At 50.4% G+C, this 57671-nt stretch carries 54 protein-coding genes, 1 tRNA gene, 1 rRNA gene and 1 pseudogene; 13 read left to right on the plus strand and 44 right to left on the minus strand.

Annotated elements, in window-relative coordinates:
• From rrf to rpoN, 9 genes are all read right to left on the minus strand, one after another.
• Positions 1-96: ribosomal RNA gene (rrf, locus tag I8U18_RS12395) — 5S ribosomal RNA — on the minus strand; the annotation flags it as partial.
• 105 nt (positions 97-201) lie between these two features.
• Positions 202-435, minus strand: a complete 234-nt coding sequence (gene secG / locus I8U18_RS12400) for a preprotein translocase subunit SecG (protein WP_033099851.1) — start codon at positions 433-435, stop codon at positions 202-204.
• 119 nt (positions 436-554) lie between these two features.
• Positions 555-1841, minus strand: coding sequence for a phosphopyruvate hydratase (gene eno / locus I8U18_RS12405; RefSeq protein ID WP_198055959.1), 1287 nt, complete (start codon positions 1839-1841; stop codon positions 555-557).
• 23 nt (positions 1842-1864) lie between these two features.
• Positions 1865-3406: a 2,3-bisphosphoglycerate-independent phosphoglycerate mutase gene (gpmI, locus tag I8U18_RS12410; RefSeq protein ID WP_033099849.1), complete on the minus strand. Its 1542-nt coding sequence runs from the start codon at positions 3404-3406 to the stop codon at positions 1865-1867.
• Positions 3407-3421: 15 nt separating this feature from the next.
• A complete protein-coding gene (tpiA, locus tag I8U18_RS12415) occupies positions 3422-4174 on the minus strand; it encodes a triose-phosphate isomerase (protein ID WP_198055957.1) in 753 nt (250 codons plus the stop codon).
• A 13-nt stretch (positions 4175-4187) separates the two neighbouring features.
• Complete coding sequence (locus I8U18_RS12420) at positions 4188-5375, minus strand: phosphoglycerate kinase (protein WP_033099847.1); 1188 nt, start codon at positions 5373-5375, stop codon at positions 4188-4190.
• 123 nt (positions 5376-5498) lie between these two features.
• The gene (gap, locus tag I8U18_RS12425; protein WP_033099846.1) at positions 5499-6509 is read right to left on the minus strand and encodes a type I glyceraldehyde-3-phosphate dehydrogenase; all 1011 of its coding nucleotides are present in this window, start codon (positions 6507-6509) and stop codon (positions 5499-5501) included.
• Positions 6510-6568: 59 nt separating this feature from the next.
• Positions 6569-7600, minus strand: coding sequence for a sugar-binding transcriptional regulator (locus tag I8U18_RS12430; RefSeq protein WP_033099882.1), 1032 nt, complete (start codon positions 7598-7600; stop codon positions 6569-6571).
• A 149-nt stretch (positions 7601-7749) separates the two neighbouring features.
• Positions 7750-9117, minus strand: a complete 1368-nt coding sequence (gene rpoN, locus I8U18_RS12435; protein WP_198064797.1) for an RNA polymerase factor sigma-54 — start codon at positions 9115-9117, stop codon at positions 7750-7752.
• A 303-nt stretch (positions 9118-9420) separates the two neighbouring features.
• On the opposite strand from rpoN, the gene I8U18_RS12440 reads away from it, so the two are divergent.
• Positions 9421-9495, plus strand: a tRNA-Arg gene (locus tag I8U18_RS12440).
• A 65-nt stretch (positions 9496-9560) separates the two neighbouring features.
• On the opposite strand, the gene I8U18_RS12445 is transcribed toward I8U18_RS12440, so the two are convergent.
• The gene (locus tag I8U18_RS12445) at positions 9561-9977 is read right to left on the minus strand and encodes an NUDIX hydrolase (RefSeq protein ID WP_198064798.1); all 417 of its coding nucleotides are present in this window, start codon (positions 9975-9977) and stop codon (positions 9561-9563) included.
• A 435-nt stretch (positions 9978-10412) separates the two neighbouring features.
• Here I8U18_RS12445 and clpP point away from each other — a divergent pair, with 435 nt between their 5' ends.
• On the plus strand, positions 10413-11003 hold the full coding sequence (clpP, locus tag I8U18_RS12450) for an ATP-dependent Clp endopeptidase proteolytic subunit ClpP (protein WP_033099844.1): 591 nt from the start codon (positions 10413-10415) through the stop codon (positions 11001-11003).
• A 331-nt stretch (positions 11004-11334) separates the two neighbouring features.
• Here the strand turns inward: clpP and I8U18_RS12455 are convergent, their stop codons facing one another.
• The 18 genes from I8U18_RS12455 to I8U18_RS12540 form a co-directional block, all read right to left on the minus strand.
• Complete coding sequence (locus I8U18_RS12455; RefSeq protein WP_033099843.1) at positions 11335-11697, minus strand: cation diffusion facilitator family transporter; 363 nt, start codon at positions 11695-11697, stop codon at positions 11335-11337.
• A 92-nt stretch (positions 11698-11789) separates the two neighbouring features.
• Positions 11790-12464, minus strand: a complete 675-nt coding sequence (locus I8U18_RS12460; protein WP_033099842.1) for a hypothetical protein — start codon at positions 12462-12464, stop codon at positions 11790-11792.
• Positions 12465-12652: 188 nt separating this feature from the next.
• Positions 12653-12910 (minus strand): HPr family phosphocarrier protein, encoded by a 258-nt coding sequence (locus I8U18_RS12465; RefSeq protein ID WP_033099841.1) that lies wholly within the window; start codon positions 12908-12910, stop codon positions 12653-12655.
• Between the two features lie 15 nt (positions 12911-12925).
• Positions 12926-13870, minus strand: coding sequence for a DNA-binding protein WhiA (gene whiA, locus I8U18_RS12470; RefSeq protein ID WP_033099840.1), 945 nt, complete (start codon positions 13868-13870; stop codon positions 12926-12928).
• Positions 13871-13885: 15 nt separating this feature from the next.
• Positions 13886-14872, minus strand: coding sequence for a gluconeogenesis factor YvcK family protein (locus tag I8U18_RS12475; RefSeq protein WP_033099880.1), 987 nt, complete (start codon positions 14870-14872; stop codon positions 13886-13888).
• A gap of 20 nt (positions 14873-14892) precedes the next feature.
• Entirely contained in the window at positions 14893-15768 is an 876-nt protein-coding gene (rapZ, locus tag I8U18_RS12480; RefSeq protein ID WP_033099839.1) for an RNase adapter RapZ, read from the minus strand.
• Between the two features lie 34 nt (positions 15769-15802).
• A complete protein-coding gene (locus tag I8U18_RS12485; RefSeq protein ID WP_033099838.1) occupies positions 15803-16747 on the minus strand; it encodes an ROK family glucokinase in 945 nt (314 codons plus the stop codon).
• Positions 16748-16970: 223 nt separating this feature from the next.
• Positions 16971-17297, minus strand: a complete 327-nt coding sequence (locus I8U18_RS12490; protein ID WP_033099837.1) for a thioredoxin family protein — start codon at positions 17295-17297, stop codon at positions 16971-16973.
• An 18-nt stretch (positions 17298-17315) separates the two neighbouring features.
• Entirely contained in the window at positions 17316-18977 is a 1662-nt protein-coding gene (locus tag I8U18_RS12495; protein ID WP_052153983.1) for a tetratricopeptide repeat protein, read from the minus strand.
• Between the two features lie 196 nt (positions 18978-19173).
• Positions 19174-19821, minus strand: coding sequence for a bifunctional phosphoribosyl-AMP cyclohydrolase/phosphoribosyl-ATP diphosphatase HisIE (gene hisIE / locus I8U18_RS12500; RefSeq protein ID WP_198055956.1), 648 nt, complete (start codon positions 19819-19821; stop codon positions 19174-19176).
• Positions 19818-20576 (minus strand): imidazole glycerol phosphate synthase subunit HisF, encoded by a 759-nt coding sequence (gene hisF / locus I8U18_RS12505; protein ID WP_033099835.1) that lies wholly within the window; start codon positions 20574-20576, stop codon positions 19818-19820. The genes hisIE and hisF overlap by 4 nt, the downstream gene beginning before the upstream one ends.
• Positions 20573-21316 carry a 1-(5-phosphoribosyl)-5-[(5-phosphoribosylamino)methylideneamino]imidazole-4-carboxamide isomerase gene (gene hisA, locus I8U18_RS12510; RefSeq protein WP_033099834.1) on the minus strand — a complete coding sequence of 248 codons (744 nt, stop codon included), beginning with the start codon at positions 21314-21316 and terminating at the stop codon, positions 20573-20575. The genes hisF and hisA overlap by 4 nt, the downstream gene beginning before the upstream one ends.
• A gap of 1 nt (position 21317) precedes the next feature.
• Positions 21318-21935: an imidazole glycerol phosphate synthase subunit HisH gene (hisH, locus tag I8U18_RS12515; protein WP_033099833.1), complete on the minus strand. Its 618-nt coding sequence runs from the start codon at positions 21933-21935 to the stop codon at positions 21318-21320.
• Positions 21935-22531: an imidazoleglycerol-phosphate dehydratase HisB gene (gene hisB / locus I8U18_RS12520; RefSeq protein ID WP_033099832.1), complete on the minus strand. Its 597-nt coding sequence runs from the start codon at positions 22529-22531 to the stop codon at positions 21935-21937. Before hisB ends, hisH begins: the two co-directional genes overlap by 1 nt.
• A complete protein-coding gene (gene hisD / locus I8U18_RS12525) occupies positions 22506-23816 on the minus strand; it encodes a histidinol dehydrogenase (RefSeq protein WP_370589199.1) in 1311 nt (436 codons plus the stop codon). The genes hisB and hisD overlap by 26 nt, the downstream gene beginning before the upstream one ends.
• Complete coding sequence (hisG, locus tag I8U18_RS12530; RefSeq protein ID WP_033099831.1) at positions 23816-24448, minus strand: ATP phosphoribosyltransferase; 633 nt, start codon at positions 24446-24448, stop codon at positions 23816-23818. Before hisG ends, hisD begins: the two co-directional genes overlap by 1 nt.
• Positions 24442-25623 (minus strand): ATP phosphoribosyltransferase regulatory subunit, encoded by a 1182-nt coding sequence (gene hisZ, locus I8U18_RS12535; protein ID WP_198058929.1) that lies wholly within the window; start codon positions 25621-25623, stop codon positions 24442-24444. Before hisZ ends, hisG begins: the two co-directional genes overlap by 7 nt.
• A gap of 149 nt (positions 25624-25772) precedes the next feature.
• On the minus strand, positions 25773-26345 hold the full coding sequence (locus I8U18_RS12540) for a non-canonical purine NTP pyrophosphatase (protein ID WP_033099829.1): 573 nt from the start codon (positions 26343-26345) through the stop codon (positions 25773-25775).
• A gap of 395 nt (positions 26346-26740) precedes the next feature.
• Here I8U18_RS12540 and I8U18_RS12545 point away from each other — a divergent pair, with 395 nt between their 5' ends.
• Entirely contained in the window at positions 26741-26887 is a 147-nt protein-coding gene (locus I8U18_RS12545) for a hypothetical protein (RefSeq protein WP_160173800.1), read from the plus strand.
• 63 nt (positions 26888-26950) lie between these two features.
• On the opposite strand, the gene I8U18_RS12550 is transcribed toward I8U18_RS12545, so the two are convergent.
• Genes I8U18_RS12550 through I8U18_RS12560 form a run of 3 tightly spaced genes read right to left on the minus strand, consistent with a single transcriptional unit; the run spans position 26951 to position 29108 of the window.
• Positions 26951-27676, minus strand: coding sequence for an amino acid ABC transporter ATP-binding protein (locus tag I8U18_RS12550; protein WP_198058930.1), 726 nt, complete (start codon positions 27674-27676; stop codon positions 26951-26953).
• The gene (locus I8U18_RS12555) at positions 27673-28341 is read right to left on the minus strand and encodes an amino acid ABC transporter permease (RefSeq protein WP_198058931.1); all 669 of its coding nucleotides are present in this window, start codon (positions 28339-28341) and stop codon (positions 27673-27675) included. The genes I8U18_RS12550 and I8U18_RS12555 overlap by 4 nt, the downstream gene beginning before the upstream one ends.
• The gene (locus I8U18_RS12560; protein WP_198055953.1) at positions 28341-29108 is read right to left on the minus strand and encodes an ABC transporter substrate-binding protein; all 768 of its coding nucleotides are present in this window, start codon (positions 29106-29108) and stop codon (positions 28341-28343) included. The genes I8U18_RS12555 and I8U18_RS12560 overlap by 1 nt, the downstream gene beginning before the upstream one ends.
• 440 nt (positions 29109-29548) lie before the next feature.
• On the opposite strand from I8U18_RS12560, the gene I8U18_RS12565 reads away from it, so the two are divergent.
• Positions 29549-29902, plus strand: coding sequence for an EthD family reductase (locus I8U18_RS12565; RefSeq protein WP_160173799.1), 354 nt, complete (start codon positions 29549-29551; stop codon positions 29900-29902).
• A 153-nt stretch (positions 29903-30055) separates the two neighbouring features.
• Positions 30056-31141 (plus strand): quinone-dependent dihydroorotate dehydrogenase, encoded by a 1086-nt coding sequence (locus tag I8U18_RS12570; RefSeq protein WP_198064806.1) that lies wholly within the window; start codon positions 30056-30058, stop codon positions 31139-31141.
• A 229-nt stretch (positions 31142-31370) separates the two neighbouring features.
• Here I8U18_RS12570 and I8U18_RS18230 read toward each other — a convergent pair whose 3' ends face one another.
• Positions 31371-34031 (minus strand): deaminase domain-containing protein, encoded by a 2661-nt coding sequence (locus I8U18_RS18230; protein WP_198064799.1) that lies wholly within the window; start codon positions 34029-34031, stop codon positions 31371-31373.
• Between the two features lie 333 nt (positions 34032-34364).
• Positions 34365-34574 (minus strand): RNA chaperone Hfq, encoded by a 210-nt coding sequence (hfq, locus tag I8U18_RS12580; protein ID WP_198055951.1) that lies wholly within the window; start codon positions 34572-34574, stop codon positions 34365-34367.
• 311 nt (positions 34575-34885) lie between these two features.
• Between hfq and I8U18_RS12585 the strand changes: the two genes are divergently transcribed.
• Together I8U18_RS12585 and I8U18_RS12590 are read left to right on the plus strand one after the other, a co-directional pair.
• Positions 34886-36445, plus strand: coding sequence for a golvesin C-terminal-like domain-containing protein (locus tag I8U18_RS12585; RefSeq protein ID WP_198064800.1), 1560 nt, complete (start codon positions 34886-34888; stop codon positions 36443-36445).
• Positions 36446-36650: 205 nt separating this feature from the next.
• The gene (locus I8U18_RS12590; RefSeq protein WP_198055949.1) at positions 36651-36971 is read left to right on the plus strand and encodes a YolD-like family protein; all 321 of its coding nucleotides are present in this window, start codon (positions 36651-36653) and stop codon (positions 36969-36971) included.
• Positions 36972-37009: 38 nt separating this feature from the next.
• On the opposite strand, the gene I8U18_RS12595 is transcribed toward I8U18_RS12590, so the two are convergent.
• The 4 genes from I8U18_RS12595 to lgt all read right to left on the minus strand — a co-directional run bounded on the left by I8U18_RS12595 (position 37010) and on the right by lgt (position 42789).
• Positions 37010-40507 carry an efflux RND transporter permease subunit gene (locus I8U18_RS12595; protein ID WP_198064801.1) on the minus strand — a complete coding sequence of 1166 codons (3498 nt, stop codon included), beginning with the start codon at positions 40505-40507 and terminating at the stop codon, positions 37010-37012.
• Between the two features lie 207 nt (positions 40508-40714).
• Complete coding sequence (locus tag I8U18_RS12600; RefSeq protein ID WP_033099818.1) at positions 40715-41215, minus strand: acyltransferase; 501 nt, start codon at positions 41213-41215, stop codon at positions 40715-40717.
• Positions 41216-41227: 12 nt separating this feature from the next.
• Entirely contained in the window at positions 41228-41869 is a 642-nt protein-coding gene (ppaX, locus tag I8U18_RS12605) for a pyrophosphatase PpaX (RefSeq protein WP_033099817.1), read from the minus strand.
• 14 nt (positions 41870-41883) lie between these two features.
• The gene (gene lgt, locus I8U18_RS12610) at positions 41884-42789 is read right to left on the minus strand and encodes a prolipoprotein diacylglyceryl transferase (protein ID WP_033099816.1); all 906 of its coding nucleotides are present in this window, start codon (positions 42787-42789) and stop codon (positions 41884-41886) included.
• A 455-nt stretch (positions 42790-43244) separates the two neighbouring features.
• On the opposite strand from lgt, the gene I8U18_RS12615 reads away from it, so the two are divergent.
• The gene (locus I8U18_RS12615) at positions 43245-43463 is read left to right on the plus strand and encodes a hypothetical protein (protein WP_198055946.1); all 219 of its coding nucleotides are present in this window, start codon (positions 43245-43247) and stop codon (positions 43461-43463) included.
• A gap of 46 nt (positions 43464-43509) precedes the next feature.
• On the opposite strand, the gene hprK is transcribed toward I8U18_RS12615, so the two are convergent.
• The 3 genes from hprK to I8U18_RS12630 all read right to left on the minus strand — a co-directional run bounded on the left by hprK (position 43510) and on the right by I8U18_RS12630 (position 46721).
• Positions 43510-44442, minus strand: a complete 933-nt coding sequence (gene hprK, locus I8U18_RS12620; RefSeq protein ID WP_152568475.1) for an HPr(Ser) kinase/phosphatase — start codon at positions 44440-44442, stop codon at positions 43510-43512.
• Positions 44443-44531: 89 nt separating this feature from the next.
• Positions 44532-45644, minus strand: coding sequence for an ABC transporter ATP-binding protein (locus tag I8U18_RS12625; protein WP_033099813.1), 1113 nt, complete (start codon positions 45642-45644; stop codon positions 44532-44534).
• A 114-nt stretch (positions 45645-45758) separates the two neighbouring features.
• Entirely contained in the window at positions 45759-46721 is a 963-nt protein-coding gene (locus I8U18_RS12630; RefSeq protein ID WP_052153978.1) for a PucR family transcriptional regulator, read from the minus strand.
• A gap of 269 nt (positions 46722-46990) precedes the next feature.
• On the opposite strand from I8U18_RS12630, the gene I8U18_RS12635 reads away from it, so the two are divergent.
• Positions 46991-47629, plus strand: a complete 639-nt coding sequence (locus I8U18_RS12635) for a class D sortase (RefSeq protein ID WP_033099812.1) — start codon at positions 46991-46993, stop codon at positions 47627-47629.
• 182 nt (positions 47630-47811) lie between these two features.
• Here the strand turns inward: I8U18_RS12635 and I8U18_RS12640 are convergent, their stop codons facing one another.
• The gene (locus I8U18_RS12640) at positions 47812-48147 is read right to left on the minus strand and encodes a phage holin family protein (RefSeq protein WP_033099811.1); all 336 of its coding nucleotides are present in this window, start codon (positions 48145-48147) and stop codon (positions 47812-47814) included.
• Between the two features lie 354 nt (positions 48148-48501).
• Between I8U18_RS12640 and gnd the strand changes: the two genes are divergently transcribed.
• The 4 genes from gnd to I8U18_RS12660 all read left to right on the plus strand — a co-directional run bounded on the left by gnd (position 48502) and on the right by I8U18_RS12660 (position 51899).
• Positions 48502-49398, plus strand: coding sequence for a phosphogluconate dehydrogenase (NAD(+)-dependent, decarboxylating) (gene gnd, locus I8U18_RS12645; protein ID WP_033099810.1), 897 nt, complete (start codon positions 48502-48504; stop codon positions 49396-49398).
• 213 nt (positions 49399-49611) lie between these two features.
• Positions 49612-50031 (plus strand): Rrf2 family transcriptional regulator, encoded by a 420-nt coding sequence (locus tag I8U18_RS12650; RefSeq protein WP_198055941.1) that lies wholly within the window; start codon positions 49612-49614, stop codon positions 50029-50031.
• A gap of 209 nt (positions 50032-50240) precedes the next feature.
• Entirely contained in the window at positions 50241-50909 is a 669-nt protein-coding gene (locus I8U18_RS12655) for an NAD(P)H-dependent oxidoreductase (protein ID WP_033099808.1), read from the plus strand.
• Positions 50910-51368: 459 nt separating this feature from the next.
• On the plus strand, positions 51369-51899 hold the full coding sequence (locus I8U18_RS12660) for a peroxiredoxin (RefSeq protein WP_198055940.1): 531 nt from the start codon (positions 51369-51371) through the stop codon (positions 51897-51899).
• 543 nt (positions 51900-52442) lie between these two features.
• On the opposite strand, the pseudogene I8U18_RS12665 reads toward I8U18_RS12660, so the two are convergent.
• The 3 genes and pseudogenes from I8U18_RS12665 to uvrB form a co-directional block, all read right to left on the minus strand.
• Positions 52443-52638 (minus strand): annotated as a pseudogene (locus tag I8U18_RS12665) (alpha/beta-type small acid-soluble spore protein).
• Between the two features lie 88 nt (positions 52639-52726).
• Entirely contained in the window at positions 52727-55609 is a 2883-nt protein-coding gene (uvrA, locus tag I8U18_RS12670) for an excinuclease ABC subunit UvrA (protein WP_033099804.1), read from the minus strand.
• A gap of 6 nt (positions 55610-55615) precedes the next feature.
• Entirely contained in the window at positions 55616-57595 is a 1980-nt protein-coding gene (gene uvrB / locus I8U18_RS12675) for an excinuclease ABC subunit UvrB (RefSeq protein ID WP_198055938.1), read from the minus strand.
• Positions 57596-57671 lie beyond the last annotated feature (76 nt).

Genomic DNA, 57671 nt, shown 5'->3' on the forward strand with positions numbered 1-57671 from the left:
TCCCAGGGGTGAACCCCAAGTACCATCGGCGCTGGAGGGCTTAACTTCCGTGTTCGGGATGGGAACGGGTGGATCCCCTCCGCTATCATCACCAGACAAGTAGTATATTATCATGGTTTTATATTCATTTCAAGAGGTTTTTCCAAAAAAATTCCCGGCAAAAAGTGAACAGCCGACAGAGCGATCGGCTGCATTTTTCGCCTATTTTACAAAGTAACCGACAACAAGGGCCATCACCATGAACACGATCGCGAAGACAGTGGTCAGTCTGATCAGCAACGCATCAAAACCACGCGCTTTCGCTTTGCCCATCAAGTGTTCGGCACCCCCGGCAATGGCTCCGGACAAACCCGCACTTTTGCTCGATTGCAGCAAAATCACAATGATCAGTGCGACGCAAAAAATTGCAAGGATTATTTTAGATGCAATTTCCACGATTAAACCTCCTTGCCCAGCTATTCACTGAATAGACTGTATCATATTGAACTGAGGTTTTCAACAAAGAAAAAGGGATCCCCGCCCGTGTTTGCGGAAAGATCCCCTTTTTTCATAAATTAGCCGCGCAGATTATAGAAAGCGCTGCGTCCCGGATATTGAGCCGTAAACCCGAGCTGATCCTCGATGCGCATCAGCTGGTTGTATTTGGCTACGCGGTCCGTCCGGGAAGGAGCCCCGGTTTTGATTTGACCGGCACCTGTCGCAACTGCGATGTCGGCAATGGTGGTATCCTCCGATTCACCGGAGCGGTGGGAGATGACGGCAGTGTAGCCGGCACGTTTGGCCATTTCGATCGCATCAAACGTTTCGGTCAGGGTTCCGATTTGGTTTACCTTGATGAGAATCGAGTTGCCGACTCCTTTTTCAATTCCGGAAGCAAGGCGTTCAGTGTTGGTGACAAAGAGGTCGTCACCGACGAGCTGCACTTTGTTTCCGAGGCGCTCGGTCAGTTGTTTCCAACCTTCCCAGTCATCTTCAGCCAAACCGTCTTCAATGGAGATGATCGGGTATTTTTGGATCAATTCTTCATAGAAGGCGATCATTTCTTCAGAAGTACGGGTAATGCCTTCACCCGCAAAGTGGTATTTGCCGTCTTTAAAGATCTCCGTGGAAGCAACATCAAGCGCGAGCATAACGTCTTTTCCCGGTTGGTAACCGGCGCGTTCAATCGCGGTTACGATGGTGGCGAGGGCTTCTTCATTGGAATTCAAATTGGGAGCAAATCCGCCTTCGTCACCAACACCCGTCGCATAACCCTTTTCTTTGAGTACAGCTTTGAGGTTGTGAAAGATCTCCGAACCCATGCGGACCGCATCACGGATGTTTTCCGCGCCGACCGGCATGATCATGAATTCCTGGATATCGACGTTATTGTCGGCATGCGCCCCACCGTTCAAAATGTTCATCATCGGAACCGGGAGCACTTTGGAATTAAATCCGCCAAGGTAGGTGTACAACGGCAAGTCCAGAGCTTCAGCCGCAGCGCGGGCAACAGCCATCGAAACGCCCAAAATTGCATTGGCACCGAGGTTAGCTTTGTTCGGCGTACCATCCAGCTCGATCAACGCTTTGTCGATCGCGACCTGATCGAGTGCATCCATGCCGATCAACTGCGGAGCGATTACTTCATTCACATTGCGCACCGCATTTAACACGCCTTTGCCGAGATAGCGGCTTTTGTCCCCATCGCGCAGCTCAATCGCTTCGTGCGCACCGGTGGAAGCACCGGAAGGAACGATCGCGCGTCCCACTGCACCGGATTCGAGAATAACTTCAACTTCAACGGTCGGATTCCCGCGGGAATCCAATACTTCACGGCCATATACTTCAATAATCGTGGTCATGGTTCATTCCCTCTCTTTTTCTGTTATTTGGAGATAATCATGCTTTTCCCTGTCATTTCGTTCGGTTGTTCAATTCCAAGGAGATCGAGCATGGTCGGGGAAACATCGGCCAGGATGCCTTTTTCCCGGAGTTTAACCCCTTTTTTCGTCACAATGAACGGAACGGGGAAAGTCGTGTGAGCCGTATGCGGGCGGCCGTTTTCATCAATCACCATATCGGCATTGCCGTGGTCGGCGATAATGACGGCAACACCGCCTTTTTCCAGCACGAGATCGACCACTTTGCCAAGGCACTCATCCACTGCCTCAACCGCACGCACAGTCGGTTCCAGTTTTCCGGAATGGCCAACCATATCCGGGTTGGCGAAGTTCAGGATAATGGCATCGTGTTTCTCTGCCGCAATTTCCTTCAACAACGCATCGGTAACTTCATAGGCGCTCATTTCCGGTTTCAGATCATAGGTGGCCACTTTGGGAGAATTGATCAAAATCCGGTCTTCACCCGGAAACGGCTCTTCACGCCCGCCGCTGAAGAAAAAGGTCACATGCGGATATTTTTCCGTTTCGGCGATGCGCAGCTGTTTCAGATTGCTGTTTGCCACCACTTCCCCAAAAGTGTTTTTCAGGTCGGTGGACTTATAGGCAACATGCCCCTGAACCGCCACGCTGTATTCCGTCAAGCAGACAAAATAGAGGTCTTCCGGTCTGGACGGACCGCGGTCAAATTCCTCAAAATCATCGTTGGCAAAGGCAAGTGAAAGCTGGATCGCGCGGTCAGGACGGAAGTTAAAGAAGATGATCGAGTCATGGTCTTGAACGCGGCCAACCGCTTCCCCCTTGTCGTCAACCATCACGGCCGGCACCACAAACTCGTCAAAAACCTCTTCTTCGTAAGATTTTTTGATCGCTTCTACCGGATCGCGGAAATCAGGGCCTTCGCCGTAAACCATCGCGCGGTATGATTTGCCTGTGCGATCCCAGCGTTTATCCCGATCCATGGCATAATAGCGGCCATGCACGGAGGCAATTTGGCCCACACCGGTTTCTTTCATTTTTTCTTGCAATTGTTCAATGTACTTCACCGCGCTGTCGGGAGCAACGTCGCGGCCATCGAGAAAAGCGTGAACGTAGACATTTTTCACATTTTCCTTCGCCGCCAGCTCCAACAGGGCAAACAAATGGTCAATGTGACTGTGCACACCGCCGTCGGAAACAAGTCCGCAGAGGTGCAACGCACTTTGATTTTCCTTTACGTGTTTGATCGCTGCCAGGAATGTTTCATTTTTAAAGAAACTCCGGTCTTCGATCGATTTGCTCACGCGCGTCAGATCCTGGTAAACGATTCGTCCGGCGCCAATATTGAGGTGTCCCACTTCGGAGTTGCCCATTTGCCCTTCCGGCAAACCGACCGCGTTTCCACTCGCCTCCAGCGTGGCATGCGGAAACTCATTCCAATAGCGGTCGAAATTCGGTTTACGGGCCTGAGCCACCGCATTCCCCTCTTTATTTTCACGCAGGCCGAAACCATCAAGGATACACAAAAGCACGGGTTTTGGACGTTTCATCATTTTCACCTGCCACTACTTCGCTGCTTGTACCAATTGAATGAACGAACCGGCGTTCAGGCTGGCTCCTCCCACCAACGCGCCGTCAATGTTGGGCTGCTTGATAAAGGAATCGATATTTTCCGGTTTTACGCTTCCGCCATACTGGATGCGGACTTCATTGGCCACTTGTTGGTCAAACTGGTCGGCAACCGTTTTGCGGATAAAGCTGCATACTTCCTCGGCATCTTCCGCGGTGGACGCTTTTCCGGTGCCGATGGCCCAAACGGGTTCATAAGCGATAATCGTCTTTTTCATCTCATCGGAAGACAGCCCGGCGGACGCCGCTTTCACCTGCTTGCGAACCACTTCCTTCGTCTGGTCGTTTTCACGCTCTTCCAGCGTTTCGCCGACACAGACGATCGGGATGAGACCGCCGTTTAACGCCGCTTTTACCTTTTTATTCACGCTCTCATCCGTTTCCGCGAAATAGGCCCGACGCTCAGAATGGCCGATGATCACATAAGTGACCCCCGCCGCTTTCAACATCGGGACGCTCACTTCGCCCGTAAAAGCGCCTTGCTGCTCAAAATGAACATTTTGTGCTCCGACGCCGATCCCGGTCCCGGTGAGTTCTTCAACCAGAGCGGGCAAGGCCAGGAACGGAGCACAGATGACAGCCTCTACCTCTCCCGGAAGATCGGCCTGTTTCAGTTCAGCCGCAAAAGAGACTGCTTCCTCCGCTGTTTTGTGCATTTTCCAGTTTCCTGCGATCACGGGTTTACGCATCTCAGGCTTCCCCCTATTCTTTATCTTGAAGTGCCGCAACCCCCGGCAGTTCTTTTCCTTCCAGGAACTCCAGCGAAGCACCGCCGCCGGTGGAGATATGATCAACTTGATCGGCCAGGCCTGCTTTTTCGATGGCCGCCGCAGAATCCCCGCCGCCGATGATCGTATGAGCGTTTGATTCGGCCAGCGCTTTGGCCACTGCATTGGTTCCCGCGGCAAACTGGTCAAATTCAAATACACCCATCGGCCCGTTCCAGATCACCAGTTTTGAAGCCTTCACCACATCGGCAAACAGTTCCCGGGTTTTCGGACCGATATCGACAGCTTCCATGTCGGCCGGAATCTGGTCGATATCCACAATTTTAACGGTCTTCGGATTGGGGCCGAATTCGTCGACAACAACCACATCAACGGGCATGTAAAAACGAACGCCGTTGCGCTCCGCTTTTTTTATCATCTCTTTGGCCAGTTCCACTTTATTTTCTTCAAAGAGCGATTTTCCGATCTCATACCCCTTGGCGTAGGCAAAAGTATAAGATAAACCGCCGCCGATGATCAGGTTATCCACTTTATCGAGCAGATTTTCGATCACGCCGATTTTGTCCTTCACTTTTGCCCCGCCGACGATCGCCGTAAAGGGACGCTCCGGATTGGTCAAGGCACGGCTTAATGTTTCAATCTCTTTTTGCAGCAGGAAACCGGCGACCGCAGGGAGATAAGCGGCAATTCCCGCAGTGGAAGCATGTGCCCGGTGAGCGGCGCCAAATGCGTCATTCACATAGAGATCGGCCAAACGGGCAAATCCTTTTGCCAACTCAGGATCATTTTTCTCTTCTCCAGGATAAAAGCGGACATTTTCCAGCAGAAGCACATCTCCGTCTTTCATCTCGTTTACCCGGGCTTCAACGGCAGGCCCAACGGCTTCATCCACTTTAAGTACAGACTGACCCAGATATTTGGACAAGGCTTCGGCGACCGCGTTCAAACGCAGTTCCTCAACCACTTTTCCTTTAGGCCGGCCCAAATGGCTGGCCAAAATCACTTTGGCCCCGTGTTCAATTAAGTATTGGATCGTGGGCAGTGCCGCGCGAATCCGGGTATCGTCGGTGATTTTCCCTTCTTCCATGGGCACGTTGAAATCGACGCGGCAAAAGACGCGCTTGCCGCGAACGTCAACATCGCGCACAGATTTTTTATTCATGGGGCTTCCCTCCTTATGCTGAGAAAGAGGAGAGCAGCTCTCCTCTTCCCGATCTTCCAAACCGTTCATTAGTATAACATATTTGCAATTAGTATAACTTCATCCGATTATTTAATTTATGGATCAAAGTCCTTTACCGGCTATATAAGCGGCTAGATCAACAACACGGTTGGAATAGCCCCATTCGTTATCATACCAGGAAACGACTTTTACCATATTGCCTTCCATCACCATCGTGGACAAGGCATCGATGGTCGAGGAGTGGGAATTTCCGTTATAGTCGATGGATACGAGCGGCTCTTCAGAGTAAGCCAGAATACCTTTGAGTTCGCCTTCAGCAGCTTCACGGAGTGCACCGTTTACTTCTTCAACGGTGACTTCTTTGCTCAGTTCAGCCACCAAGTCCACAACGGATACGTTTTTGGTCGGAACGCGCATGGCCATTCCGTTTAATTTCCCTTTCAGTTCCGGCAATACGAGGGAAACCGCTTTGGCGGCACCGGTCGTTGTCGGAATGATCGATTCACCAGCAGCCCGGGCTCGGCGCAAATCTTTGTGCGGCAGGTCAAGAATTTGCTGGTCATTGGTATAGGCGTGAACGGTGGTCATCAAACCGCGCACAATCCCGAATTTTTCGTGCAATACTTTGGCAAACGGCGCAAGGCAGTTGGTGGTGCAGGAAGCGTTGGAAATCACTTGATGGCTGGCAGGATCATATTTTTCCTCGTTTACACCCATCACGATGGTAATGTCCTCACCTTTGGCCGGAGCGGAGATGATCACTTTTTTTGCTCCTCCAACCAGGTGTTTGGCTGCATCTTCACGGTTCGTAAAACGGCCGGTCGATTCAACAACGATCTCTGCGCCTTCTTCGGCCCATTTGATTTGTGCAGGGTCGCGTTCAGCCGTTACTTTTACTTCCCGGCCATTCACGCTGAAGCCATTTTCCGTAACCTTTACTTCTGCGTCCAATTTTCCGTGCACGGAATCATATTTCAAAAGATGAGCCAACGTTTTGGAGTCGGTCAAATCGTTTACGGCTACAACTTCCAATTCGGGATGGTTCAGCATAGCACGGAACACATTTCGACCGATACGGCCAAATCCGTTGATACCCACTTTTACTTTTGCCATTATCTCTTCCTCCTTAATGTCTTATCCGTAGTATCCACAGTTAAGGGTGGGATTCATTCTCACATGGCAATCGCATTTTGCAGAATTGCCCGTGCTGCTCCTTCATCTGTGATCAAGGTGTCCTGGGAAATGTGGGAGCAGATCGCGACAATCGCTTCCGCTTTGCTGGAACCTCCGGCCACGGCCACAGCTTTTTCCACCTGATCGAGTTCCTCCAGCTTCAGGCCCAGCGTTTTGATGCGATGAACGATCTCTCCGTCGCGGTTGAAGTAATAACCAAATGACTCGCCTACCGCTTTCGTCTCCTCCAGTTTTTTCAGGATTCCGGGATCCGATTTGCGCCGGAGCGCCATGGTTTTGGCATCGCCGATCCCGTAAATGACGATACGAGCCTTTTTCAGAGAGCTCAGTACCTCCTGAATGTGCGGTTCGCGGATCAAGGTTTGGTATACCTCGTCGCTTACCTGATCGGGCACATGCATCATACGGTATTTGCCACCCGTCCGTTTTGCCATCAGGGATGCGATGTAGTTCGCTTCCAGTTCCACCGCTTCCCCAACACCGCCGCGGGCAGGAACAAAAGTGGTCATTTTGAAGGCGGGAGTCGGCAACATCATTTCAGCCACCGCCAGCATGGTGCTTCCCCCGGAGACAGCGACAATCTGTTCTGGTTCCGCCTGCTCCTTCAGGTAACGGGCACCCGCTCTCCCGATCTCCTTCTTGGTCCAATCGGAGTCATCCGCATCGCCGGGAACGATGATGACTTCCTTCACACCCAGAAATGCCTTTAACTCCGCCTCCAATTGGTTCAGGCCAAACAGTTCCTTCATGAGCGGTTCCATGTCGGCGAGCAGCTCACTTCCCTTTTCCGTCAGTTTCATTCCGGTCGAATCGACAGAGAGCAGCCCTTGTGCCCGCAAAAAATCAGCTTCTCCGCGCAGCACTCTTTCCGTCATCTTCAAGGCAGCCGTCAAACTCCGCCGGCCGACCGGTTGCATCAACTGAACATGCCTGAGAATTTCATACCGTTTATGCATGACCTGAAGCAGATCCGGCAACAATTGCTTCTGAAGGTTTAAGATTTTATCCATTTCATCCCCCACCACAAGGGACTTCATACGTCCCGCGTAGGACAAAATCGTCCCGACCCGTTCAAAAAAAATCCCCGTTTCGGGATCAACTTCATTTTATCGCAAAGGTGTTTTTCTTGACAAGCCGTCTTTCCATTTTTATTGAAAATTCAAAGAAAACGCTTACGCCGGGCCGAGGAGACAATCCCCATTTCATCCCGGTATTTGGCGACCGTTCGCCGTGAAATCCGAATTCCTTCTCCGCAGAGCAGATCAGCAATTTTTTGGTCTGATAAAGGATCTTTTTTATCTTCCCCCGAAATGAACTGTTTTATTTTTTTCTTCACTGTCTCCTGTGACAGGTTCTCTCCCGATTTCGTTGCCAGACCGGAAGGGAAAAAATAGCGAAACGGAAACAGTCCTTTTGGCGTTTGCATATATTTGTGCTGGGTGGCCCGGCTCACCGTCGATTCGTGCAGACCGACTTCTTCAGCAATGGTTTTCAGTGTGAGCGGTTTTAAATAATCCACGCCTTTTTCAAAAAACTCCTTTTGCCTGGTCACAATCGCTTCGGCAACCCGAAAGACGGTATCCCGGCGCTGCTCGATGCCCTTGATGAGCCACAGAGCGGACTGCAGCCAATTTTTCAGATACTGCTCCACTTCTTCGCCGATCTGTCCTCTGCTGCGGATCAGCTGCTGGTAGTAATGGTTTACCGTCAGCTGAGGCGTATCGCTCTCATTCATCACGACAACGTATTCATCATTCACTTTCTCTACATAAACATCCGGATATACGTATTGGGTGGGTGCGCCGGTATCATATCCCCTTCCCGGGCGGGGATTGCACTTTTTAATCTCATCAACAGCCGCTTGCAGTTCTTCCATCCCTGCTCCGAGAGCCTGTTCCATCTTGCGCCATTTGCCATCCGCAACATCTTCGAGATGGTGACGGGCAATCTCAATCGCCAGTGGATTGGGATGATCCATCCTTTTCAATTGAATTTCCAGACACTCTGACAGCGAACGCGCCCCGACACCGGCCGGTTCCATCGCCTGGATGACCTCCAGACACTCTTCAAACCGCTTTTCACTTATATGAAAGCGCTTACAGACATGGACGGCATCCACGTCAAGATAACCTCTTTCATCCAAATTATAAATAAGATAATGACAAATTTTCCGTTTTGCCGGCGTCAGATCAAACTCGAACAGCTGTGCCTCCAGCTCTTCAGCAAGCGTTCCGCTCCCTGCTGCATAAGGTTCAAAGACGGATTCCTTTTGCTCTTGCCGATAGCCTCCCCTGCGGCGGGAAACCGGCATCTCCTGAAGGTAATTCAGCCATTTATCCAAATTCAGGCGTTCCGCTTCCAGATCCGGCAACTCCAGCACCGGGTTTTCCGTCATCTGTTCAATGATGTACTGCCATAAATCGCTTGCGGAGAATTGCAATATTTGAATGGCCTGACGCAATTCCGGCGTCATCACCATCTTCATCCTTTGCTCCTGATAAAGACCATAACCCATCTGTATAGCCATTCTTTTCACCTCCGCCCCTTCTGTTGATCGCTCCCGGATTATGGATGACGAAAAACGGTTTCCAATAATATTATAATCGGGTCAGCCGCACCAAACCGCAGCATTGGAATACATGCCTCTCTCTTTTTATCAACATGTAAACTTCCTTTTTCTTCACTTAATCAATTATATTTTAACATAAGAAAGCCTGGTACTTTTTACTCTTTTTTGCCAGTACAAAGACCTGAAATTCAATTAAAAAAATCCTTGCCCCGGTTCATTCACTGTGTTATAATGACTTTCGTCAGCTTAATATTTCATTATGCGCCTATAGCTCAGGGGATAGAGCGCTGGTCTCCGGAACCAGGTGCCCAGGTTCGAATCCTGGTAGGCGCGCCAAAATACTGAAAACCACCACTTCCTTTGCTTTGGAAATGGTGGTTTTTTGTCGTCCGTGCTCCGGTCTAAGAAGAAACTGTCTGAAACCCCGCTGAGATGGCACGCTTTGTAAACTCATTAAGAGGTCCATGCGGCACATCATCCTTTACGGAAACCCACTGATAATCGGAATGATCTTCACTCAGCCGGATCAGAGACGGGTCACTCAGGAGCCGGACCAGAAAGACGATCTCAACCAGGTGCTGATTCGTGTATTCGGAAACGTAAGAAAAGATCTGATAGGGCCGGACAATCTCCACATCCATATTCACTTCTTCGCGAAACTCCCGTTTCAACGCCTCCTCCGGATCTTCGCCGAAATCCACCTTTCCTCCGGGCAATTCATAGAAACCGGGCATGGTCAATTCCGTCAAAGACCGCTGAATGAGGAGCGTTTTTCCCTGATGATAAAGAAAGCCCCGGCAAATGATTTTTTGCTCCATTTCAACCTCCTGCAACCTCATTGCGCAAGCCCGCCTCTTTTTCAATCGGGCTGCCTTTTTCCGGATGAATGCGATTTAAGGAAAATGTTGTCATGCCGGACCATCAACGCCGAAATGCTTTCCGCGAAACAGGGCAGGAACGCCGCCCTTCCTGCGCCGCTCCCCATCTTTAGGGCGTTGACAATCGTTACGTCAACCGATTTACACATCCATTTTAGCAAATCTTCCCACCCGGTTTAAGCAACTCTGCAAAAGGTTTATCCTTTCCCGCTAAAGGTAAAGATACAGAGGCAGTCTTTTTCAAACAGGATTGATTTGACCTTTTTTGACCTTTAGGGTATGATAATAACAGGAACTGTTGTTGAAGTCAGCTACTCGGATAGAGAGAAAGGAGGGGGAGGGTGCCGTTGAAAACTTTTTCAGGCACCCGCAACCATGAACTTGATTCCGATGGTCGTTGAACAGACAAACCGAGGAGAACGTTCATACGACATCTATTCCCGCCTGCTGAAAGACCGGATTATCTTGCTGGGCAGCCCGGTCACAGATGAAGTGGCCAATACCATTGTGGCACAGCTTTTGTTTTTGGCTGCAGAAGACCCGGAAAAAGACATTCATCTCTATATTAATTCCCCGGGCGGCTCGATCACGGCGGGGATGGCGATTTTCGATACCATGCAGTTCGTCAAACCGGATGTTTCCACGATTTGTATCGGGATGGCCGCTTCGATGGGAGCATTTCTGCTCGCTGCCGGAGCCAAGGGCAAACGCTTTGCTCTTCCCAACAGCGAAGTGATGATTCACCAGCCGCTCGGCGGTGCCCAAGGTCAGGCGTCCGACATTGAAATCCGGGCCAAACGCATTTTGCGCACGCGTGAGCATCTCAACAAACTGCTGTCTGAATTTACCGGCCAACCGCTGGAAAAAATCGAACAAGATACAGACCGTGACTACTTCATGAGCGCGCAAGAGGCCCTGAACTACGGCTTGATTGACAAAGTGCTGACCAGCACGAAAAAGAAATAACTCTCTCCAGGAGACACGGGTTCCAGGTCTGATCGCCGGAACCCGTTTTTACTATGTAAACCGGTATATTCCGCGGATGTCCATTGCAGGGGCAGGTCGCGGTGTCCCCTGCTTGACCAACGGCCAAATGCCAATGATTGTTAAAAAGGAATATCACCCTGTTATAAAAAGAAGGAATTTTTCAAAATCTAGAGATGAAAGCTCCCCACCCATTGACCTGGCAACGGATCGGACAATGGGATTTGGAGCCATGAACCATGGAATTTCCGGTTGCTCGGTTTTCCCGCGGTCCGGTCACTGCGGTATCCGCCCTTTCCGATCGGTGCTTCTCCTATTCCTGATGCAGCCATTCATCCGGTTTGATGATTTTGATATGCACCGGATTGATCGGGGCTGCCGAACGTAAGCGTTTTTGAATGAGATCGACGAGATCATGATAGCGCGAGCGCGGAAAATCCCCTTCAGGAACAATGTACATCATGATTTTCTCGCCGTTATACTCCATCCTTACATCCCGCACACCCGGAACACTGAGCGCCACTTGTTTCATTTTGCTTTCCGGGTAGCCCATATGGGTGTAAGAATGGGAATCTTTGTCCAATCCCGTTTGGTCTTCTGTTTTTTCAAATCGTTGGCAAGCGGTGAAAAAGCAGGCCAGAAACAGCGACAACCCGAACAGAAAAATGCGTTTCATCTCAGGCACACCTCCGTGCCATTATTGTTAATCCGGCCCGGCAAATTATACATGAAAATGAAAAAGCCGAAGCGTTTTTCGCTTCAGCCCGCTTATCTCAGAACCGACTTGCCCGGTCCGTAATCATCCGACTTCAACAGCAACTCTGTCATCACCAAACTCCACATTAAGACGAGTTCAAAAACCGAGCCAATCGCCGGGTTATCCACCGCACAGGCAAAACCGACACCCACAACTGCGATAACAATCCCTGCGAGCAAAACGGGCCAGCGCAACCGCCGCCACAAGAAAAAAGCTGCAACCACCAGCGGCAGAAGCGCCAGGATGGTGGAGTACGGAAAATAATTTTTCGAGGGAAAATACTGGATCACCCCATGGATTCTGACCGGCTCCAAGTTAATCCATAATATATTGGTAAAAATCCCGAGCACTGTCAACAAAAACGTATACAAATGTGTAAAGACCTGAACAATTAAATATTCCGACCATTCGACCTGAATCCGGCGCAAAATATCCAGGGAGACAAAAACAAGAGTGGGCGTTAACAAGACATCGAACAAATAGCGAAACAAGCTGAGCATCTCCAGCAAATCCCCTTCACCGAAAAGGTTGCCCACCGACAGTACCGCATGATCGTAAATGAACGTCAAAATCAGGAATAAAATCCAGGATGTTCCCCAAAACGAGGATTCACGAAAAAAACGAAAACTCCACACAAACAACACGAGATACAAAATCGTAATCAAAGGGTAAAGGAACGTATCCATTTTTTCCTCCAAACGGAATGCTCATCAGTTTCCCTGTTCCATACCTTTTCTTTTATCTTATAAAATAATCGGGATCAAGTTCCGCCTAAATTGTGACACGTTTGATACGATTTTCCGCCCTGAAGAAGACAGCGGCGGACCAACCCCATCTTTTTTTGCATGGGGATGCCGCCGCCTGATGCACTACATTATTCCGGTTTGCTTACGATCTCCGCCAATTTATTCACAGCTGCTTCTTCATCCGAGCCATCTGCCACAATGGTAATCTCCGCACCCCGGGACACGGCCAGACTCATAATGCCCATAATGCTTTTGGCATTCACTTTTTTCGTTCCTTTTACAACAAAAATTTCGGAAGTAAATTTGTTTGCTTCCTGCACAAACAACGCTGCCGGGCGCGCGTGTAATCCTGTTTCCAATTCAACGATGACTTTTTTTTCTACCATAGAAATCCTCCTAACCTAACCATTTGACGATTGCCGCAATTTCCGGGCCATCTCGTCCAATTTGCGCAAGCGGTGATTAATGGCAGATTTGCTCACTTTTCCGCTCGGCAGTACCTGCCCCAACTCCGCCAAATTCATTTCCGGGTATTTCAGCCTGGTTTCCGCCACCTCTCTCAAGCGGGCGGGCAGCTGATCCAAGCCGATCTCCCGATCGATCAGATGAATATTTTCGATTTGGCGCATGGCTGCCTGGATCGTTTTATTCAGGTTCGCCGTTTCACAATTGACCAGACGATTGACGGAGTTACGCATATCTTTCATAATACGCGCATCTTCAAATTTCAGCAGGGAAGGATGAGCCCCGATAATATTCAAAAATTCCCCGATTTTATCTCCTTCTTTAATGTACACCACAAACCCTTTTTTACGCTCAATGATTTTCGCATGCAAATGAAATTCATTCATCAGTTTGCACAATGCTTCGCTATGATCATCATAAGTCGAGACAATTTCCAGATGATAGGAAGCACTGTCCGGATTATTCACCGATCCTGCGGCCAAAAAAGCCCCGCGCAAGTATGCCCGTTTGCAACAAGGCTTTTGCAGGATCGCGGGCGAAATCCCCTCTGTCTGCTCCCATGTCCCCCGTTTAAAAATGCCCAGGTTGTATAATACTTCTCCTGCCTGCCGGGATAAGCGGATCATGTAAACATTGTTCTTTTTCAAGCGCACTTTTCGGCGCACCAGCACCTCCGGCTGGATCTGATAAAGGGTTTTTATCAACGAAAAAATATATCGGGCCGTTGAGGGATTCTCAGTCGTAATATCCAGCATAAATGCCTTTTTCTGCAGCTGCACCGCTCCGTTCATTCGCACCAACGCGGACAGAATGGCCCGTTTGCAGCAAGGTTTTGCGTCAAGTTGGGTCAACTCTTTTTTTATGTTTGAGGTAAACGACATTTGGCATCCCCTTCTTTACCCGCTATGCCGTTTCTGCATGCGCTCGTCAATCAGCCTTTCGATATGGCTGCTGATCCGCTCAGCATCGTGACGCACAACAGAACGATATAGCAACAGGTTATCCGCGATCACGCGGCAACCCATCTCCTGAATCCGGTCAATATCAGGAAGAACCATCTTTTGCCCTTTTTCCGCGTATTTTTCCTGAATGGTAGGGGGCGGAACCTCGTTATTGATGATGGCGACATCAAACAACGGCTTTTCCACATGATCATAAATCGCTTTGATATGATCACTCGCCGTAAAATGATCGGTCTCTCCGGGCTGGGTCATCACATTGCAAACGAAAATCCGGCAGGCGTTGGCAGCGTAAATCGTCTCGCTCATCCCCTTGACCAGCAAATTGGGCAAAATGCTGGTATAAAGGCTGCCCGGACCGATTACGATCGCGTCTGCTTCCTGGATCGCCCGAATCGCCTCTTCCAGCGGCCTCGGTTCCGGGGGATTGAGAAAAACGCGTTTAATTCTTTTCCCGGTTTGCGGGATTTGCGATTCGCCTTTAATGATGGAGCCGTCGGTCATTTCAGCCATCAGGACAACATCTTGCTCGCTGGCCGGAAGCACCCGTCCGCGGACAGCCAAAACGCGGCTCATCTCTTGAACGGCGTGGGTGAAATCACCCGTAATCTCTTTCATCGCTGCGATCATCAAATTCCCGAGCGTATGCCCGGCCAAGCCTTCCCCGCTGGTAAAACGATACTGGAGTACCCGCTCCAACAGCGGTTCGGTATCCGCCAGAGCAATCAGCACATTGCGAATATCCCCGGGCGGCGGCATTTGCAAATCATTGCGCAACCGGCCTGAACTGCCGCCGTCATCAGCAACGGTCACAATCGCCGTAATCTCGATCGGCAATTTTTTCAATCCGCGCAGGATGACGGACAATCCTGTCCCGCCACCAATGCAGACAATCCGCGGTTTCCTGTCCCGGTTTTCTTTCAATCTTTTTTTCGTTGCCAATGTTATCCGCCTTTCCTGATGTCTCGATGTGCCACACGACAACGTTCATAATCCTTGAATTCGCCATAAAGGTACTCAGCAATCGCCACCGATCGGTGCTTGCCGCCCGTGCAGCCGATCCCGATCACAAGTTGCGCTTTTCCCTCACGGACATACTGCGGAATCAAGAACCGCAACATGTCAACCAATTTATCGAGGAACTGTTTCGTTTCCGCCCATTTCATCACATATTCAGCGACATCCTGATCTTTGCCTGTTTGCGGACGAAGCGAGTCAACATAGTGCGGGTTGGGCAGAAAACGAACATCGAAGACCAAATCAGCATCGATCGGAATCCCGTGTTTAAAGCCAAACGATTGAAACGTAACCGCCATCCCGGCATCATCCCGCCGGGCAAACAACGTGGCTATTTTCTCTTTCAGCTGGGCAGGTTTCATCATGCCCGTATCAATGATATGGTTAGCCCGTCCTTTAATCTCCTCAAGCAATTTGCGCTCTTGCATGATCCCGTCAAGGGGAGTCCCATCAGGAGAAAGCGGATGCCTGCGTCTGGTTTCCTTATACCGGCGCACCAGGGTCTGGTCATCAGCATCCAGATACAGAATCTGATAGTGAATGTCATGCCGTTTCTCCAATTGATCAAGCGATTCAAAAAGAGAAGCAAAAAATTCCTGGCCCCTCAAGTCGATGACCAGGGCGACTTTGCGATATTTGCCATTGGACTCCTCAAGCAGTTCGGCAAACTTGGGAAGCAGGATGGGCGGAAGGTTATCGACACAAAAAAATCCATGGTCTTCAAGGCTTTGCATCGCAACTGTTTTTCCAGCTCCGGACATTCCAGTGATGACGACTAATGTGAGTTCTTTTGCTTTTTCCATGCCATCACCTCGAATCCATTTTTTATATTATACCTTATTTGCGCCCGCGTGCTAAAAGTCCGGCCGCTCCGATGAATCCGGCCCGGTTCCCCAGCTTCGCCAGAACAATCTCGACCCCCTGTTTCACGTTGTCCTGCGCCTCTTTTTCATATGCTTCCCTGAGCGGGTTTAAGAGCACATCGCCCGCTTTTGCAACTCCTCCGCCGATGATAAAGCGGGACGGATTAAGCACCAGGGATAAAACGGCCAAAGTGCGGGCCAGCGCATCGATCGCCTTCGCCACGATTTCGGAAGCCACCGGATCGCCTTTCGCACAGGCGGAGAAGATTTCACGCGCGGAAAGGGACTCTGCCGTTAAAACCGTTTCCCTTCCCTGATCGATCGCTTCCCGGGCCATGCGTACCAGCGCAGTGGCGGAAGCAACCGTTTCCAGGCAACCGATTTGCCCGCAGTTGCACCGAACCCCCTCACGATCCACCTGAATGTGGCCCACTTCACCGGCAAAACCGTTCATGCCATGAAGCAGATGCCCTTCCGCAATCACCCCTCCGCCGACTCCGGTTCCCAGGGTAATGCAGACGAGATCGTCCACGCCTTTACCGGCGCCCTGCCATGCTTCTCCCAATGCCGCAACATTGGCATCATTGTCGATGGAGACCGGAACTTGCCAGGCCTGTTCCAGTTTCTCCTTAATCGGCACATTTCGCCAACCGAGATTTGTTAAATATTTCACAACCCCGTTTGGAATATCCAAAAATCCGGGCAGCCCGACACCGACACCGCCGATTTGATTCCAAGAGATCCCTGCACCATCCGCCAGTTGCTTCGCGTCCTCCACCATGCGCGCAATCACGCCGTCCGGGCCATCCTCTTTCTGCGTCAGATGTTCCGCCTCTGCCAAAACTTCTCCGGATTCCGACATCAGGCCCATTTTCATGCTGGTACCGCCTACATCAATCCCGATATAATATTTTCTCATAGCTGCACCTCAACCTTTGATGTCTCCGTTTTCATTTCTGAAACTAAGCATATCATGCGCATCAGACGCATACAATGCCTAAGAACAGATTCCTGTCCTTTCGGTACATCCCGGAGGGGGGAAGGCATGCCCCCAAGCTCTGACATTTGATGGCTCTTCCACAAAAAAGAAAGGACTGCCGGCTTCGATCAGCCAGCAGCCCGCCCCTTCACCCGATCAAGGCTTATTCTTTCGTTTCGCTGTATTCCTCCAAGAAAGCTTCAATCTGCTCTTTTGTCTTCGCGTAACGACTCGGCAGGCGTCCCACTTCTTTCCCGTCTTTAAATACGATAAAAGTGGGAATTCCTTTTACATTATATTCTTCGGCGATCGTGCGCGATTCATCGACATCCAGCTCGCCAAATTCAAATTGGCTGGCAAACTTGGCAGCGATGCCGGGCATGTCGGGAGCCACCCGTTTGCAATCGACACACCAGTCGGCGCTGAACTCGACAACCTTATTTCCTGTATTGATAAACGAATCAAAACGATCTTTATCCAGTTTTTTCATCAGGACGTTTGCCTCCTTTTAGGAAAAACACTTTTTCGCCATCGGTTCCAAGATTTTCGCATGGCGGGAAACCGTCGACAGCGAAACCTGATATTTTTCCGCCACTTCTTTTTGCGTCAGGGCAAAGCCATGGTATTTGGCCGCCAGGTATTCAAGAGCGGCCGCCCACCCCTCCACTTTGCGCACAGTAGTCACCTGCTCGGGAGAGTGGGTCATCCATGCTGCCCACAAGCGCTCAATCGCCTCTTGCAACTGGCGGGAGCGCCCGGGTATGTTCTCCAGACAGCAATGGAGCACTTCCTGCCATTTCCCCCGCTCGGCCGGCTCCTTTTCATTCTTGCGCCCCGAAGTGGCTGCCTCGATCTGGCGCAGGAGAAATAAAGCCACTTCCCGCAGATCTTGGTCTTCATCCTGTTCAATAAACGATTTCAACAAACTTCTGACCTCGTCATCCGCAATCCAGCCGAGCAGACGCAATACATGCAATTTGGTCTCACGGTCTCCTCGGCCGAGCGCCCAGAAAAAAGAGGAGCGGATCAGCGGATTTGTTTTGATCTGCTGCAATAACTCGCTGCTGTCATTGCCGGATTCAAAGCGCAGGAACTGCTCTTCAAACGGCAGCTGATAGTGATAGTACACCTTTGGAATCTCTTCCATTTGCAGCCACTCATCCATATGCTCCAGGTAGAAAACAGGAACCTCGGACTCAGAATGAATGGCCGCCGCTTTTTTCCAGAAATACCGGGCGCGCTCATAACGGCCGGAGTTCCATGCCGCCACGGCCGCATAGTGATAAAGGCTCGGTTCATGCACTCCATCCAGCTTGATTAGGCGCACGAACAGCTCGTAAGCGACGTGATGTTCGCCCAAAATCCCGAGTGTGGTCGCCAATTTGTAAGTATGTTCCTGATGAAACGGGACCAGTTTTTTGAGCATCTCAATAATGCCCTCGTTTTTTTCCGTCTCGCCGGTATGATGGCTGAGAACAGCCAGATTGCACAGGGCATGCAAATTGTTGGGATCGATTTTAAGTACCTGTTCAATCAGGTTCATCGCTTCCTGCAATTCCCCTGTATAGTAGTAGGCCAAAGCCAGATTGTTGCGGGCCGCCAGAAATTCCGGATGCTCCTCGATGATTTCCCGCAAGAGCCTGATCGCTTGCAGAAAGCGCCCTTCCTCCAAGTAGGCCCTTGCTTCTTCATGCTTCATCATGTACGGAGGGAGCCCGGCCGGAACCACTTCTTTCGGCGGACGTCCCATCTCTTCGGCCAACATGTACAGCATATCTTCCGCTTCTTCCGCATACTCTCCGCTTGGATCCATGGTCAAATATTCGAGCAGGTAATCTTCGGCCAGCTCCAAGTCTCCCATATTGGCCGCATTATTCGCCATGTAAAAGAGACATTCGTACAATCCCGGATCAACTTCATCCAACACTTTCCCCAGTACTTCGTTTGACTCCTCGAAGCGCCCCAATTCCGACAAGATCCCCGCCAGATTGCAGTAGTTGACAGGATTGTCAGGCTCGAGTTCCATTGCCAGACGAAAATATTTCACCGCTTTATCATATCGGTGGCGGTCAAGCGAGCGAACGGCGCGTTCAAAGAAAAATCCCGCATCCATCCGCAAACGAACAATTTTTTCATTTTTATTATTTATGCCAACCTGAGTCTTTTTCATCTTGAGTCCCCCTCACCCAGCAACACGTTTCCGAGCTGTGGTGCGGTCCGTTTTAATGATGAACTTCTCTTTCGCTTAAAAACTTTGAGATACTATTTTATCCATATTATAACCTAAGTAAATGGGGAATGGGAAAAAGCAAAATGAAAAAAAGATCGCCAATCCTGACGATCTCTTGAACAAAGTGGCATCTGATTCAGTTCTCCCCGTGTGATTTGCCGTTTTTCACATTGCGTTCTTCCAGTTCACGCAAAACCTCGTCCAACGGCAGTTTTTGCTCCCGGAGCAGGACGAGCAGATGATAAAGCAAGTCCGCCGTTTCATGGCGCAACTCATCCGCCGAGCGGTTTTTGGCGGCGATGATCACTTCGGCCGACTCTTCTCCCACCTTTTTCAATATTTTATCCAGCCCTTTTGTAAACAGGTAAGTGGTGTAGGAACCTTCCGGGCGCTCAGCCTCGCGGCGGGCCACGACCGATTCCAACCAGTTGATCACGGAGAAGCGGTCAGGTGCAGCCGTAACTGCCTTGTCAAAACAGCTGTAGGTTCCCCGATGGCAAGCGGGCCCCATGGGAATAACTTGCACCAGAATCGCATCGCCGTCGCAATCATAATGGATAGCCGTAACCTTCTGCACATTCCCGGACGTTTCCCCTTTATGCCAAAGTTTTCTGCGGGAACGGCTGTATAACCATGTTTCTTCTTTGCTGATCGTGAGAGAAAGCGCTTCTTGATTCATATAGGCTAGGGTGAGCACTTCTTTGCTGACTGCATCCTGGATAATCGCCGGAACAAGGCCGTTTTCATCAAATTTTACTTTTGCGGGGTCAAAGGTGACATTCAACGCACTTCCACTCCTTTAGCTCGCAGGTGCTCTTTCACGCTGGCAATCGAAACTTCTCCAAAATGAAAAATAGAGGCAGCCAATGCGGCTGAGGCAGCAGTTTGCTCAAATACTTCGGCAAAATGCTGCTCATTTCCGGCACCGCCCGAAGCGATGACGGGAATGTTTATTTCCCGGGAAATTTCCCGGGTCAGCGGCAGATCAAAGCCGTTTTTCTGACCGTCCTGATCCATGCTGGTGAGCAAAATCTCGCCCGCTCCCCGATCCACCGCCTCTTTTGCCCAGTCCAAAGCCCGTTTGCCGGTGTGGTTTCGCCCTCCGTGCGTATAGACAAACCAATCCCCGGCATCCGGATCGTATTTGGCATCGATCGCCACCACGATACACTGGCTGCCAAATCTCCTTGCTCCTTCTTCAATCAGTTCGGGATTTAAGATTGCCGAGGTATTGATGGAAACCTTATCCGCACCTGCGCGCAGAATCTCAAACATGTCCTCCACACTCCCGATCCCGCCGCCGACGGTGAAAGGAATGCTCAGCTCCCCTGCCGCCCTTCTCACAACATCGCGCATCGTCTTACGCCCTTCATGGGAAGCTGAAATATCGAGAAAAACCAGCTCATCGGCCCGCTGGCGATCATATTCGGCCGCAAGCTCCACCGGATCGCCGGCATCGCGCAGGTTGACGAAGGAAACACCTTTCACCACGCGCCCGTCTTTTACGTCCAGACAAGGGATAATTCGTTTGGTAATCATTGATTCCTCACCCCGGCCACTTCACGCATCGCCTCCCCGAGCCTGATCGCGCCGGTGTACAGCGCTTTTCCGATGATCGCCCCTTGAACTCCTTCCCTTTCTGCCTTTGCCAATTCCTTCAAATCGTCAATTGATTTGACTCCACCCGAAGCGATCACCTGTTTTTTACACGCGCGGGCCAAATCGCGGACCGCTTGCACATTGGCACCTGACAGCGTGCCATCACGGGAAATATCGGTAAAAACAAACGTTTCCGCCCCCAACTGCACCATCTCCGCAGCCAGCTCCTCAGCGGACACTTCCGAAGTATCCAACCAGCCGTGGGTGGCCACTTTGCCATTGCGGGCATCAATGCCGATCGCAATCCGGCGGCCATGTGATTTCAGCGCCTCTTTCACAAAAGCCGGGTCATCCAGAGCAGCCGAGCCGATGACCACACGGCTCACCCCCGCTTCGAGCAAGCGTTCCAGGCGCTTGTGATCGCGCACTCCGCCTCCCACTTGAACGGGAACTTCAACCAACCGGGTTAATTCTTCAATCAATCGGTAGTTGGCCGATTCTCCGGAACGGGCCGCATCCAGATCGACCACATGCAGCCACTCCGCTCCCTGCCTGATCCAGGTTTGCGCCACCTGCAGCGGATCTTCCCCGTACACCGTTTCCCTGTCGTAATCTCCTTGTGTCAGCCGCACGCATCTGCCACCGCGAATATCAATGGCAGGGTATAATTGAAAGTTCATGTTACACTCCCACCTTCGTCTCTGTTAAGAGCACAAATCGCTCCAGCAATTTCCTGCCCAGCTCTCCGCTCTTCTCAGGATGAAACTGCATGCCGTAAATATTGTTCCGCGCCACGACCGCCGTTACCGGCTGATAATAATCCGTGGTGGCAATCACGTCCTCCGCATTCCTCGCCTGCACATGGTAAGAATGGACAAAGTAGACATAATCCTCTTCCAAACCGTAAAAGAGAGGGTGGGGATGCTTGATCGACAGCCAGTTCCATCCCATATGGGGAATCAGATAATCTCCGGAAAACCGGACGACATGGCCGGGCAACAGGTTCAGCCCCTGATAATACCCATGTTCATCACTGCTGGAAAATAACAGTTGCATCCCGAGGCAAATCCCGAGCAGCGGTTTCCCCTGGTTTGCTTCCTGTTTGATGACGGAAACCAGCCCGCGTTCCTCCAATTCGCGCATGGCATCCCCAAACGCCCCGACACCCGGCAAAATGATCCCGCCCGACTGCTTGATTTCCTCATGGTCAGAGGTAACCCGAAACGGGACATTCATCCGCTTCAGCGCCATGGAAACGCTGTGCAAATTTCCCATTCCATAGTCGATGACAGCCAGCATCACAGCACCCCCTTTGACGAGGGAATCCCCTGCACGCGCGGATCAAGCGATGTGGCTTCATCCAGCGCTCTGCCCAACGCCTTGAAACAAGCTTCAATCATATGGTGGGTATTGCGGCCGTAATGAAGAATCACGTGCAACGTCATCCGCGCCTCCAGGGCCAGCTTCCAGAAAAATTCATGAACCAGTTCCGTGTCAAACTGCCCCACCTTGCCACCGGGAAGATCCACCCGGAATTCCAGATGGGGACGATTGGAGAGATCAAGTGCCACTTGCGCCAGCGACTCATCCATCGGGACAAAAAAGTTTCCATAGCGCCGGATGCCCCGTTTATCCCCCAAAGCGCGGCGAAGCGCCTGACCCAGGCAGATGGCAATATCCTCAACCGTATGGTGGTCATCGATTTCATGATCGCCTTTCGCTTTGACGCTCAAATCAAACTGGCCATGCTTGGCAAACAAATCAAGCATATGCTCCAAAAACGGAACGCCTGTCCGCAGTTCCGTCCGTCCCGATCCATCCACGTTCAACGTCAGGGAAATCTCCGTTTCACCGGTTTTTCGTTCAATGCTACCGATTCGCTCTTTTGCTTCCACCTTTTTGCTCCCCTTCCTTCGCATGATCCAGACGCACCCGGATGGAGGCAGCATGGGCCGTCAAACCTTCTGCCCGGGCCAGCGTCATCACTTTTTCCCCGTCCCGGCACAGCGCCTCCCTGCTGTAGGAGATCAGGCTCGTCTTTTTCACAAATTGATCCACACCGAGCGGGGAAAAGAAGCGGGCAGTTCCATTCGTGGGCAGGACATGGTTGGGCCCGGCGAAATAGTCGCCGATCGGCTCCGGACTGAAGTTCCCCAAAAAGACGGCTCCGGCATGTTTTACTTTCCCCAGCCACTGCCACGGTTCTTCGATGGCAAGCTCGAGATGCTCAGGGGCCAATTGATTGGCTGCGGCAAAGGCCTCTGCAAGGTCGTCAACCACGCAAATCGCTCCGTGCCGCCGGATCGATTCCGCCGCAATCTCGCGCCGTTCCAGCCGGTTACATTGCAGCTCCACTTCCTTTGCCACTTTTTCCGCCAAATCGGGAGAAGGCGTGATCAAAACAGCGGAAGCCATCGGATCATGCTCCGCCTGCGAAAGGAGATCGGCAGCGACATACACGGGATTGGCCGATTCATCCGCAATTACGACTATTTCACTCGGCCCGGCGATGCTGTCAATATCAACCTGCCCGTAAACAGCCTGTTTCGCCAAGGCAACATACACGTTGCCAGGGCCGACAATTTTGTCAACCGGCGGAATGCTTTCCGTTCCGTAGGCCAACGCAGCCACCGCCTGCGCTCCGCCAACTTTGTATATCGACGTCACCCCGGCGATCCGCGCGGCTGCCAGGGTCGGAGCATAAACCGTGCCATCGGGCAGAGGAGGCGTCACCATCACCCGTTCCGGCACCCCCGCCACTTTTGCGGGCAAAACATTCATCAGCACGGAGGAAGGGTAAGCGGCCTTCCCCCCCGGCACATAGACACCGACCCGTTCAAGCGGCCGGATCAGCTGGCCTAAAATCGTCCCGTCCAGTTCGGGTGAGAACCAGGAATTCTGCTTTTGTTTTTCATGGTAGGCTGAAATGCGCCGGGCAGCTTCATGAAGCGCTTCGAGAAAAGCGGGTTCCACTTTCCCCATCGCCTCGTCGATCTCTTCTTCGCTCACCTTGAGCGTCACAAGATCGGCTTTGTCCAATTCTTTCGTCAGCCGAAGCAGCGCGGCATCCCCTTCTTGTCTGACCTGTTTGATAATGCTTTGGACAATGCGCCTCTCCCGCTCGGTATCCTGGTCATTCTTCCGCCTGGTATCCAGTTGCTCTCTCTTTATGATCGAGATCATCGCCTGACACACTCCCCAATCACCTTGCTTAAAGCGTTCATCAAAGCCGAAATGGGTTCACTTTTCAATCGGTAACTGGCCCGGTTAGCAATCATCCTGGACGTGACCGTGCAAATCGGTTCAAGCTCAACCAGCCCGTTTTCCCGCAAAGTTTGGCCGGTGGACACAATGTCGACGATCCGGTCGGCCAAACCGATGATGGGTGCCAGTTCAACCGAACCGTTTAGCAGGATTACCTCGACTTGCTGCCCCTTTTCTTTAAAATATTTCTCGGCGATGCGGGGGTATTTCGTGGCAACCCGCGGGTAAAGTCCCGGTCTCCAGTCCGGCTTCCCCGCCACGGCCATCCGGCAGGGACTGATGCGCAAATCGAGCAGTTCATACACGTCGCGTTCCTGCTCCAACAGTACATCTTTCCCCACAATGCCCAAATCGGCCACACCATACTCCACATAAGTCGGCACATCCATCGGCTTGGCCAGAAAGAGGGAGAAGCCCGCTTCCGGCATGGTAATCACCAGCTTTCGCGAATCCTCGTTCAGAGAATCAGAGACGGGAATCCCCGCCCTGCTGAACAATTCGAGGGCTTCCTTTAAAATGCGCCCTTTGGCCATGGCAATGGTCAGCATCCGCCTTCCCCCTTTCCTTCCGGCAAGGTCACAACCCGGTCATAGCGCTTTGCAATCTCGGGCAGCCCGTCCTCTTCCGCAAGCAGATGGGTCGCCACCGCATATCCTTCCTCCCGCAACTGACGGGCCCGGGACAGAGCTTCTTTTTTCCGGTCTGCCTGATAAAACAAGCCGATCGTTTCCCGAGGTTCGGGACGGAGCGGGCATGCGGCAAGCAAATGGTCAAGTTGTACCGCAAAACCGGTCGCCGGCAAAAAACGGCGGAAATGACGATACAACCCGTCATACCGTCCCCCGCTGAGCAACGGGAATCCCTGGCCGGCAGCATATCCTTCAAAGTAAACACCGGTGTAGTAATCAAGGCTGCCCACCAGCCCGAGATCAAGGGTCACCGCTCCGGCGCATCCATAAGCATCCAGATATTCAAACAACTCTTCCAGATGCTGTCCCGCTTCCTGAACGGCAAGACTCCGGCTTCCGCTCGTTAAACGTTTGATCTGATCCAGCGTCGTTCCTGCCTGAACCAACGTTTCAATCTCAATCCGTTGAGACTCCTTCAGCCCGATTTCCCCAAGCTGCTTGCGAAATTCGACCAAATTTCGCGCTCCCAGCTGCTCTTTCAGCCGGGTGAGCGCTTCATCATCCTCAATGCGCTCGCGCAGGAACCCTTCCAACAGCCCGACATGACCCAGCGCGATTTGAAAGGAATCGACCCGGCAAGCGGTCAAGACCTTGACAGAGAGCGCAATCACTTCGGCATCTGCCTCCGCCCCCGCTTCCCCGACCAACTCAACCCCGGACTGAAAAAATTCGGAATTGCGGCCAGCTTCATTTTCCTGCGCACGAAAAACATTGGCATGGTAACACAAACGCAGCGGAAGCGGTTCGTGTTTCAACAGGGAAGTAACCACCCTGGCGATCGGGGCGGTTTGGTCCGGCCGCAACACAAGGGTGTTCCCTTCCCGATCCATGCATTTGAACATGCGTGATTCATCGATGGCGCTCGCTTGGCCAACCGTCTCATAAAATTCCAGGGTCGGCGTCCCCACTTCCGCATAGCCCCATTTGGCAAACTCGGTTTGGATCAATTCTTCCATCATGCGTTTCCTTGCAGCCAGTGGCGGCGGAAAATCACGAAAACCAGTCGGTTTTTCAAAAATAAGCGGCTTGGTCATTCTGGCTCCCCTTCATCCGTTTTGCTTTAGTTTACTAATACGCTAAAGGATTAATTGTTTCATAGTATAACACGCTTGCGGCACTTTGGCTAGGAGGCTTTTCCCGTAAAAAATTTATTGCCGGTTTTGTCTGGCTTTTAGTTGGAAAATCAGTCCACCTGTTCGGTCTCTTTCAGCCAGTTCACCATCTTTTCCAACGCCTTCCGCCGATACGAATAATGCATTCGTTCCGCTGATGTCATATCTTTTAATACCTTTGTCGCACCATCGGGAAGAAAAATGGGATCAAACGGGAACCCCGGCTCCGGTTTGATCCTCTCCGGCCACTCCTCCAAAATGACGCCCCTCGTCTTCCCGGTGAATACCTTCTGTTTCCCTCGCCAGCTTACCCCGACTGCACCTTCAAACCAGGCCCTCCGGTCTTCCCCTGCCAGCAGCTTCGCGATCCCGCGATAGCCGATTCTCTCAAACACGCGTTTGGTCAGGACCCCGGGGAATCCGGGATAAGCGGCCAAATACAGTCCCGCATCATCCACCATAATGGGACCGGATCCGCTAACGGCCGCTTGCTCCAATTTGATGCGGGCCACTTCTGTCACCGTTCCTGCATCCGGTTCGTCCAGCGGAAGGTCGATGCTTTCCACTTCAAAGCCGAATGGAGATAAAATTTCCCTCGCTTCTGCCAATTTCCCCGTATTTTGTGTTGCAAAAAAAATCTTCATCTGACTCTCTCCTCTTATCGCACATCAGGCATGCTGTTCTCCTTTTATCGGAATCCATTTTTGCTCTTCCGCACCCCTGCTTTCCTATCTTAATCTACCCTAAGCCCGTTTTTCATTCACATCTCCGCACCGCCCGGCCATAATTTTAAAAAAGTGGACAAAAAATGACGCTTTGTTACGAATATATAAATATATTTATTTTAAGCTTATGGCCAAAGTCTCCCGGAGCAGGAGGATGCGGGGTTTGGTGGTTTTCTTCACTTTCCGCTCCTGAAAAAGTCGTTGCAGAGAAGCCCCCTTCCGCTGAAGTTTATCCACTGCCCGGATGATTGACTTTTTGTGACTGAACCTGATGTTTCCGATTCAACGCTTGTGGAAAGGAGAGGACGCACATTATGGCGATGTTGGCTTTCTTGTTTTTCACAGCTGGGGTCGTCCTCGAATTGCTCGGCTTCATTCTCATATTAAAAGGAAAAGCAACCTCACTGGAGCCTATCATTCTGGGACTGGTCTGCTTTTTAATCGGTTTTTTGGCCCGCTGAATCCGACCATTTACATAAAAAAGCACTCACCCTCGCCGGATGAGTGCTTATGGCCTTTGTTTTTTATCCCAGCACTTGACTCAAAAACTGACTTGTTCGCTCTTCGCTCGGATGCTCAAATATTTTCTCCGGCGTTCCTGTCTCCACAATCCGGCCTTCATCCAGGAAGACGACCTGATCGGCCACCTCACGGGCAAATCCCATTTCATGTGTCACGATCACCATCGTCATCCCCTCTTTGGCCAGTTTCTTCATCACCGACAGCACTTCCCCGACCAACTCCGGATCAAGAGCCGAAGTAGGTTCATCAAACAACATGGCTTTCGGTTCCATGGCCAAAGCCCGGGCGATGGCCACCCTCTGCTTCTGACCGCCGGACAGGGAGCCGGGATACACATTTGCCTTGTCCTCCAACCCCACCTTGCACAGCAATTTCCACGCCATTTCTTTCGCTTCTTTTTTCTTCTTTTTCTTCACATAAACCGGAGCTTCCATGATGTTTTCCAACACATTTTTATGGGGGAACAAGTGAAAGTGTTGGAAGACCATCCCCACCTCCTGACGAATCCAATTTAAATCGCTTTCTTTTGGGTCGACCTTTTCCCCGAAGAGGTAAATTTCCCCGGAATCGGACTGTTCCAGAAAGTTCATGCAGCGAAGCAGGGTGCTTTTTCCTGAACCGCTGGCCCCGATCAGCACCACCACTTCCCCTTCGTTTACCTGAAGATCAATCTCTTTCAATACTTGCAGCTGCCCGTACCACTTGCTGACCGCCTTCAGTTGAATCAAGCCCCGACACTCCTTTGTTCGACATTAAGCCGTTTTTCCAGCCATCTCAGCATAAAGGTGAAGATGAGAATGAGCGCAAGATAATAAAGCCCGTTAACCAAATAGGTTGGAAACTGTCTGAAGTTGTCCGCAGCTGCCCCCAATCCGCTCGCCCACAGTTCTGTTCCGCCGATGTAAGCAACCAGTGAAGAATCTTTCAGCCCAATAATAAACTGATTGCCCAAAGCAGGAATCGAACGGCGAAACGCCTGCGGCAGGATGATCCGGCGCATCGCCAGCCAATAAGACATCCCCAGGGAGCGCGCCGCTTCCATCTGGCCATTTTCAATCGATTGAATCGCCCCGCGGAAAATCTCGGCGATATAGGCTCCGGCATGGACAGCCAAAGCGATCACCCCCGCCGTAAAGGAATCCAGTACCACGAATTCCGCCAGGCCAAAATAAAGGGTGACAATTTGTACAATCAGCGGTGTCCCGCGAATAATCGCGATGTAAAGAAGAGCCATTCCCTTGAGAACAGGATTCCCCGACAGGCGGCAAAAAGCGAAAAACAAACCGATCGCCGTCGCCAGTAGCAGTGACCAAAAAGTGAGCTGCACGGTCTGCCAAGCCGCCTGCATAAACTCGTCAAAAGTGGTTTGGAAAATCTCCAGTAACGTTATCATCAGCGGGCTCCCTCCTCTTGTTCGTTTGTCAAAATATTCCGATTAAAATATTTTTGGCTGATCCGTTCATAAGTTCCGTCGGCAATGATCTTTTGCAGAGCCCGGTTCATCTTCTCCCTTAACCGGTCATTACCTTTGCGAACCGCAATCGCCATGTTATCCGTGGTCAGCGGCTTACCGACATCCTGAATCGGAAATCGCATCTTGTTCATGGCATACAGGCCGACTGCCTGATCCGTAATCACGGCATCAATCCGATCGGTCGGCAAATCCTGCAAGGCGGTAATATCGCTGGTATACTCCACAATATCCGGGGAATATTTTGCAGCAACATCTTTAAACGTACTCGCCTTGACCACACCGATTTTTTTCCCTTTCAGGTCTGCGGCCGATGTAATGCTGCGGTTCCCCTTTTTCACGAAAATCTGCGCCCCTGAACGGTAATACGGGTCGGTAAAGTCAACGGCCTTCTTCCGCTCATCCGTAATCGCCATGCTCCCGATGATCGCATCATACTTTTGCGCCTGCAAGCCGGCAATGATCGTCTCCCAGGGAGTGGTCACGGGCTTCGGCTTCAATCCCATCTCTTTGGCCAGCGCCTTTCCGATTTCCACATCAAAACCGGTCACCCGGCCCCCATTTTTAAAATCACGATAGTTAAACGGCTTGTACAATCCGCTCATGGCAAATGAGAATGTGCCTTTTTCCAGGGTAATCTGCCCTTTTGGCCCGGGACCGGCACAAGCGGTCAAACCCAAAAACGCCATCAGCAAAAAAGAAATACCGGATATCCAAAGGAAACGAATTACAAAAACCTCCTTTTGCCGATGGAAGTTATTTCAAAATAAACTTCTTGATTCTATTTTGAAATAACTTCCATACTTAAATTGTTTCACTCTATAAAACCCCTGTTACCCTTCTATATCGTTTTGCAAACATTTATATTTAAAATAATTATTCCGCAACTACTTACATCCATTCTTCGTCTATAAAAAGAAAGGTTGCTTGCAGAAAAATAAATAAAATGATCTTGAAAAGATTCATTTTTTTCTACACAATGTAACCCAAAAATATTAAAATTAAATTATTAGTCTCCATTAAGCAATTATCTTTTATTCTTCTTTTTATTCGTTTTTTGTTGCATTCCTCAATCCATATTGGGTTGCATTTGACGAGACATGAATGTTTTCTGGAGAGGAGTTTTTGCATGTACAAGGTGATCGGGCTATACAAAAAGACAGAGAAAGAAGAAGAATTTATAAACCATCTCACCAATAACATTATTCCCCAAGCGCTGAAGATTCCCGGGATTATCAAAGTCGATATCACACACCTCGTCCCCTCCCCGTCATCTCCAAGTGATATTAACGAATACAATGACTATTTCCTGATGTGCGAAATCTACTTCGCCAGCTCGGATGCATTGCAACAAGTTCTGGAGAGCGAACAGGGGAAAGCGATCGCCGAAGTCTGGGTGGGAAGCGCCTCTTCCTTCTTAACCACTTACGTCGGTAAAGAGGAATCTTATACAGCGAGTTTATTTACACGCTATCAAACATAAACCTTTGCATGCTTTTCATCCCTTGCAAATATCCATCCCATGTCTGCACTTGAAAAGCTGGCCGGTCCGTACCGGCCGGCTTTGTTTTTGTCCCCGATTGTGGTATGCTACGTTTCGGAAAATCAGGGTTTTGGAAAGGAAGTTCAGTCCATGATCTATCGCTCCTTACGCCGTTTACTGTTTCAGATGGACCCGGAACAGGCTCACGAATGGACGATCCGCTCGCTCAAATGGATGCAGGCAAATCCATGGATAAAAAACTCGTTTCAAAGGCAAATGACCGTGAACGACCCGCGCCTTCACACCACTTACTGGGGACTTTCATTTCCAAACCCCGTCGGACTGGCAGCCGGGTTTGACAAACACGCCAACGTATACCCGGGTTTGGCCGCTCTTGGCTTTGGTTATGTGGAAGTGGGAACACTCACTCCACGGCCGCAAAGCGGAAACCCCAAACCACGCCTCTTTCGGCTTCTTCCCGACCAAGCGGTGATCAACCGTATGGGCTTTAACAACGATGGGGCGGAAGCAGCCAAGGCATCATTTACCCGCCTGCCCCGCCCCTCCATTCCGATCGGCATCAATTTGGGCAAAAACAAGGACACACCCAATGACGAGGCTGCCGAGGATTACCGGAAAGGATTAAATGAACTTTATTCCTGCGGCGATTATTTCGTGATCAATATCAGTTCTCCCAACACCAAGGGATTGCGCGATCTCCAACATGCCGCCTCGTTAAACAGCCTGTTGGCCGCCATCCTGGAAAAGCGCGATGAACTGGCGAAAAAATATGAACAAAAACGGCCAATCCTCTTAAAAATTGCCCCGGATTTAGAGAACGAAGAAGTGGAAGAGATTGTCACCATCGCCCTTGAAAAAGGAATTGACGGTATCATTGCCACCAATACCACCATTTCCCGCGAAGATTTGTCCTCTCCTTTGCAGAAAGAAACAGGCGGGCTCAGCGGCCGTCCGCTCGTCAACCGCTCCACGGCTATGATTCGCCGAATTTACAAAATCACCCGGGGCCGGGTGCCGATCATCGGAGTCGGCGGGATCTTTACCGGTCAGGACGCCTATGACAAAATCCGTGCCGGGGCCAATCTCATCCAGGTTTATACCGGCATGATCTACCGTGGGCCCTCCATCGCCAAATGGATTAATCAGGAACTGCTCGAACTGATGAATCGGGATCAAGTGTCCAGCATCAGCGATCTGGTCGGTCTGGATCATCAGTAACTCGTCCGTGCACCGCCGGCAAATTTCAGGCTCTCCCTCTTTTTCGTTCGGGAGAGCCTGTTTTATACCGAAGGCGATAAATTCCGTCAAAACCAAAAGTTTCCTGAACAACTTTTGAAACGGAATGAATAAGGCAAGACAGCTGTCCGGGTCTTCAGACCTTCACTCGAAACATCTGAGCCCCTTCCTTGTAAAAAGCCCGGAAAAGTCCGGGCTGCAGCTTCTCCAACTATGCCTTTAACTCTATACCTTTGACATCAAGCTGATATTTCTCTATGGCCTTTTTTAGCCAATTTTGCTTTGGATGATCAATATAATTCGTAAAATCCGGTTCCCGGCGATATTTTTTCACAATCCCCTGCTTCCAAAAGTACTCTTGGATGATCTGCTGGATCTTCTCTGCATCTTCATTTTGACAGCGGATCGTCAGCTTGGCATAAAACTCCTTTGGCCGGCCTTCCTTCCGATAAAATTCAACATGAATGACTGCATGGGGATTGACGTATCTATTTCGAAGAAGATAAAAGCTTGTTTGATTATATTGTAATCGATCCAAGCTATCCTGATGTAGCTTTATGTCCCCCTCTCCATAGCGAATTCTCATCGCTTCTGCGATTTCTTTGATCAATTCCGGTTGTAAATCAACGGTACGCAATTCAAACTGGTACTGCTGATACTCCTCCGGGCAATACTTCTTTTCCGGTGGTTTTTCCGGTACATCGATGTCCAGATTATATTTTTCTGCATAGGGCCTTAACCAATTTTTATAAGGATCATTCACATAGTTTACAAAATCCATGTTATAGTCTTCATAAAGATCTTCCGCTGTTTCCACAAATCTACGGAATGCTTGCTGCACCTTGGGCGCATCTTCTTTCCGGCAACGCACCACTACATGGCAATAATCATTTTCATCTCCGACTCCGGCATAAAAATACACCGCGATCACGGCATTCCGGTCTTTTTCCTCATTTCGAAACAGATAGAACAGATCCTTTTCTCTTCGGTTATACCAAGCATCACCGTAATCCTTTAACTCTTCCCCGGAAATCCGGATCTCCATCGCCTCTGCAAATCCTTTGATTAATTCCTCATCTGCATCCAGGCAATACATGTACCACTGGTATTGTTCATAGTCTTCCGGTCGAAACATCTTATCCCTCCTGTTTCTAATGGATCCATCATACGCTCCGACCTGATTATCTGCCTTAATTAATTTTCGATTTTTCCCTTGACAACCGGGACACGTCCTCCGTTCGGTAAACAGGATGAGCCGGTCTCCCTCTTTCCCCGGACTGTTCCCTAGTTTACTGGATATATATTCCAGTATTTTTGGTTCGGAGTCATACTGGCGCCCATGTCCGATATTCTCATTTTCATCAGGTTGATAATCCATTGGGTATACCTCTTCTTGCCCCTCTTTTGCTTTCACATAGTCAAACTTAAACTTATCTCTCGGGACTTCCTTTACCCATCCCTCTTCAAAAATAGGAATGTTTTTCCCGGAATAAGCCTTCAGCTCATGTTCCGAAATTCCCGCGATTTCCACTTTGGCCGTGGCGAAATTTTTGCCTCCGTCTAAAAGAGAATCTCGAAACTTAACAATACTATTTGCTTTATTTTTACTATACCCTTTCGCAGTTAACTGTTTAGTCGCTTTATCCTTATTTTCAGTCCCAACTAATTCAATAATCTCTTCTATTAGCTTTTTCCGTGATTTTTCCGCTTCGGTGGATAAGCCCTGAGTCTGCTTGGCCAGCAGTTCCGGAGTGATTTTTTGTGTGGGGCTGGCCCAGCCGTGCGGGTCGAGTTGGTCACTGTAGGAGATCACATCTTTCGGGCCGCTGCCGGGACGGAAACAATGGAGCGGCCCTTCCGCAGCGGCAAAATACTTGGGCATGGGCTGGTAGCCGAAGCAAGGATCAGCGGACCTGGCCAGATACTTTTCCAGTTTCGCCAAGACCGGCCCTGTCTGTTTCTGGACGGACGCTTTGACCATCTGAACGGCCGGTTGGATCACCGGTTCCATCAAGTGATAGCCACCGACCAACAATCCCCCGGTCAAAGCTCCGGCCAGCACGCGTTTGAAGCTGAACTTTCGCCCGTGCAGCCAGTCATCAACGATCGTGGTGCCTGCTCCTTCTCCGGCGCCGATCACGATTTTCCGGGAGAAGAGCTTCTGCATGGCTTTCGGGAAGCGGCTGATCCACCGGCTTCCTTTTTCCATCAATGCACCCGCGGTTTTAAACCGGCTCAAGTAGGGAAGCATTTTCACTCCAAGCCAGCCCAAACCTCGCTCCAACGCTGCGGAGAAGCCCATGCCGCACAGCCCGAGCACTCCGCCGATGCCGCCTTCCAAAAAGGTGGACTGGTCGATTTTCCCGCCATTGAGCAAAACACTGATCCCAAATGAAGTTATCGCGCCCCCCAGAACCGATGCACCGAGCGGTGGCGCAATAAAGCACAAAACCACACCGACGATGATGACGGCGGTAAACAATATGTACCCTTTGTATTTCCAAACCCAGTCCCAGGCGGCGGACAGCCCGTCGACCACGACGCGCGCAAACCGGTCACATACCTTGGCAATCCAGTCCCAGGCTTCGGCAAAAGCTTCTTTCGTTTTCTGCCAGGCAGCCGAAATTTTCTGTTTCGTTCTAGACCAGAGACTGGAAACTCCATCCTTCATCTCTTTCCAAAAGCTGTGATTCTCGTTTTTTGCCTCGGTGACTGCTTTGGACGGTGCCGGTGCAGGGCCCGATTTCACTTTGTCAAAGTGATCATTTACTTCCGGGACTTGGAAGCTCCCGCTCTCGGCATAAACCGGGACATGTCCCAGCAGTCCTGCCCCTGCAAAAATGAGGAGCATGACCACAACCCATTTGAACACGCTCTTCCTCATAGCCCTTTACGGAAAGCAAAAAATCCCCGCTTGCTTTTCCGTAAATTTCCCTCTTTCGCAAAGAGAAAGAATCTATTTAATAGAATTTACCTTCAAATTATATAAATTTTTTCATTCGATGGCAGAATAATTTATTAAAATTTTATACAAAAAGCCCTTAAGCAAATATGCTTAAAGGCTTGTTTCCATCGGTGTAACTTTTTTAACTTTGCTGCACCCCCCGTCCAACAACCCGTTCTCGCCGGCGAGAGCATCGTATGACCTGCTACTACCCCTACTTTCTGGTCTTCGCATTTTGAATAATCCGAGAGATTGAAGATATTACATTGCAATGACAGGCGACTGTGTCTGGATCGTACTGACCATCTTCTTGAAAATAAGAAATTGGTTGCCTTCTACTTCGATTGAAATGGTGAATTTGTCAAAATCCCGAATCACTCCCCTGTATTGAAATCCATTCACCAAAAACAATGTAACCGGTATGTTCCTTTCCACCAGCTGCGTAAGAAAATTCTCCTGAATGTTGTCCATCAGGACCATTCTCCTTCCTCTCGTTTTAACGTCTTCTACTGCATTTCTTTCCCAATTCCCCCTCAGGCAAACGAATTCCTCTTTTCCATCGTCTCTCGTCGTTTTTCCGCTCTCCCCTGACATAAAACCGGCATCATGAATAAAATAAAACCAGCAATTCAGCAATGTACAGAAAAGAATACAAATTTAATAATCTAATAAATTCATCCTAATAATGTATAAATATATTGCTATATAAAAATAGAGGCGTTATAATATATTAAGGCTAAATATTTTGATTTTTCAATTAAATATTATTGGGAGGAGTGCTTGTGTTTCGGAATCGGTGGGGATCTTGTTTGCTCATCTTCCTGCTTGTCCTCGCTTTTAGTCCGGCCATGTTGTTTTCCGGCAGCACCCGGGCATCCGCTGTGCCTTCTTCAGAAAGCGGTTCCTCCAAACCCGTTTACCATCCCGGGCCTCTTTATGAACAGTTTAGGCAGGCAGCGAAGGAATTTCATGTTCCCTTGACCATTCTGCTCGCCGTCAGCTACGCCGAAACGCACTGGCAAGATCATCACGGAAAACCGAGTGAACTGAACGGTTACGGGTTGATGCACCTGGCCGATAATCCAACGAACCATTCACTGCCGGAAGCCAGTCAGTTGCTGGGCATTCCGGAAAATCAGCTCAAAAATGATGTCAAACAAAATATCCGCGGCGGTGCAGCCGTTCTCGCCCAGCGGGCCAAAGAGCTGAATCAGGGCAAGCTGCCGCAGGATTTGGCCAAATGGTATACTGCTGTCGCCGCTTACAGCGGGCTATCCTCCAAACTGACGGCCAAGTGGTATGCAGATGAAGTTTACAGCCTGATCAACCACGGCGCCTATCGTCTGGTCGACGGCAAAGATATGTTTATCCGTCCGACGCGGGTGATCCCCGACAAAGGTATCTATGCCGACGTGAAAGCGGTGCAGGCGGCAGCCACTCCGGACTATCCCTATGCCAATTGGGTTGCCGCCTCCAGCAGCAATTACACGGCAGCCAATCGCGTGGCAGACGGAAACAGCATCAATTATATCATTATTCATACAACAGAGGGTTCCTACAGCGGCACCATCAGCTGGTTCCAAAATCCGCAGGCGCAGGTGAGCTCACACTATGTCATCCGCTCCAGCGACGGGGAAATCACGCAGATGGTCCAAAACAAGGACATCGCCTGGCATGCCGGTAACTGGGATTACAACGTCCACAGCATCGGCATCGAACATGAAGGATATGTCAGCGATCCATCCTGGTTTACTGATGCGATGTACCGCGCCTCCGCCAGTTTGACGCGCTGGCTCTGCGACAAGTACGGAATTCCCAAAGACCGTTCCCACATCATCGGACACAATCAGGTTCCAGGTTCCACGCACACCGACCCCGGCTCCGGATGGGACTGGAACTATTATATGTCACTGGTCAACCAATCATCCTCATCCACGGAGATCGTTGTCGACAATTCCAATACATCCCGCGTTTCCGTCAGCGGCAACTGGGCGCTCAGCTCCTGGAACTCCCAAAAATACGGAGCCGACTATTACTATACCATTCCCCAGGCGGTCAGCGAACCTGTCTGGTTCAAATTTAACGTACCTTCTTCCGGTTCCTACAGCGTTTACGCCTGGTGGCCCGCTGATCCCGGCTATAACAGCAACACGCCCTATATCATCAGGACATCCAGCGGAAATCAAACGGTTTATGCCAACCAGCAAGCGGGCGGAGGAAAATGGAATTATCTCGGCACCTTCAATCTCCCCGCAGGCGATCAATACATCGTCGGGGTTTCCCGCTGGACATCGGGAACAGGCTATGTGATTGCCGATGCGGTGAAGCTGGTAAAAAATTAATGCGAAAATAAGTGTTCAAAGCCGGTAACGCCGGATGATGGCGTTGTCCCGGCGTTTTTTTGTGAGCATGTGTTGCCGGTCTGAGGCCGGTGCGCCGATCCCCCGCAAATTTGCCTGGTTCCCCCGTGCTTGCCAACTTTTTTTATTTCCTTCTTGATATCAGAACATATGTTCGTGTATGATGATTAGCAAAGGGGGGAGCGGGATGAATGTGATCAACTTTCATCAATGGTATGAGAACCGTTTGTATCTTGCGCTTATGCATCAATCCGAACCGAAGCGAACCTGGAAATATGAACCGCCGCAAATTGAACCTGACCAATTGGAATATATGGCTTTTTTACTGGAAGAAGCACATGAACTGGAAAAACCGGTTCTGGTCACGTATGCGGGCAAACACTCCCCGCTGCAATTTTACGGTCAAGTGATTCACGTCCAACCTTATGAAGGTTGGTTTATCATGGCTAACGGCCAGATAAAGCAACGGCTCCGCTTTCGTCAGCTGATCGAAGTGGACTGGTTCTGAAACAAAAGAAGCCCCGGGGTTTCCCTCGGGGCTTAAGCTTATGCCTGCACTTTTATCAATCTTTCCCGGATGCGTGTCAATAAAAGATAGACGATCGGAACAATAAACAAGGTTAAAAAGGTGGAGGAAGTAAGCCCGCCGATGACGACAACTGCCAGCCCCTGGGACATCAGGGTTCCTTCTCCATACCCCAGTCCGAGGGGGAGAAGCGCGAAGATCGTGGCAAAGGCAGTCATCAGGATCGGCCGCAAACGAGTGCCGGCCGCTTCGAGCAAGGCTTCTTCGATCCGGAGTCCGCGCGCCTGCACCTGTTTGACGCGGTCGATCAGGACGATGGCGTTGGTAACCACGATTCCGATCAGCATCAAAGCACCAATCATCGCGGAAACGCTGATCGGCTGCCCGGAGATCCATAATCCCGCCAGCCCGCCGATCACAGCGAACGGCAGGGAGAAGAGAATGGTAAAGGGTGCGGTCGCCTCGCCAAATGAGATCATCATTACGATGTAAACGGCGGCAATGGCCACCACCATCGCCACGCCCAATTGGGCAAAGCTTTTATTCATCTCTTCCGTGTCACCGCCGATTCTGACGGAAATACCTTTGGGGATCTTCACCTGATTGATCGCCGATTGCACTTCCCGGGAGACAGCCCCCGTATCCTTGATCGTCACATCGCCGGAAACGGTGGCATAGCGCTGACCGTTTTGCTTTTGAATCGAAACCGGTCCGCTCACGACTTTGACATCGGCGATTTCCCCCAGTTTGATCAAATCGCCCGTCTGCGACAAGATCTGGATCTCTTTCAGCCGGTTGAGAGAATTGAGATCGTTCTCCTCCAGACCAAGGCGAACGTCCTCTGCAGTCGGGCCATTGTTTATCTCAAACACTTTGTCGGCATCGAGAAGGCCTCGTATGGTATAAGCCACTTGTTGCGCCACCAGTCCTTTGCGGGCGGCTTTGGCTTCATCCACATGGACATCGACAATTTGCCGGCTGGCACTCAGATTGTTGCTCACATTGGTCAAACCGTGGACGTGTTTTAACCGGGAGGTGAGCGCTTCGGTCACATTTTTGACCTGGTCCATGTTGCTTCCCTGAATGCTTACGGAAATTGAACTGGAAGGCGGTCCGACGCTCCTCACTTCATTCACTTCGATTTCCCCTTGTTGCCCCAGCGGTTTTAAGTCCGTCCGCACTTGGTTCAAAAAGGGATCCATGTTGGTGTGATCAGCCAGTTTGACGAAAATGGAGGCGCGGTTCGGACTGCCGATGCTGCCATCGGACATCAACTGTCCGCGCAGGTTCCCCACCGAAGAGGAGATGATCTCAACTTCCGGGTGTTTCTTCAGGGTCTTCTCAATCTTACCGGTAACCTCATTTGTCTTTTCGAGATCGGTTCCGGAAGGCATTTTCAAATTGACCTGCATCGCCTTCTCTTTTTCCGAAGGCAGAAAACTGGTGCCCACGAGCGGAACCAGTCCAAGGCTCAGGACAAGGAGCGCGACGGCTCCGCCCAGCACGATCGCCTTATGGCGAAGCGACCACGCCAGTGCCTTTTTATAGCCGGAAGCAAAGCGGCTGTGACTGCGCTTCTCGCTCATTTTTGTCCCGCGCAGCAACATGATTTTGGACAGAACCGGAACAATGGTAACAGCGACCAACAAGGAGCAAAGCAAGGCAATCGCAACTGTCACGGCAAACGGATAAAAGACCTTGCCGACAATCCCGTCGATAAACCCGAGCGGAATAAAGACGGACACCGTTGTCAGCGTTGAGGAGGTGATCGCTGCCCCCACTTCTTTAGTCGCCAGGTAGATAATCTCCGACGTGCGTTCTGGTTTGCGCATCAGATGGCGGTAAATGTTCTCAATGACGACGATGCTGTCATCCACCACCCGTCCGACTGCTACGGCAATTCCCCCCAAAGTCATAATGTTGAGGGAGATATCCGCCTCTTTTAATAACACGATCGTGGCAAAGATCGAAATGGGAATCGAAATGATCGAAATCAGGGTAATCCTGAATTTGCGAAGGAAAAGCAGGATGACCACCGAGGCGAACAGCGCACCAAGCAGCCCTTCGCGAATCATTGAACGAATCGATGCTTTCACGCCCTCCGATTGATCAAACAGCTTGATCAGATGGAGATCGGGATTTGCTTTTTTCAATCCGGCAATTTTCTTGTTGACCTGAGTGGCCACATCGACTACATTGGCATCCGGATTTTTGATGATGTCGATATTGACCGACGGCTTCCCATCGGTACGGGTGATCATGGTATTGTTATCTGCTGATTCAGTAATGGTGGCGATATCGCCCAATTTTACCGTCTTGATCTCCGGGTTTTTCAGTTCGGGTTTTTTCGTTTTGGCGGAAGGAAGCGAAGGTTTTCCCGCCATATTCAGCTTCGGCACGGACAATTTCGACTTGGTCCCGGCACCGGACGCTTTCATTTTCTCACTGAGCTGTTTCAGCACGGCCATATTGATGGCGATATCGCGCTGCAATTCAGCCGCTTTCGCTTTCAGTCCGGCATCATCGGGATTTTGTTGCAGTTGCTGAAGCGTTTTGTTCAGTTCCAACTGATCGCCGAGCACCTGTGCCTGTTTGGCCTGTGCCATTTGCAGCATGGCCATTCCCTGACTCATCTGGCCCATTCCTTGTCCCAGGCCGTTGACTGCCTGACCGAGCCCTGATACCGCCTGACCCAGTCCGCCGACCGCCTGTCCCAACTGTCCCATTCCCTGGCCGATCTGATTGAAGGCATCCTGCATTCCTTCTCCGGGGTTTGCCGGAACCGTGAGTTCGTAGTTCTTTAACTGGTCGATATTCGTGATTTTTTGGTTGATCCGAATCGGCATATCGACAGAGCCCGATTCCAGGTCACCGACAGGCAGGGACATGTCGGCACTTTGCAGGGCCTGCTCGACCTGCTGCAACGACAAGTTATATTTTTTCAATTGATCCGGTTTGAGGCGAATATAGACCGCTTTGGCCCCTTCTCCCTTGACTTGCACTTCACCGACACCGTCAACCGTCTCCAGCTCCGGCTTCGCTTTGTCGGTTACCCAGCGTTCGAGATCAGCCGCATTTTTCTTGTCGCTGGTCACAGCCAGGGTGATCAGCGGGTACGTATTTAAACCGAATCGGTTAAAAGTGGTGTTCATCACGCCATCCGGCAGTTTGAGACGATGGATGGCATCTTGCATCTCCTGCTGCGCCTTATCCAAATCAGCAGAAAAATCAAATTGCGCTATAACCACGGACGTGCTGTCCGCAGAAACGGAGGTGACTTTCTGTACCCCCTTTACTCCCATCACTTCTTTTTCAATCGGCCCCGTCACTTTCTGATCAATGTCCTCCGGCGACGCTCCCGGATAAGGAGTAATCGCGACAATGACCGGAAAATCGATGTCCGGCATTGCTTCCATCTTAAGCTGTGACGCTTCGTACAGCCCGCCGCCGATTACCAGGATCACCAAAAGAACGATCGCCGACACATTTTTCAAAGAAAACCGGGTCAGCCAGCTCACTCTTGGCCCTCCTTTTTTTGCGTAAAAAAACTTGCCGGTGTCTGCATGGTCACCGAGCAAGTTTTTCTCCCCTTCCCAACAAAGTTTCATGTGCTGTCTATAGATTATTTCTGAATAACCTTACAAATTACAAATAAAACTTAATAAATAATCACTATCATCTTACCGAACAGGCGGAGGGTGGGTCAATTTCCGTTTTGTGAACTTTCATGTTCCTCCGTCTTCGCCGTCCACACGGATCAGGCGAATCGGATTTCCGGCGGCAAAGGCCCGGGGAGGCACATCCCGGGTTACGACAGAACCGGCTCCGATCACGGCATGATCCCCGATTGTCACTCCGGGCAAAATGGTGGTGTTCGCTCCGATCATCACATGATTCCCGATCGTTACTTCGCCCAGACGATACTCGTCGATCAGGTATTCGTGTGTCAAAATTGTGGAATTGTAACCGATGATGCTGTTGCGGCCGATCCGGATTTTCTCCGGGTAGAGAATATCCATCATCACCATAAACGCCACTGCCGTTTTCTCCCCCACTTCCATCCGCAAAAAGGTGCGATACAGCCAATTTTTCAACCACATAAAGGGAATGTACCTGGCAATGACGATTACGAGCGTATTTTTGAACACTTTCCAAAACGAAACCGTCCGGTAAACCTGCCATAGCGAATTGGCCCCCTTGACGGGATAGCGTTCCGTTTTTCTCATGCGGCGGTCACCCTATGAGCGGACTCCGACAATTTGCAGCAAGTCCCTCATATCCTCCAAATAATAATCGGGATCATACTTTTTCAATTCCTCCGCATGCAAGCTCCAGGCTACGGCTGCCGAAGCGACACCTGCCCGTTTCGCCGCCAGGATATCATAACGGCTGTCCCCGACCATGATCACCTGTCCGGGTGTTCCGCCCAAATGCTCCATGGCCAGAAAAATCATATCCGGCTCCGGCTTCGCTTTTTCCGTATCGCCTATGCAAACGACTGTTTTCATAAACCGTCCCAGATCAAAGAGTTTTAAACCCATTTCCACGACAAGGCGGCGTTTGTTGGAAACAACCCCCATCAGCACTCCGGCCCGGTCCAGCTCGCTGAGCGTCTCCCGGACATGGGGAAATTCCAACACCAATTCGTCGTGTTTTCTCTCATTAAAGGCATGATAGGTCTTCACCATCTCCTCAGCCTGATCGGGATCAAAGCGGCGCATCTGGTCGTAAAGAGGCTCACCCATAATCTCCAGAACATCCTGCTCGGTGTATTTCCCCGGACAATGAAGTTCCAATGTATGCATAAAGGAAGCCAAAATCAGCTCATTTGTATTAATCAAAGTCCCATCCAGATCAAAAAGCAGAATCGGTTTTTTCACTCGTTCTCCTCTCCTTATGCTTCATTTGTCTCTACGGCCGACCGGTAAGGAACCCAAGCCCGCCTGCTCAGACGGCGCCATAAAATCATGCCCAGTCCGATCAGCATCCCGAGCAGACTGACCAATTGCGCCACCCGGATGTTACCATGCTCCAGACTCCCCGCCTGAAGCCACGCTCCCAACGGCTGCCACAATGCATTCAGCATGTCGCTTAACCACATTGGACCGGTGAAGGAAAGACTGTCAGTCCGCAATCCTTCGATAAAAAAGCGGCCCAATGAATACCATACCATATATGTAAAAAAGATTTCTCCGCGGCGCAAGTTGATTTTGCGAAGCAACAGGAGGAGGAGAAAGCCGATCCCGTCCCATATCGATTCATACAAAAAAGTGGGCTGGTAATAAACGCCCTGGATATTCATCTGGCTGATGATCCATTCGGGCAACTGAAGAGCTTCCAGCATCGCCCTGCTGACCATCCCCCCGTGCGCTTCCTGGTTGATAAAATTCCCCCACCTTCCCAGCGCCTGGCCGAGCAGAATGCTGGGGGCAATAATATCCGCCATGTTCAAAAAGGAAAGGTGGTATTTTCTCATAAAGAATGCCCCCGCCAGAAAAGCTCCGAGCAACCCGCCGTGAATTGCAAGCCCTCCATTCCACACGGCAAAAATGTCCATCGGGTGATGGAGATAATACTCCCATTGAAACCCGACGTAATAAAGGCGCGCTCCCACAACGGCCGCCGGCAGCACCCAAACCACCAAATCCAGAAAAATTTCAGCTGGCAGCTGGTGACGCTTTCCTTCCCGGATCGCAAGCCATAATCCCAGAAGGGCAGAACTGCCCAGGATAATTCCATACCAGTAAATGCGGATCGGTCCCAGGGAAAAAGCGACCGGATCGATCACAGCCAAAGTCATCGTTTTTCCGCTCCTTTTCTGTGAAAGTTCATTGGAGAAATCGGGGTATTGTCCCCTTTTTGTTTTGACTGTACCTTCATCCCGAGGAAGATTTGAAAGTCCGCTTATCGGCAGGCATGTTGATTTGCATCAAATATTGATTAATCAACAGACCTGATTCATTCAACATTTCTATTTATTTTAACCTATTTTTTTCAGATAACATCAAAAACCGGGACTGCATATGAAAAATATTTTCGTCCGTTCTCTTTATCAAATTTACATACTGTTCAAAAAAATATATCCCCCCGGCCTTTTCCAATGCCCCTGACTGGTATAACATAAGAAATGATCCCAAAAATGTTCGCTTAAACCCTGAAATTTAAAATTTATTCACTTATCTCCCCGTTTTTATTATGGACAGAAAAAGTCAGATTCATTAAAATAATATACACAATATTTTGGAGGGATTTATATTGCTTGCAATCAATCCGTCGGATCCGTCCCTGGAAGGCGATGAAGAACGTTATGACTGTATGGAATGCGGAGCACAAGAAAGCATCGTGATCATCGACAACCGGGGTTTTTGCAGCACGCCGGGCTGCCTCCATAATGATCCGGTTCAATTTGTCTTTTTTCCCCAGTGGCCCAAACCAAAGGCGTGCCATATTGAGCGAAAAAGATTTTTAAAGTGACCATAAACAAGAGGTGCCGAACCATGATTCAGCACCTTTTTTGCGTTTAATCCCAGTCATCCGTCTCGTCGATCGCTTCGCCCAGTTGCTGCACAAATTGCTGGGCAGCATGATAACCCATGCGCTTAAGACGAAAATTCATCGCCGCCACTTCAATGATGACGGCCAGATTTCGCCCGGGGCGCACCGGAATGATCAACTGCGGCAACTCGGTATCAATGATGCGGATTTTTTCCTCATCCAGGCCGAGACGGTCATATTGCTGTTTTTCCTGCCATGCTTCCAAATGGATGGCCAGCGAAATTTTCTTTTTGTCCCGAACCGCCCCCGCTCCGAACAAGGTCATCACATTGATAATTCCCAGCCCGCGAATTTCCAGCAGATAGCGGATCAATTTGGGAGCATGTCCGATCAGCTCCCCTTCTTCGGTCTGCTGAATCTCCACCGCATCGTCGGCCACCAGGCGATGCCCGCGCTTGACCAGTTCCAACGCGGTCTCACTTTTGCCGATCCCGCTTGAGCCTGTGATCAGAACCCCAATGCCGTATACATCCACCAATACTCCGTGAAGGGTGGTCATCGGGGCCAGATGTTTTTCCAGGTAATTGGTTAACTTGCTGGCGAATCTCGTCGTTGCCACCGGTGTGCGCAAAATCGGAATCTTTCTTGTCTCGGCCGCCTTGATCAATTCAGTGGGAACCTCAAAATTGCGCGTGACGATAAAGCACGGAATTCGCGGATCGCACAAACGATCAAACCGTTTTTTTCTCTCCTCGCCGCTCAGTCTGTCGATAAAGGAAAGTTCGGTTTTTCCGAGGAGCTGGAGCCGTTCCGTCGGATGAAACGTAAAAAAGCCTGCAAGTTCCAATCCCGGGCGATACAGATCAGAGACCTCCACTTCCCTGTTCAGCTGGTCCCATCCGCAAATGACTTCCAGATCAAAATCCTGCACCAGATGTTCCAATGTCACTTTTTTCATCAATGGTCTCTCCTACTTCGCTTCTTGCCACCATCTGTAAAGAAGAAGCGACTGGGTCAGCATCCAGTCGCTCATGCCTATGCCTAAGTTTACAATACTGTTTTTTCCGTTTCCTTGTCAAAAATATGCGCTTTATTCATGTCGAACGCCAGCTTGATTCGCGCCCCGGGTGCATATTGGGTTCGTGCATTCACTCTGGCGGTCAGCCATTTTTCCCCAAAACCGCTCATGTATAAATACATTTCCGCTCCCATATTTTCGGCCACTTCCACTTTGCCTTCAAAGGCGCTGTCCGGGGAAGCCTCGAGAAAGACCGGTTCATCATGCACCGCTTCCGGACGGATGCCAAACACCACTTCCTTGCCGACATATCCTTGTTCACGCAGCCCGGAAGCCTTCCCTGCCGGAATTTTTACTTTGGCGCCGGTAGTGGTGAAATAAACATCGCCACTTTCCTCAATGAGGGATCCTTCAACGAAGTTCATGGACGGAGAGCCGATAAATCCTGCCACAAACATATTGGCCGGCTTGTTGTAAATTTCGGTCGGGGTATCCACCTGCTGAATGACACCGTCACGCATAACGACAATGCGGTCCCCCATGGTCATCGCTTCCGTCTGGTCATGGGTGACGTAAATAATCGTCGTTTCCAGGCGCTGATGCAGCTTGCTGATCTCTGTCCGCATCTGCACGCGCAATTTGGCATCCAGATTGGAGAGAGGCTCGTCCATCAGGAACACCTGCGGTTCGCGAACGATGGCCCGGCCCAGGGCCACCCGCTGCCGCTGGCCACCGGACAATTGCTTCGGCTTCCGGTCCAGCAGGTGTTCAATATCCAAAATCCTGGCCGCTTCATGCACCCTTTCTTTGATTTCCTCTTTTTTGAATTTGCGCAACTTCAAGCCAAACGCCATGTTTTCATATACTGTCATATGAGGATAAAGTGCATAGCTTTGAAAAACCATGGCAATGTCGCGATCTTTGGGCGGAACGTCATTGACCAGGCGGTCACCGATATACAGTTCCCCTTCGGAAATATCCTCCAAACCCGCGATCATCCGTAAGGTCGTTGATTTTCCGCATCCTGAGGGACCGACCAGGACGAGAAACTCTTTGTCTTTAATGTCCAGATGAAAGTCTTTAACCGCAGTAAAACCGTTGTTATATCTCTTAAAGACATGATTGAGCCGGACTTGGGCCATTCGGTTTCCTCCTTGATAGCGCTTTCTGTTTAATTAAAATCTATTTTAGATTAAAGATTAAAAATATTCTATGTACAAATCGCACAAACCTTTTTTGGCAGTTTGCACAACCCATCATTCCGCATCTTTTTGCAACAAGAGCAACATGATTTTCACCAGCACGGCATCGTCAAACGAACGCACATCATAGCCTGTTTCCTGTTTAATGCGGTCCAAACGGTACAAAAGCGTATTGCGATGAATATAAAGATGCCTTGCCGTTTCACTGATGTTGAGATTAAATGCAAACAGCGCTTTCAGCGTTTTCGCCAACTCGGGTTCTTTCAGCAGAGAAACGGAAGGGAAATTTTTCTTAAACGAGGCGACGGCCTCATCGTCCAATTGCGTAATCAGCTTTTCCAGTTCCAGCTTCCAGGTCGCCATCACCTGGCGCTCCGGATAAAAAATGCGGAACAGCCCGGCCGCTCTCCGAAGTTCACTCCACATGCGGGCCGCTTCTTTCGCATGATGAATCGGCGGATGCACCAGCACCCGAATCCAGGTTCCGGCTTCACCGGCAAACACCTCGCACAATTCCTCTGCCGCTTTTTCCAGCGACCGTTTGAAATCCGTCCCTTCGCTGAATGATGACAAAGAGGCCAGCACCAGCCATTCGCGCTCATGGATGGAGATCACCCATGCCATCTCTTCCCCGAAATAAGCTTGAAACAATTGGGCGGGCTCATCAGCCGTTCCTCCGGCCGGTGAAGTTAGCTGGACGTAAAAAGGCACACGATCGTTCCATGAAAGCTTGGCGATTTCGGGCGGAACCGGAACCTCCCCTTCATCCTTCACCAACGATTGGAACCAGTCGGAAAGGCTAATCCCCTCCCCCTGTCCCCGCCGGTCCCGCAGCCACAGTTCCACCAATGCGCACTCACGCGGGGTTAAGGGAATTTCAAAGGTAAAGGCCGTTCCGGACGGCAAATAAAAAACCGGTGAAGTTCCCTCCATCGGCTTCTTCACCCGTGCCCCGGCACCGATCGCCCGCTCCAGCTCCCTCAGCCATTTCTGTTCCTGCGGGGATAACCAGACCATTTGGCACTTCGCTCCTTGTTAAAAAGATTTCACAACCAAAAAGATCTTCTCATTTCATCGTCAGTATACAAGATTCCACCCCTGCAAATAAAGCACCAGCCACTAATACTCACTCAAAATCATGACACAAAAAAGAATTTGTCATCGAATAAAATGGATGATACTTTTCTATACAAGGATTTCGAAACTCCAATGTAAAATAGATTAGGAACAGTTCCGGAAGATGCGCCGAACAACAGCGGTGCAAACCTGAGCAGGAGTGATAATGAATGGCGCGAAAAATCGCATGGTTGCTGATCGTAGCAGGAGTTCTCCTGCTCGGTTACAACGCATATCAGTGGTGGGGAGAAATCCGGGTCGCCGTCGTTGATCCGAAAATGGCGATGGCCATCTCAAAAGAATGGGACGACAGAACCAGGATGCCCTCACTCGACAAAGGGGAACCGGTCACCGGTGAGCACGCCAAAAAGGGAACCGTCGTCGGACAGTTGGTGATCCCCCGTCTCGGAGCCATCCTCCCCATCGTGCAGGGAACGGACGCGGACTCCCTGAAAAAAGGCGTCGGGCTGTATGAAGGATATGGCACGGTAAATCCAGGGGAAACCGGCCATGTCGTCCTGTCCGGCCACCGCGATACCGTTTTTCGCGGAGTGGGAAAATTGCAAACGGGCGACCGCCTCTATGTAAAATATCACCATAAGGTCTTTACATACCAAATTCGCAAAACGTGGATCACCAAGGCGGATGACCTCACTGTCATCGTTCCGATCCCCCGTCCGGTTCTGTCCCTGACCACCTGTTATCCTTTTAACTACGTCGGCAGCGCACCGGACCGGTATATCATCCGCGCCGATTTGATCAAGATCGAAAACGAAAACCAAAAAGACACCCAAACATCGGGCAATTAAATCCTGTCATCAACCAGCGTTGCCACCACCAGCCATTCAGGCAGGAAGTGGTGTCCCCTTCCGCCGGGGGCCCCGGAATCGGGGAAGTCAGGAGGGGATACCATAACCCTGACCTGCGATGCACTTTCTCACTTTCACAAAAAATGGAGACGGCACGTTGACACCGACCCCCACTCATCGATTTAATCCATAATTCGGTCAGCAATCCACGATGCCACGGCTACAATCAATGCGCCGAGGAAGGCAGGCACAAACCCGTTGACATCAAATCCCCTGATCAGCGCACCGGTCAACCAGAACAAAATGGCATTGACCACGAGTGAAAACAGCCCGAGTGTGACGATATTGATCGGGAGGGTGAGCAACATAATCAGCGGCCGGATAATCAGGTTTATCAGCCCGAGTACCAGTGCGGCCAACAGTGCCGTTCCCCAGCTTTGCACATAAATTCCCGTGACGATTTTGGATGCCAGCAAAACGGCCAGCGAATTAATCACGAGCCTCACAATAATGCCCATCTCAATTGCCTCCTTGCTTTCAGGCATATGACTTTCAAAGATTTTTCCTTTAATTTCCGCTTCATTCTGCAGCAAAGTCCCCATTTCTCTCGGTTCCATCCATTATTTGGTTGGTCAATCCCCTTCCTCCGTTATTTCTTTCCCGTTTTTTACAAGAAAAACGCGTTTCTCATACATGATTTTTCCTTTAATGCGCAACCTCTAAAATGAGCTTGCAACCTGGATGGCAACGTTTTCAAAACCCTTATTTCCATGCGGTTTTCCCCGATTTTTACATGCAGTTTTTTTTTATTTATAGTATACTTTTGGGAGTTGAAATGTACGTTTTTCGTATGGCGCAAAGGAGTGGACAACATGAAACTAGGAATGATTGGCCTCGGCAAAATGGGGATGAATCTGGTTCTGAACCTGCTTGATCATCAACATGAAGTGGTAGTATACGACGTCAATCCGGAGCCAAGACAAAAACTGGCCGAAAAAGGAGCGATTGCGGCTGATTCGGTACAAGCCCTGATTGCAGACCTCCCGTCTCCGCGGGTGGTATGGCTGATGGTTCCTGCCGGTGAAATCGTCGATACGCTGTTACAAGATATTCTTCCGCAACTGCAACAAGGGGATATCGTAATCGATGGCGGAAATTCCCATTATAAGGATTCTCTGCGCCGGAGCAAACAATGTGCGGAAAAAGGAATTCATTTTATGGATGTCGGCACTTCCGGCGGGATGGAAGGGGCACGTGAAGGCGGCTGCTTCATGATCGGCGGCGACAAAGAAGCATTTGCCCATATCGAACCGCTCTTCCGCGATCTCGCTGTAAAAGACGGCTATCTGTATACGGGCGAAAGCGGCAGCGGACACTTCCTGAAAATGGTGCACAATGGAATTGAATACGGCATGATGCAAGCGATCGGTGAAGGGTTTGAGGTTCTCGACAAAAGCCAATTCAATTATGACTACGAGGATGTAGCCCGCGTTTGGGCCCATGGCTCGGTTATCCGCGGCTGGCTGATGGACTTGACGCAAAACGCCTTCTCCAAAGATCCGCGCCTTGAAGGAATCCGCGGCGTCATGCACGCATCCGGCGAAGGACAATGGACGGTTGAAACGGCTTTGGAACTCAAAGCGGCTGCTCCGGTGATCGCCATGTCACTGTTTATGCGCTATCGTTCCCTGGAAGAGGATACCTTCCACGGAAAAGTGGTTGCTGCATTGCGAAACGAATTCGGCGGACATGCTGTCGAGAAAAAATAATGCGGACACAGGCTTTCCCGAAATACATCGGGGAAGCCTTTTTATTGCCGGATCTGCGTCAATCGCATCACTGTGACTTCCCCGTTTGCTCCCGATGATTGACGGCCAATCTTCGTTATTTTATGATTAAGTTTACATTGAGGTCGAGTCTCCGTAAGTTTTTATACTAACTGTATTAATTATGATTACAGTATGCTTGGAGGAAGACGGTTAGTGAACAGTGAATTTACAATAGCAGTGCACAGCTTGGTATACTTAACCCATCTGCCTGGTCACATGGCAAGCAGTGAATCGATTGCAGCCAATGTTTCCACCCATCCGGCACGAATTCGCAAGGTGATGGGATGCCTGCGAAAACACGGATTTGTGAAAACAAAAGAAGGGATCGGCGGGGGGTATATTCTGGATTGCGACCCGGACGAGATAACTCTGGCCCAGGTCTATCGCGCAGTTTCCTGCGGATCATTTAAGCCGTCCTGGTGCACCGGAGACCCCGAACAAACTTGTCCGGTTTCATCCAATGCCCAACGGGTTATGGATCAGATTTTCGCCGACGCTGAAGCGTATTTTGAAACCTATTTGGCCCGGATTACGATACGTTCCGTTTTGGAAAAAATAAAACAGTGTCCATAATCCCGGTTTCTTTTTCCCTTACTGTCATTAAAATAATTACAGATTGGATCGTCGTAACTTCCTCCATCGTTTACGTGAAAATAAACTGTAATCATTTCTATAACATTTAGAGCGCGCATAAAAATCGGAAGACCGCCCCAATGTAAGAGATAATGCAGGTTTATATTAATCAAAAAACACCCGACACACGAAAGGAATGAACATACAAAATGAACAAACAATCCATTAAGGAGCAAGTTCTTGAAGCATTCCGCTTTCGTCATGCCACAAAAAAATTTGATCCAACCAAGAAGATCACGGATGAAGATTTTAACTTTATTTTGGAGACAGGGAGATTATCCCCCAGCTCGGTTGGACTGGAGCCGTGGAAATTCCTGGTTGTGCAAAACCGTGAACTGAGAGAAAAATTGAGAGAACTTTCATGGGGAGCTCAAGGTCAACTTCCCACTGCCAGCCATTTTGTCGTGATTCTCGCCCGCACCGATGCCCGATTTGATTCCGATTATGTCAAAAACCATATGATCAATGTTAAAAAGATGCCGGCCGAACAGTTGGAAGCGCTGAGCGAGCGGTACAAATCGTTCCAGAAATCCTTTCACATCCTGGACAATGACCGGTCCTTGTTTGACTGGTCATCAAAACAGACCTATATCGCTTTGGCAAACATGATGACGGCTGCGGCGCAAATCGGCATTGATTCTTGCCCGATTGAAGGTTTTGACCCCGATGCCGTAAACCGGCTGCTCGCCGAAGAAGGCTTGCTGGAAGACGGAAATTTCGCTGTCTCTGTCATGGTCGCCTTCGGTTATCGGGCAGAAGATCCTCATCGCCCCAAAACAAGAAAAAGCTTGGATCAGGTCGTCGAATGGATCGAATAACAAAATCAAGCAAGATTCGCACCCTGCCATCCGGACGGAGGCAGGGTTTTCTTCACCATTTCAGCGGATTACCAACAACGGTGCTTCACTCATATCTGTGTTCAATCAGCCCTTCCGTTCCAGGTGCACAACCATTCGTCAGCTTCACCGTTTGGTCTCTTTCGTCAAACAAAGAACCGCTGTTTTCCGCCTGGCCGGGTCGAATCGTTTGCCATGGTCGATCTTCACACAGTCAGGCGAGATCCTCCATGAGCGATCAGGAAAATCGTTTTGCCTCTCTCCTGCACGCAGTCTTGAATCACCAGCCAGTCTGCACCTTCCTCAAGCGAAAACTATTACTTGTTAATAATAATTATAATTTAATATTGACTTCAATCTGAAGGGATGATATCGTAAAAATACAGACATGAGGATGGCCATCCTCCTGTTTCAAATTATTGTTTACAGGAGGAATCTTTCATGAACAAACGAACTGTCGGCTTGCCGGCACCTGACTTTGATCTTTTATCGACCAAGGATCTGTCATCACTGAATGAACGGATCAAGTTACGAGATTACCAAGGCAAATGGCTGCTTCTGTTCTTTTATCCCTATGACTTTTCTTTCGTCTGCCCAACGGAACTTCGTGCCCTGTCCGAACGTTATGAGGAATTTAAAGATTTGGATTGTGAAGTGATCGGAGTAAGTACGGACAGTATCTACACGCACCGCGCCTGGATTCAAACACTGCCGGCCGATAACGGTTTGGGAGCGATCCGCTATCCTTTGGCTTCAGACCGAACAAAAGAAGTGGCCCGGGCCTATGGTGTGCTGAATGAACAAACAGGGGTGGCGGAACGAGGTTTGTTTATCATTGATCCGCAAGGAATCATTCGTTATCAGGTGGTTACCGATGAAAATATCGGCCGTGACGTCGATGAAACGCTGCGTGTACTGCAAGCCCTGCAGTCCGGCGGCCTCTGTCCGGCCAATTGGAAACCGCAGAATTGAATTTTATCAAATCCAAGGTGAATCTCGTTTAGAGAGAAAGATGAATAAGTAATCCTGAAGGTGGTGACTGTTTTGCAACAGGACAGCTTTAAACAAATCAGAGAGAACCTTTCATTCCGTGAGGAAAATGGAGAAATCCTGCTTTATTTCGGAGAGGAGCCGGTCGGAAGGATTCCGCAAAAACTCCTCAGCGCCGACAGGAAACAAGCAAAACCTTCACCCAAATTCACCCGATCATATGTTGAAAATTGTGATTTGGGTTGGTGTTAGTGACCCGGAGCTTGCCCCGCCATGCCTGAAGACAGGGCTCCTGCGAACGGTCACTCAGACGACCGGTTTTTTGGCAGACTCTGCCCGCAGGCCCTTCCATACTCTGCTGCTCCCTGATTTAACTTTAGTTCCTCAACTCCGGCAAAACGGGACGGACTGTTTTTTTGCAACAACCCCATATCCGCAGTTTTCAAAGGGATGATACCATTCTGATAAAATCCCGTCAGTCATTCGCAAAGGTATAAAAAAAGGGGGGGCATCATCCCCCTTTTTTTATTGCTGACGCTTCATCATCTGTTGTTGCGCCATTGCCACAAGACGTTTGGTCATTTCACCACCGACCGAGCCATTGGCCCGGGCCGAGGTATCCGCTCCCAACTCTACCTGTTGTTCTCGAGCGATCTCCTCTTTCATCTGGTTTCAGTGAAGCTCGGGCACCTGGTACAAGCAGCTTGTTCCTGTTTGCCAAATTCCTCACTCCCCTTGAATCGGATGGTGAAAGATCGTCTTGCTTCAGTTAGTTTGTGCAATCGGCCACGCATTTATTGTTTCTTCTGCTACCTTGTTGTCTCCGCCATCTCCGCTTCGATTTGCTTCATCTTCTGCTTCATGCGCTCGCGATCCCGCTGCAAAATCGGGGCGAGGAACTGCCCGGTATACGAACCGCTCGTCTCGGCCACCTGTTCGGGTGTTCCGGCAGCAACCACAGTCCCTCCTCCGCTTCCGCCTTCGGGACCCATGTCAACAATATAATCGGCGGTCTTGATCACATCGAGATTGTGTTCAATCACAAGAACGGTATCCCCGTTTTCGACCAATCTGTCCAGCACCCGAAGAAGACGGGCGATATCATCAATATGGAGGCCTGTTGTCGGCTCATCCAGCACATACAGGGTGCGTCCTGTACTCCGCTTGTGCAATTCCGAAGCGAGCTTGACCCGCTGCGCTTCCCCGCCCGACAGCGTGGTGGCCGGCTGCCCCAGCTTCATATAGCCGAGTCCCACATCATAGAGGGTTTGCAATTTGCGTTTGATGCGCGGGATGTTCTGAAAAAAGTCAAGCGCCTCCTCCACCGTCATCTCAAGGACATCGGCCACGTTTTTCCCTTTGTATTTAATTTCAAGGGTATCGCGATTATACCGTTTCCCTTTGCACTGCTCGCAAGGTACATAAACATCGGGAAGGAAGTGCATCTCGATTTTGATAATGCCGTCGCCACGGCATGCTTCACAGCGGCCGCCCTTCACATTGAAACTGAACCGGCCCTTTTGATAGCCGCGTACTTTTGCCTCCTGCGTGGAAGCAAAAACTTCGCGAATATCGTCAAACACCCCGGTATAGGTGGCCGGATTGCTTCGCGGCGTACGCCCGATCGGCGATTGGTCGATGCTGATCACCTTGTCCAGATGATCAGCCCCTTCAATTTTCTTATGCTTCCCGGGAATGGTTTTGGCTTTGTTTAGCTGACGAGCCAGCGCCTTTAACAGGATTTCGTTGACCAGGGTGCTTTTCCCGGAACCGGAGACGCCGGTCACGCAGGTAAACACCCCGAGCGGGAATTTCACACTGATGTTCTTCAGGTTGTTTTCCTGCGCCCCCACGACTTTCACCCATTTGCCGTTCGGCTTGCGGCGCTCTTCAGGAACGGGAATAAATTTGCGTCCGCTCAAATATTGTCCCGTTAACGAACGCTCATGGTTCATAATCTCCTGCGGCGTTCCGGCGGCAACCACCTGTCCGCCATGCGCTCCGGCACCCGGTCCGATATCGATGATATAGTCGCAGGCGAGCATCGTATCTTCATCGTGCTCCACCACGATCAAGGTGTTTCCCAAATCCCGCATCTTTTCCAAGGTGGCGATGAGCCGGCTATTGTCCCGCTGGTGCAATCCGATACTCGGCTCATCCAGGATGTAGAGCACTCCCATCAGGCTGGAACCGATCTGCGTGGCGAGGCGAATCCGCTGCGCTTCCCCTCCTGACAGGGTGCCGGCGGCCCGGTTCAGGGTGAGATAATCCAGGCCGACATTCACCAGAAATCCGAGGCGCTCCCGAATCTCTTTCAACACCAGCCGGGCGATTTGCATCTCTTTCTCGCTCAGCTCAAGATTCTCAAAAAAGGCGAGTGCTTCTTTGATTGACAGTCTGGTCACATAATCGATATTTTTGCCGCCGACGAGCACATGAAGCACTTCCCGCTTCAATCGAGCTCCTTTGCATGTCTTGCAGGCCTTGGTCGTCATATAGGTTTCGATCTGTTCGCGGATCAGTTCCGATCCGGTTTCGCGATAGCGGCGATTTAAATTATTAACAACTCCTTCAAACAAGGTGTGCGCTTCCCTGGTGAAGCCCATGTCATTGGTATAGCGAAACGGAAACCGCTCCTTGGAACCGTGAAGGATCAGGTCCTTCTCCTTCGGGCTGAGCTCTTTGAAGGGTTTGTTGATATCGATTTGAAAATGGTCACACACTGCTTTCAAAAGCTGCGGATAGTAGTTGCTGCTGGATGAAGCCCACGGTTCAATCGCCCCTTCTGCCAGGGAAAGGGACGGATCGGGAACGACCAGATCAGGGTCGATTTCCATATGACTGCCCAAACCGTCACAGGTGGGACAGGCACCAAACGGACTGTTAAAGGAAAACATGCGCGGCGACAGTTCATCCAAACTGAATCCGCACTCCGGACAAGCCAGGTTGGAACTAAACATCAATTCCTCACCACCGATCACATCAACAAGCACCTCGCCGCCGCTCAGTGAAAGGGCGATTTCCACCGAATCGGTCAGCCGCGTTTCCACTCCCGGTTTCACCACAATCCGATCGACGACCACTTCGATCGTGTGCTTTTTATTTTTCTCCAGCTTGATCTCATCGGACAATTCCATCATCTCGCCGTCGATCCGCACGCGCACATAGCCCTGAGCGGCAATCTCTTTCAACAGCTTGACATGTTCTCCTTTTCGTCCTTTCACCAAAGGAGACAAAATCTGGATGCGCGTCCGCTCCGGAAGCTCCATCACGCGGTCAACCATTTGCTGGACCGTTTGTGACGTGATCTCAATTCCGTGTTCGGGACAATAAGCGTGTCCCACCCGCGCAAACAGCAACCGCAGGTAATCGTAGATTTCCGTCACTGTTCCCACGGTAGAACGCGGGTTGCGGCTGGTCGTCTTCTGATCGATCGAAATCGCCGGCGACAGGCCTTCGATCGCATCCACATCCGGTTTATCCATCTGGCCGAGAAACTGGCGGGCATAGGCGGACAGCGACTCGACATAACGTCGCTGCCCTTCCGCATAGATGGTGTCAAAAGCGAGGGATGATTTGCCGGAACCGCTGAGTCCGGTCACAACGACAAACTGATCCCGCGGAATCGTCACGTCGATATTCTTTAAATTGTGCACCCGCGCACCGCGGATTACGATATTCTCATGTGCCATCTGCCTTTAACCCTCCGCTTTCAGTTCCAGGATCAGATCACGCAATTCAGCTGCACGCTCGAAATTGAGTTCCTTGGCCGCACTTTTCATCTCTTTCTCCAGAGATTCGATCAGCTTGATCCGTTCTTTTTTCGTCAATGCCTTCGCCTTTTTGTTTGCTTCGTATTCCGCCGGCTGTTCCGCCACTTTGGTCGCTTCGATGATCTCATGCACTTTCTTGCGGATCGTCTGCGGCACGATGCCGTGTTTCCGGTTGTATTCCATCTGGATTTTGCGCCGGCGTTCCGTCTCATCGATGGCTTTTTTCATCGAGTCGGTAATCGTATCGGCGTACATGATCACTTCTCCGTTGGCGTTCCGTGCCGCCCGCCCGATCGTCTGGATCAGGGAGCGTTCCGAACGGAGGAATCCTTCCTTATCGGCATCGAGAATGGCGACCAGGGAAACTTCCGGCAAGTCCAATCCTTCCCGAAGCAAGTTAATGCCGATCAATACATCAAATTCACCCAGGCGCAAGTCACGCAAAATCTGCATCCGTTCAATCGTTTTGATATCCGAATGCAAATAGCGCACCCGAATCCCCATTTCCTTCAGGTAATCCGTCAAATCCTCCGCCATTTTTTTGGTCAGGGTGGTAACCAGAACCCGCTCGTTCCGTTGGATCCTCTTTTGAATTTCCCCGATCAAGTGGTCGATCTGTCCCTGGATGGGATGAATGTGAATTTGCGGATCAACCAGACCGGTGGGGCGGATAATCTGTTCAACCACTTCCGGCGCTTTCTCCAGCTCATAAGGTCCGGGCGTGGCCGAAACAAAAATGATCTGGTTGATCTTGTCCTCGTATTCCTCAAATTTGAGCGGGCGGTTATCCTTGGCGGACGGAAGGCGGAATCCGTGCTCCACCAGGACATCTTTCCGCGCCTGATCCCCGTTGTACATTGCGCGAATCTGGGGAATTGTCACATGGGACTCATCGACGATCATCAAATAATCATCGGGGAAAAAGTCAAGCAAGGTATACGGCGGTTCGCCCGGCTTCTTCCCGACCAGGTGACGTGAATAGTTTTCGATGCCGGAACAGAAACCGACTTCCCGCATCATTTCCATATCGTAACGTGTCCGTTGTTCAAGGCGCTGCGCCTCCAGCAGCTTGCCCTGATCCCTCAGCTCTTTCAACCGTTCTTCCAGTTCCGCCTCGATATCCCTGAGCGCCCGGTCCATCACACCGGAACTTGTCACATAGTGAGAGGCCGGAAAGATGGCCACATGCTCGCGTTCCCCGAGAATTTCCCCGGTCAGGACATCGATTTCACGAATCCGTTCAATCTCATCACCAAAAAATTCGACCCTGACCGCCTGCTCACTCCGGGAAACAGGGAAGATCTCCACCACATCCCCGCGCACACGAAAGGTCCCGCGGGTGAAGTTCAAATCATTGCGCTGATACTGGATATCGACCAGTTTGCGCAAAATCTCGTTCCGATCCCGTTCCATACCGACGCGCAAAGAGAGAACAAGGTCGCGGTATTCCTCCGGTGAACCCAAACCATAAATGCAGGAAACACTCGAAACGATAATCACATCGCGACGCTCAAACAGCGCGCTGGTAGCGGAGTGGCGCAGCTTGTCAATCTCATCGTTAATCGAGGCATCTTTTTCGATATACGTGTCCGTCGCCGGAACGTACGCTTCCGGTTGATAATAATCATAATAGCTGACAAAATACTCAACGGCGTTATGCGGGAAAAACTCCTTCAGCTCCCCGCACAGCTGGGCCGCCAGCGTCTTGTTGTGAGCAATCACCAAAGTCGGTTTATTTACACGCGCAATGGTCTGCGCAATCGTAAACGTTTTTCCTGTACCCGTCGCACCCAGCAGGGTTTGAAACCTCTTTCCCTCCCGGATGCCTTTTACCAATTGATCAATGGCCTGCGGCTGATCTCCTTGAGGCTGAAACTCAGAAACGATCTCAAATTTCCTTTCCATCCGATTCACCTCTTTTCCACTCTTCGTATTATATCATATCGGTTGACATAAAGAGAACGTAAGTTCTGTGACTTGT

This window comes from Thermoactinomyces sp. CICC 10522 (assembly GCF_016055075.1).
GTDB classification, from domain to species: domain Bacteria; phylum Bacillota; class Bacilli; order Thermoactinomycetales; family Thermoactinomycetaceae; genus Thermoactinomyces_A; species Thermoactinomyces_A daqus.

What these genes read in the sequence shown, in the direction of transcription:
- eno (WP_198055959.1), bottom strand. Translation starts at nt 1,841, where the DNA reads ATGACCACGATTATTGAAGTATATGGCCGTGAAGTATTGGATTCCCGC.
- gpmI (WP_033099849.1), bottom strand. Translation starts at nt 3,406, where the DNA reads ATGAAACGTCCAAAACCCGTGCTTTTGTGTATCCTTGATGGTTTCGGC.
- tpiA (WP_198055957.1), bottom strand. Translation starts at nt 4,174, where the DNA reads ATGCGTAAACCCGTGATCGCAGGAAACTGGAAAATGCACAAAACAGCG.
- I8U18_RS12420 (WP_033099847.1), bottom strand. Translation starts at nt 5,375, where the DNA reads ATGAATAAAAAATCTGTGCGCGATGTTGACGTTCGCGGCAAGCGCGTC.
- gap (WP_033099846.1), bottom strand. Translation starts at nt 6,509, where the DNA reads ATGGCAAAAGTAAAAGTGGGTATCAACGGATTTGGCCGTATCGGTCGA.
- I8U18_RS12430 (WP_033099882.1), bottom strand. Translation starts at nt 7,600, where the DNA reads ATGGATAAAATCTTAAACCTTCAGAAGCAATTGTTGCCGGATCTGCTT.
- rpoN (WP_198064797.1), bottom strand. Translation starts at nt 9,117, where the DNA reads ATGGCTATACAGATGGGTTATGGTCTTTATCAGGAGCAAAGGATGAAG.
- I8U18_RS12445 (WP_198064798.1), bottom strand. Translation starts at nt 9,977, where the DNA reads ATGGAGCAAAAAATCATTTGCCGGGGCTTTCTTTATCATCAGGGAAAA.
- clpP (WP_033099844.1), top strand. Translation starts at nt 10,413, where the DNA reads ATGAACTTGATTCCGATGGTCGTTGAACAGACAAACCGAGGAGAACGT.
- I8U18_RS12455 (WP_033099843.1), bottom strand. Translation starts at nt 11,697, where the DNA reads ATGAAACGCATTTTTCTGTTCGGGTTGTCGCTGTTTCTGGCCTGCTTT.
- I8U18_RS12460 (WP_033099842.1), bottom strand. Translation starts at nt 12,464, where the DNA reads ATGGATACGTTCCTTTACCCTTTGATTACGATTTTGTATCTCGTGTTG.
- I8U18_RS12465 (WP_033099841.1), bottom strand. Translation starts at nt 12,910, where the DNA reads ATGGTAGAAAAAAAAGTCATCGTTGAATTGGAAACAGGATTACACGCG.
- whiA (WP_033099840.1), bottom strand. Translation starts at nt 13,870, where the DNA reads ATGTCGTTTACCTCAAACATAAAAAAAGAGTTGACCCAACTTGACGCA.
- rapZ (WP_033099839.1), bottom strand. Translation starts at nt 15,768, where the DNA reads ATGGAAAAAGCAAAAGAACTCACATTAGTCGTCATCACTGGAATGTCC.
- I8U18_RS12485 (WP_033099838.1), bottom strand. Translation starts at nt 16,747, where the DNA reads ATGAGAAAATATTATATCGGGATTGATGTAGGCGGTACCAGCATGAAA.
- I8U18_RS12490 (WP_033099837.1), bottom strand. Translation starts at nt 17,297, where the DNA reads ATGAAAAAACTGGATAAAGATCGTTTTGATTCGTTTATCAATACAGGA.
- I8U18_RS12495 (WP_052153983.1), bottom strand. Translation starts at nt 18,977, where the DNA reads ATGAAAAAGACTCAGGTTGGCATAAATAATAAAAATGAAAAAATTGTT.
- hisF (WP_033099835.1), bottom strand. Translation starts at nt 20,576, where the DNA reads ATGATTACCAAACGAATTATCCCTTGTCTGGACGTAAAAGACGGGCGC.
- hisA (WP_033099834.1), bottom strand. Translation starts at nt 21,316, where the DNA reads ATGAACTTTCAATTATACCCTGCCATTGATATTCGCGGTGGCAGATGC.
- hisH (WP_033099833.1), bottom strand. Translation starts at nt 21,935, where the DNA reads ATGCTGGCTGTCATCGACTATGGAATGGGAAATTTGCACAGCGTTTCC.
- hisG (WP_033099831.1), bottom strand. Translation starts at nt 24,448, where the DNA reads ATGCTGACCATTGCCATGGCCAAAGGGCGCATTTTAAAGGAAGCCCTC.
- hisZ (WP_198058929.1), bottom strand. Translation starts at nt 25,623, where the DNA reads ATGACCAAGCCGCTTATTTTTGAAAAACCGACTGGTTTTCGTGATTTT.
- I8U18_RS12540 (WP_033099829.1), bottom strand. Translation starts at nt 26,345, where the DNA reads ATGAAGATTTTTTTTGCAACACAAAATACGGGGAAATTGGCAGAAGCG.
- I8U18_RS12545 (WP_160173800.1), top strand. Translation starts at nt 26,741, where the DNA reads ATGGCGATGTTGGCTTTCTTGTTTTTCACAGCTGGGGTCGTCCTCGAA.
- I8U18_RS12555 (WP_198058931.1), bottom strand. Translation starts at nt 28,341, where the DNA reads ATGATAACGTTACTGGAGATTTTCCAAACCACTTTTGACGAGTTTATG.
- I8U18_RS12560 (WP_198055953.1), bottom strand. Translation starts at nt 29,108, where the DNA reads ATGGCGTTTTTGGGTTTGACCGCTTGTGCCGGTCCCGGGCCAAAAGGG.
- I8U18_RS12565 (WP_160173799.1), top strand. Translation starts at nt 29,549, where the DNA reads ATGTACAAGGTGATCGGGCTATACAAAAAGACAGAGAAAGAAGAAGAA.
- hfq (WP_198055951.1), bottom strand. Translation starts at nt 34,574, where the DNA reads ATGGACAACATTCAGGAGAATTTTCTTACGCAGCTGGTGGAAAGGAAC.
- I8U18_RS12590 (WP_198055949.1), top strand. Translation starts at nt 36,651, where the DNA reads ATGAATGTGATCAACTTTCATCAATGGTATGAGAACCGTTTGTATCTT.
- I8U18_RS12600 (WP_033099818.1), bottom strand. Translation starts at nt 41,215, where the DNA reads ATGAGAAAAACGGAACGCTATCCCGTCAAGGGGGCCAATTCGCTATGG.
- lgt (WP_033099816.1), bottom strand. Translation starts at nt 42,789, where the DNA reads ATGACTTTGGCTGTGATCGATCCGGTCGCTTTTTCCCTGGGACCGATC.
- hprK (WP_152568475.1), bottom strand. Translation starts at nt 44,442, where the DNA reads ATGAAAAAAGTGACATTGGAACATCTGGTGCAGGATTTTGATCTGGAA.
- I8U18_RS12625 (WP_033099813.1), bottom strand. Translation starts at nt 45,644, where the DNA reads ATGGCCCAAGTCCGGCTCAATCATGTCTTTAAGAGATATAACAACGGT.
- I8U18_RS12630 (WP_052153978.1), bottom strand. Translation starts at nt 46,721, where the DNA reads ATGGTCTGGTTATCCCCGCAGGAACAGAAATGGCTGAGGGAGCTGGAG.
- I8U18_RS12635 (WP_033099812.1), top strand. Translation starts at nt 46,991, where the DNA reads ATGGCGCGAAAAATCGCATGGTTGCTGATCGTAGCAGGAGTTCTCCTG.
- I8U18_RS12640 (WP_033099811.1), bottom strand. Translation starts at nt 48,147, where the DNA reads ATGGGCATTATTGTGAGGCTCGTGATTAATTCGCTGGCCGTTTTGCTG.
- gnd (WP_033099810.1), top strand. Translation starts at nt 48,502, where the DNA reads ATGAAACTAGGAATGATTGGCCTCGGCAAAATGGGGATGAATCTGGTT.
- I8U18_RS12655 (WP_033099808.1), top strand. Translation starts at nt 50,241, where the DNA reads ATGAACAAACAATCCATTAAGGAGCAAGTTCTTGAAGCATTCCGCTTT.
- I8U18_RS12660 (WP_198055940.1), top strand. Translation starts at nt 51,369, where the DNA reads ATGAACAAACGAACTGTCGGCTTGCCGGCACCTGACTTTGATCTTTTA.
- uvrA (WP_033099804.1), bottom strand. Translation starts at nt 55,609, where the DNA reads ATGGCACATGAGAATATCGTAATCCGCGGTGCGCGGGTGCACAATTTA.
- uvrB (WP_198055938.1), bottom strand. Translation starts at nt 57,595, where the DNA reads ATGGAAAGGAAATTTGAGATCGTTTCTGAGTTTCAGCCTCAAGGAGAT.